Raw genomic sequence first — 57,671 nt, 5'->3', positions numbered from 1 at the left:
CACAAGATACAACATGGCCCAGGACACGGAGCCATCACTGTCCACAACTTGGCTCAAACGACGCCTGAGATTCAGATAAACGACCTTTCCGGCATCACTTGCGGTCCAGCCCAACCAGGAGACCATCTCGCGATCAAGGGCAGCGGAAACCATGCGGGAGTGCATCAGCAGGTCTCTGCGCTGAGCTTGATCCGCCTTCCGGCCTTCGGCCTCGGTCATGCCCCATCCAGCAAGGAGCAGCAACCCAAGCGCCACGGGTAGCCACAGAAGACCCAACAGGCCAGGCACAGAGAAATGGCCTTGCCTGGGGGTGCTCATCCTCCAGATACAGCCTGTCAGCGCCACCACCAGACAGGCTCGAACAATCAGCACGGCTCCCAGACTGGCAGCACCACCAAACAAGGCCAAGGCATCGATGGCAGCGCGCATGGTAAAGCCATAGGCCTCAATGGAGGCTAACCCTCCGGCACCCAGGCAGGCGACCGCTGCCCCCAACAACCAGTAGCGACTGTTTTCTGCTCGTAGGCCAGCATAAAGGAACGTCCATGCAGCAAGCATGGCGCTCAGGGCATTGAAGAAAACGCTGGTCCAACGGAAGGGATTGGAAGGATCAAGAGCCACGGCAAAACCATAGACTCCAAGCAAGGCAAAGTATCCCAGGGCGCCCCGACGGGGCTTGTGGTTCCGCTCGCGGTATCTGGCCCAGAACTCCACAAGACAGATGGCAGCACCCAGCACGACCAGCGTCCTGACGGTCATCAGAAAATCGCTTTCGGGAACGGCTACGCCCCAGAGCTCCAGACAACTGGCAATCCCGGAGAGCAATCCAAACCAGGCCAGCCATACCAAAGGAAACCTGCGACCCGTGGGACCGTCTGCAGTAAAGCATACCGTCGCCAGCCAGAAGAGTGACACGGCCGTCAAGAGCAATGCGTAGTCGATACAGCCTAAGGAACCATGCATCTCTCAAATCCGGTTTCGGCGTGGAATGACGCCCTCTCACCAGGATTCCCCCATACCCGGGTCATACTGGATTCGTGTAAAAAAGCAACTAGTTAGAAATCAATACTGCAATAGTAGGCAACACCTTGAAATCCAATGGGATAATCATTAATCACAAGCCTATTCACATCTGAAAAATCATTTTTTATCCTTCAATCCGAATACCTTACCACGCGAAAGAGCCTTTCCGCCGAATTTATCCCGAATGGCATCAATGGCACTATCCAACCGCCTCCGCTCCGGGTCATCGCCCGTGTCTCCACCAAGCAGGGACAACTGGCTTGCCACCTCACCAAAATTGGAAATGCCTACACCAATCAGCCGAACAGCACGCTCCAGACGCTCAGCAGCCAGTAGATCCATGCCCACCTCGTAGATGGTGTCCGTACTGTCGGTCGGAGTGGGCAGAGTCCGGCTTCGGGTGATCGACTTGAAGTCCGAGTACTTGAGCTTCAGAGTCACCGTTCGGCCACGCAGCCCATGACGGCGCAGGTCATGCCCCACTCGTTCGGCCTGCACCATCAACCAGCGAGACAGCTCCCGCTTGTCGGAGATATCATCACTCAGCGTGGTCTCCGCACTGGAACTCTTGGGGGCACCGTGGGCAACGATTCCGGAAGGGTCAATGCCTTGGGCTCGATCATAAAAGACCAATCCTCGTTCGCCCATACGCCGTTCCCAAAATGCCCGGGAACGCTTCAAGACATCCCCCACTGTGGTGACTCCCCACCGGGCAAGAGTGACTCTAGCCTTGGGGCCCACTCCGGGAATCCTGCCCACCGGCAGCGTTTCCAGAAACCCCTGAACCTCTTCCGGGCGAATAATGGTGATTCCATCGGGCTTATTCTGATCCGACGCGATCTTGGCTAAAAACTTTACAGGGGCAACACCCACCGAGCAGGTCAATCCAGTGGCCTCCTGAACCCCCGTCTTGAGTGCGCGAGCCACCTCCTCCACCGAACCATACAGGCGTTCCGTGCCGGAAACATCCACGTAGGCCTCATCCACCGAGGTCTGCTCCACAACCGGCGAAAAACCATGAATCACTTCCATGACCATGGAGGACAATTCCTTGTACCTGGCCATTCGTCCCCGCACCAGGACACCGTTCGGGCAAAGGCGTTTGGCCTGGGCCACTGGCATGGCCGAGTGCACTCCAAACTTACGGGCCTCATAGGATGCAGCGGAAACCACCCCCCTGTGTTCACCGCCAACCATAACCGGACGCCCTCTGAGTTCCGGGTTATCCAGCTGCTCAACGGACGCAAAGAAGGCGTCCATATCCACGTGCATGATCCATCGCTGTGCCATGGCCTCCAGATGACACCGATGAACCCCGTGGTCAACATCACTGGACAAGGCCATGAGACCCAAAAAAAGACCCGCATGGACAAGCCATGCGGGTCTAGATATTCATCGGAAAAAGTCAGCTATTCAGACTTCTTTTCCTCGGCAGCCGGGGCGGCCTCGGCCTTTTCAGGCAGAGCCAGATCAATATTGGCCCCGTTCATGGCGGCGATCATGGCCTCGGTGATGTCGTCAGCCTCATCAAAGGACAGAACATTTTCCTTGTTCATGATCACACCAACGTTATTCTTGGCGCGGTACTCATTCATGATCTTGACGAAAGTCTCGTTGAGCATACCCGCGATCCGATTCTGCTCTTCCTGCATCTCGGCCTGCAACGCAGCGTAGCGCTCCTGGAATTTCTTGGGGGCATCTTCGCTGGTATCAGTTTGCATGGAGGCCTGCATTTCGGTCAGCTCCACACGCATCTTGTCACTCAGACCACGAAGGTAATTGCCACCCTCAAGGCACACATCACAGGTCTGGAAGACCTGTCCCGGATCGAGCACGGCAACCTTGGCGGCTTCCTTCTGCTGGCAGGAGGCAAGCAGCAATACGGCCATAACGGCCACAAGCAGATTCTTCTTGAATGTCATGGGATATGCTCCAACATTGTTGAATGGTTGTCAGCTTTACTCAGCACCTGTCATGAGGGTGCATGAATACCTTTGGACTCGGCTCAAGGCAAGCCCCGATCCTTACCTGGCCCCATCACCCGAATCAGGCCGGATGGGCTTCCATCTTTTTCGCCGCAGCTCGCCCCACAACAGTGAAAGCCAACAGTAACACTACGCCCAAGCCATGGGTTGCCATTTCAGGCCACAACAGCAGCACGGCGCACCCGAAATAGGCCAACCTCCAGCCCCAGTTCAGGAGCCGATGGCAGAATCCCTCAAAAAAGACCGCAAAGCAGAACAATCCGGCCGTACCCGTCAGCGCAGCTTCGGCTACCTGCCACAAAGGCCCCTCGAACAAAATCGGGGTATAACAGAACAGGAGCGGAATCAGATACAGGCCCTTGGCCAACTTCCACGACTCAATCCCTGTCTCCAGCGGTCCCGACCCTGCGATACCTGCGGCGCTATACGCCGCCAGACACACCGGTGGGGTCACGTTGGCATCCTGCGAATACCAAAAGATCAACATATGAGCGGCCAGAAGGCTGACCCCGAGCATCTGCATGGCGGGCGCAGCAAGCACGGCCAGCACGATGTACGAAGCCGTCACCGGCAAGCCCATGCCCAGAATGAGCGAAGCCAGAGCCACCAGGACAATAGTCAGAATCAGGCTACCGCCGGAAATCTCGGTAATCAGCATGGAGAACTTGATACCCATGCCCACCATCAGCACCACCCCGATGACGATTCCCGAACACAGCAGAATCACACCCGTGGTCACCATATTCCGCCCACCGCTGGACAAGGCATCCAGAATATCTTTCCCCCCCATGCGGGTCCTGGGATTCAACCAGCTTGCGACGACAATAGCGGCAATCCCACCACAGGCTGCAAAAGTGGGGGTGAAGCCATACATCAGCAACCCGATGAGAGCGGCGATGGGGATGAAGAAATTCCAGCCTTCCTTGAGTACCTCCCTCAGGCGCGGGATATCAGCCTCGGCCATGGGCTTCAAGCCACGCTTGCGGGCGCGCAGGTGAATGAAAAATGCCACGGACAGAAAATACATCAGGGCAGGAATGAAGGCCACGCCCACGATCTTGAGATACGAAATCTGCGTCCACTGGCTCATGATGAACGCACCCGCGCCCATAATGGGCGGCATCAACTGCCCGCCAGTGGAGGCAGCGGCCTCGACCCCTCCCGCAAACCTGGGGGAAAATCCGATGCGCTTCATCATGGGGATGGTGATGGAACCTGTGCCCACGGTATTGGCGACAGCGCTGCCAGAAACAGAGCCCATAATACCGCTGGCGAACACGGCCATCTTGGCTGGCCCACCCACTGAATGCCCCATGAGCGAAAGGGCCAGACGAATGATGAACTCACCGGCCCCGGATTTGAGGAGAAACGCCGCAAAGAGCACGAAGAGAAAGACAAAGGTCGAGCTGATGGTGGCAATGGTGCCGAAGATGCCGTCAGGCGCAAAATACATGCGATACAGCATCCGTGGCACGGTCACACCCGGAAAATGCCAGAGCCCCTCGAGATACTGTCCCCCTCCAAGCCCGTAGCCCAGGAAAATCATGGCCAGCACGGGAATCAACAGGCCAGTGGTGCGACGGGTGATCTCCAGCATCAGCACGATGGCTACACCCGCAGCCACGAGGTCGATCAGCAAGGGGACCTCGTTGCGTGCATGCAGAGCGTCCTCGAACAGCACCAGATACAAGGCAACCCCGAAGGATAACAACCCCAGGGCCCAGTCCAGAGGCAATGTCGCCCGGGCATGCTTGCGCAGCATGGGGAACATGATGAACCCCATGAGCAGCACAAATCCATAATGCAGGGCATTGCGCTGGATTTCGGGCATCACACCCACGGTGTTCACCCAAATATGGAAAAGAGAGCAGATCACGCCGACCCAGTAGATGAACGACGAAGTGAAGCCCGACAATTCACGTTTCACGGCCAGGGTTTCACCACCCAGATCCTTCTTCACACCGTCAGCACGAATCTCAGTCGCCATGCAGTCTCCCTGTTTCCATGTCCAAAGCGCGGGCACTGTTCGGGGGATTAAAAGCGGCGGGAGTCATCCCCCGCCGCCGATGGTACCGATGGATCGCGGGCTCTACTTGATGGCGCCGACTTCGCGGTAATACTTCTCCGCGCCCGGATGCAACGGAGCAGGCAAACCGGTGGTCGCCCGATCAAGGCTCATGGCCTTGGTGGCTTTGTGAATGTTGTGCAGGAACGGCAGATTTTCATAGATGGTCTTGGTCAACTTGTAGACGACCTCGTCGGGCAGGTCAGCCCGGCAAGCCAGGAAGTTGGGCTGGGCAATCGTTCTGATATCTTTCTCCTGCCCAGGGTAGGTTCCAGCAGGAATGACCTTGCGGGTCCAGATCGGATAATTTTTTTCAATGGTGGACAACTGCTTGTCCGTGAAATCCAGCACTTTGACCTTATTGGCTCCCAACTGGGCATAGAGCATGGTGATGGCAGCAACAGGAGGACCGGCGGGGATGTTCGCGCCTACGATACGATTATCCATCATGGCCTGAGCCGACGGAGTGTAAGCTAGGTACTCCAGGTTGAGTTCCTTCTCGGGGTCCATGCCAAGGGCTGCAAACAATGTGCGCCCGGAGCCTTCGGTGCCGGAGCCGCGTTTGCCGATGGAAAACTTTTCATCAAGATTATGCAGATCAGAGACATCACCGGTTTTGACGTATTTGGAAAGCAACGCAAAATGCTCCACGTTCTCCCAAAGCATGGTCACGGCGCGGAAGTCCTTGTAGGCCTTGCCCTTGTATGGGCCAGCACCATTATAGGCGTTCAGGCCGAACAAGGCCTGCAGAATGGCGAGGTCGCATTCCTTGTTCTTGAGCATCTGCACATTTTCGCCGGAGCCAGCGGAATTAATGGCTGTGGCAGTAATCTTGTCCGATTTCGCCAGCTTGATGCTCGCCAGAGTGCCGATAGCAACGCCCACTGGGTAGTAGGTTCCACCCGTTGTGGCGGTGGCGATGATCAGATTCTTGTCACCAGCCTTGGCGTTCACAGTCCCGAACGTCACGCACAGTGTACATACCATCACCACAATTATCAGACGTTTGAGCATTGCCGCCTCCTGCTTGATATGAATGTCCAAAGAACAACCCGAGAAAGCTCTCGTTACAAACAAAAAAAGTGAAGAAATAAGCCCCGACTTTTGTAAAAAACACATCCCACTTCACCGGAGCCACGTCCTCATTCTTGTATGCGGCATAGCACGATCAGCAGTGAATCTCAAACAATCTTGGTAAATCAGAGGTACCCCAAGAATAAAGACAGACGACTCTCAGCACAGTCCGAACTCTCTATCCGATGCACGCATCAGCAACAGCCTAGAAGCCGAAGGCCAGCCCATCGCCACGGGCATCACTGCCTCCGCAGAGCCACCCCGTGGCAGGATCACGCAAGATCACCTGTCCCCGGCCGAACAGGGCACGATCCCAACCCCGCACATAAGCGGCCTTGTGCCCCATTGCCCGCAACTCCCCTCGCAGGGTCTCCGAAAGTCCCTCTTCCATTGCCACGGCGTCATATGGGCTACCTGCGGGCAGACAGAACCTCAACCGGTCCAGAGCCGCCTGCGGAGCCAGACCATCATCCAACAGGGCGCACAGAAGCTGGACGTGCCCCTGGGGTTGCATGAACCCACCCATCACCCCAAACGGCCCGTACAGGGAACCATCGGCCTCGCGCACGGCCAGGCCCGGAATAATCGTATGATAGGTGCGTTTGCCCGGTCCAAGGGCATTGGGATGATTCGGGTCCATGGAGAAATTATCTGCGCGGTTCTGCAAAGAGAACCCCAGCCCTTCAGGAGTGATGCCCGTACCAAAACTCCTGTAGACACTATTGACCATGGAAACGGCGTTGCCTTGGCTGTCCACCACGCAAAAATAGACCGTATCCGAGGAGGCCATGGGTACCCCGTGGGGAATATCAGTCATGGCCCGGTCAGGCCGCACAAGTCCGGCCCGCTGCGCTGCATAGGCAGGATCAAGCAAGGCCTCAATCCCGATATCCATGGTTTCCGAATCCGCAACAAACCGATGGGCATCGGCAAATGCCAGGCGAAGAGCCTCGATCTGCAGATGCAGGCGCTGGGCGGACATTGGCTCCGTTGTTGCCGAGGCATCCAGGGCGTCGAGAATATTCAAGGCCATGAGTGCGGTGACGCCTTGTCCGTTGGGGGCACACTCGAAAATGCGCATCCCGTTGTACACAGTACTCACCGGCTTCGGGAATACGGCCTCATGGGCATGCAAATCAGTCTCATCCAGCACGCCTCCTGCATCCTTCACTGTCTGAGCGAGCCGTGAAGCGATCTCCCCCCGGTAGAACAATTCAAAAGCATCGGCCGTGGTTCCTGCCTCCGCCAAAGTCGCCAGCAAACGCCCAAGGTCAGAATTGTTGACCAACTGACCAGCTCGGGGTGCCTTTCCACCGCGCAGCAAGGCCTGTCCACCGGGTGCTGAACCCAGTACTTCCTGTGCTCCGCTGGCCCATAAATCTGCCGACACAGGCCCGACAGGGAAACCGTCTGTGGCATGCCGAATGGCAGGCTCCAGCACGGCTCCCAACGGCAAGGTGCCGTGACGTTCAAGCAAGGAACACCAGGCGCTTATGGCTCCGGGTACGGTAACAGACAAAGCCGAGCGGGCAGGCAGTTCCTTGAGACCACGCTGCTTGAGCAGGTCGAACGTCAACCCTTGAGGAGACCGTCCCGAGCCGTTCAAACCATGCACTCTGCCCGTTTCGGCCTCAAAGAACAGGGCGAAGGCATCGCCCCCCGGCCCGGTACTGGCGGGCTCGGTCACGGCAAGAACAGCAGCCATAGCCACGGCTGCATCTGCGGCATTGCCGCCCCGGCGCAGCATAGACAAACCGGCCTCCACAGCCAGCGGCTGGCTCGCTGCTGCCATTCCACCCTTGGCATAGACCGGTGAACGCCTCGAATCGAATCTGAATTCCGGGGGGGCTGAGCAATGCGGTTCTGCGGGCATGGAACACTCCTTGATTATTAAGCTTGTTCATTCAGGTAGCCCAATGCGGGCAGCAATCGCAAGGGCTATCCCGTCCACGAATCAAGGTTTGCTCACTCAATCCGCCCACAACTTTTCCTTGCTTTACCCCTTCTCTTCAATAGAATGAGTAGGATGCGGAATGTATTATTTGCCCTGACCCTTTTTTTTGGTTTCATGTGCCCCATCACCCAGAGTCTCGCCGATGACGGGATGGACCAGATCACTCTGCAGCTCCAGTGGAAACATCAGTTTCAATTTGCCGGATATTATGCGGCAATGGAGCAGGGCTTCTATCGCCAAGCCGGACTGGAAGTCACTCTGCTCGAAGGGGGCCCGGGAACAGAAACCATCAACTCCATTATGGAAGGCTCGGCACAATACGCAGTCCATACCTCCGACGCCTTACGCCAATTTCTTGCGGGCGCGCCCATCGTGGCCCTTGCCGCCATCTACCAGCATTCGCCTTTCGCACTCATCGCCCGTGCGGATTCCGACATCATCACCTTGAGCGATCTCAAGGGAAGACGGCTCATGCTGGGGCCACCCTTGTCAGCAGACATCCTTTCCATGCTTCGTTCGGAAGGTTTGGACGACACCGACTACACAGTCGAAGTCCATAACTGGACAGCACGCAAACTGATCACGGGTGAGGTGGCAGCCATGGCAGCCTACCTCTCCAACGAACCTTTCATCCTCGGACACAAGGGCATCCCCACCGTAGCTTTCCGGCCTCTTACTTACGGGATTGATTTCTATGGAGACATCCTGATCACAACTCAGGAGGAATTCAAGAGCCACCCGGAACGGACAAAACGCTTTGTGGACGCCTCGCTCATGGGCTGGCGTTATGCCATGGATCACCCCGGCGAAATGGTCGACCTCATCATCAGCAAATACACTCCCGACAAAACCCGAGCCCAGCTATTCAATGAAGCCGAAGTGCTGCGTAGCCTGATTCAACCACGGCTCGTGGAATTGGGCACAATGAACGTGCAGCGCTGGAGAAACATCCTTGATACATATGTATCGCTGGATATGGCGCCCCCCGGGGCCCGCTTGGATGGGTTCCTGCCCCCTGAAAAGAAATACTCCTCCGAGGACCTCAAGAAAATAACCCTCTGGGGTACCATCGCTCTGGCAGTTCTGAGCCTAGGAGCCTTGGCACTGTTCTCCTTCAACAGCCAATTGCGGCGCAGGGCCAGTGAGCGCAAGCGCATCATGGACAGCATCCTTTCGGTCTCACCCTATGGATTGGCACTGTGCCGCCATCGGACATTCCTCTGGGTCAACGATGCCATGAGTCGCATGTTCGGCCGCCCGCATGACGATTTCCCGGATATGCCAACGAAAGAGCTCTACGACTCGGACGAAGACTACGCCCGGGTGGGACAGGCCGTGGACGAAGCCCGCGACAGTGGCAACGAAGTAGTCCTGGATGTCGACATGCGGCACAGCAATGGCAGCAAGGTTGTCGTCCAAATGTCCATCCGCTTCATTGACCCCGCCATTCCTGAAAAGGGCTACATCGTCTCTCTGGTGGATATTGCCGAGCGCAAACGCTCGGAAATCCATTTGCGCCAGGCAGCCAAGGTCTTTGAGCAAAGCCGCGAATCGGTCATCATTACCGATCCCAAGGGCATCATTCTGGACTGCAACCAGGCTTTCACAGACACCACAGGCTACACGCGGGAGGAAACGCTCGGGAACACTCCACGGGCCCTGAAAAGCGGTCGGCATGATTCAAAATTCTATGAGAGAATGTGGAAAAGTATTTCTTCAAACGGCGTTTGGAGCGGTGAGGTCTGGAACCGCAAAAAGGATGGCGAATTATTCCCTGCCTGGCTCCGCATCACTGCGGTCAAGGATGAGCATGGAGAAGTCATCAATTATGTGGGCACGATCTCCGATCTGACAGCGGAAAAACAGAGTGCGGAAAGCATCTACCGTCTAAATAACTACGATCTGCTCACCGGCTTGCCCAACCGCGCCCTGCTACTGAACCTGCTGAAGCAGGAACTCGGCCACGCCCGGCAAAGCAAATCAATTGTCGCCGTCCTTATCCTGGACCTGGATAATTTCAAAACGGTCAATGAATCCATGGGGATCACCAGTGGTGATGAACTGCTTCAGGAGGCCGCGCGCAGGCTCGGTGATTCAAAGAATGAAGCTTTCACCGCCGCCCGATTGGGGAGTGATGAATTTGCCCTGATTCTGACCGAAATCACAAGCACAGAGGACATCGCTCCGGTCATCCAGGCCACCCAGGAGATCCTCTCACGTCCCTTCGCACTAGCTGCAGGGGAGGCAGTACTGACCTGTTCCATAGGTGTCAGCGTCTACCCCGACGACGCGGAGAATAGCGAAGAACTCCTGAAGAATGCCGAAAACGCCCTGCACCACGCCACTCAACGAGGAACCGGCAGTTATGAGTTCTTTTCTTCAGACATGACGGAACGAGCTTCGGAACGAATGAAGGTGGGAACTGCGCTGCGACGCGCCGCGGCAGAGAACCAATTTGTGCTGTACTACCAGCCCAAAGTCGACCTCAAGACCCGCCGCACGGCCGGTGCCGAAGCCTTGATCCGCTGGAACCACCCCCAGTGGGGCCTTGTCGCACCGGGCCGATTCATCCCTCTGGTGGAAGAAACCGACCTCGTCCACACGGTGGGCGAGTGGGTCCTGCGCGAAGCCTGCCTCGCCACACGCAGAATACATGAAGCAGGGCATCCCGAACTGCGCATGGCCGTCAACGTCTCACCCAGGCAGTTTCTGGAAAAAGAGATGCCCGAGGTTGTGGCGGAAATACTGGAGCAAACCGGTCTGGCCCCTCAATTTCTGGAACTGGAAATCACGGAGGCCCTGCTGGTCAGCGATATGGACCGGGTCAGACAGTCATTCCTCAAGCTGAAGAAGCTGGGCGTGAGCCTGGCCATTGATGACTTCGGGACCGGCTACTCGTCGTTGTCCTACCTGACCAGCTTCCCGCTGGACACGCTGAAGATCGACCGGTCCTTCATCGCCACCATGGAGCATGACCCCGGGCACGCAGCCATTACCTCGACCATCATCGCCATGGCGGAATCTCTGCATTTGCATGTCGTTGCCGAAGGCGTGGAAACCCATGCCCACGAACAAATCCTTCAGAACCTGAACTGTGCTCTGGCGCAGGGGTTTCTCTATTCCCCAGCTCTGCCCGAAGACGAATTTCTGACACTGCTCAAGGCTCCCAAATGGCCCAGTGACACCTAGCCAGGAACTCACTTCGATCCCCCCTGCAACGCCACAAACCCACACCGGGAAACAACCCGCCTCAGATCACTGGCCTCATTCCATCCGCAACCAGACACCAGAGGCAGGAACGGACTCAACATCTGGTCACATCGAACAAATCCCCCCCACAAAAAAGCCGCGATTACGCGGCCTGTTCGGTCTGTTCCTGACAGATGATGCAAAAGAGCGCCTGGGGATTGGCCTTGAGGCGAGCCAAACCGATAGACTCCCCACACTCCTCGCAATACCCAAAATCGGGATCGCAGAGTCTGTCCAAGGCCTCACGAACTTCCACCAACTGGCGGCTCTCGCGTTCTCTCATCACGACATTGAAATGCATTTCGCTGACCAAAGAGGCGTATTCATTTTCGTCAGGGCAGTTTGAAGCATCAATGGACAGGTTTCTGGATTCAAGAAACCGAAGTCTTTCCCGCAGGGACTCACGTATTTCGAGTTTGTCATCCGCAGTCACAGCTGTCTCCTCCTGTAATGAGTTTGGGCTGTTCTACAGACGATTCATTACAGGAGTGTTATGATTATTCGACGGATGAAAGAAATCGACAGTCATGCCGCCCCGTTCATGAAAGCTGATCGGCAGCAACAAGCAAACGCCCCTTGGAATCCGACTCAATAGACGAACATCAAGGGGCGTTCACAGCACAATTTTTTGGACAGGAGGTTTTGCTCAAGAACGCTCCAGACAGGCCATCAACGAATGACGCACCTCCCGGATTCGCTCCGCATTGGAGACTTTCCCTCCCTCCTCGCGGACGTAGAACACGTCCGCAACCTGATCGCCGTAGGTCGCAATTTTCGCCAATTGAATCGACAACCCCAGATTCAGCATTGCCCGGGCCACATCATACAGCAGCCCCACCCGGTCAGGGGCGGCGATCTCAATAAGGGTGTAGAAGTCCGAGGCTTCATTATGCAAAACGATCTCAGGCTCGGCGCTGATTGGTTGACGGGCAAGAGGAGAACGACGCTTCTCCGTCAGCCGATAAGACAGCGACAATTGACCATTCATGGCATTGCGGACACTCGATGCCACACGGGATTCAAAGACCCCGCGCGGTAAATGTTCGGGTGGATCAGAGACCACGAACACATCAACCACGGTGTTATCCCGCCACAGGAAACACTCGGCGGACACAATATTGATGCCATGAAGGGCCAGCACTCCGGCAATGGTTGCGAAAAGACGTGGATCATCCTGCGCCGCCACGGCCACTTCCCAGGCGCCACTTTCAGGAATATCTCTGGTCTCGACCACGACAACGCCACTGCCACCTCTACCGCCCGGCCGGGTACGCTTGGCTTCTTCCACGGACTTCTTCAACCGGCGAACCATGTCCACGTGCCGCAGGATGTCCTCTGCCGGCATGGATAGTGTGTAGCGTGTAGGCAGCAGATCCAAAAATTTCTCGACGGCCTCTTCATTGACCGTGTCCACGGCAGCCTCACGCAAAGCCCCAAGAGTCCTTCGCGATTTACTCACAGCATCTGCCGTGGCGAGCCGTCCACGCCTCAGCATGCGCACGACCTTGCCGTGCAATTCCCAGAGCAGGCTTGCCGACCACTTAGTCCAGGCCCCGGGGCCGGTTCCACCGGCATCGGCCCAAGTCAACAGCATCAACATATTCAGATGACGTTCATCCCCGACTCGCCCGGCACACCCGGCAACCACGGACTCATCTCCCAGGTCACGTCGGGTAGCAGTTTCGAATGCCACAAGATGCTCTCGCACCAGGAATCCAATCTCCTGTGCAGCAGCCTCAGGCCAATCCCAGCGCTTCAGAACCGCTCGCGCGATGCCTTCACCCTTTTCCGAATGTCCACCACCCAGGCCTTTGCCCACGTCATGGAAAAACGCACCAAGCAGCAGCGTCGAAAGGTCGTCAAACGAATCACGCAGGTCCGCAAATTTTTTATCCGGTTGTCTGATGGGTCCTTCAAGGCGGCGCAGGGCTTCCACCGTATGCCAACCCACGGGATGAATATGGTAGGTATCGAACTGCACCACGTCCTGCACTCGACCAAACTCAGGGACAAATGCCCCCAGGAACCCGCTCTCCATCATCTGTTCCAACGTCTGAGCCGCCTTACCCGAAGTCAGGATGGACACGAAACGTCGGGCCGCTTCCGGAGAGCCTGAAAGGTGTTCACCCACAAGATGCAGGTGTCCCGTGACAAACCCCCGAGCTTCCAGTGACAAGGGCAGGCCCTCGCGAGCAGCGCAGACAAAGATCTCCATAAGAACCATGGGATCATCAGGATAGCCTCGAGGCAGTGCAAAAACCAATTTACCACCCACCGCCACAATACCAGGAGCCAGTTCCCTGGACTTGCCACTCCCTTTTGCTCCATGCGTAACCCTCGAAGTCATCGAGGAGTGCAAAACCTTGATCGCCGCCATCTCGCGATGCAGCCGTGCCATGAATCCCTCTACCGCGAGGGAACCATTTGCATCCTCAAAGCCCATCGCCTTGGCAATGGCTTCCTGATGAATCATATGCAGCCGATCATTTCGACGTCCCGACTCGGCATGCAACTGGTTCCGAACGGCAAGCAAAAACCGGGCATTATCTTCAAGCACATGGGCCTGGGCCTCGGTAAGCACCCCACACCGCAACAATTCCGGAATGCCCTTTGTGCCCGTGTCCATCTGCCCAAGCCAGAGAATCTGGTGATAATCCCTGAGTCCTCCGATGCCCCGCTTCAGATCAGGCTCCAACAGCGTACTGGCATCACCAAAACGGTTCAGACGCTCTTTATTCGCATCCACCAGCCACTTGCAGAAGGCCTTCTTTTTCTTTGCAGCCACCTTCTCGGTGAAAGCCTTTTGCAGGGCATCAAAGACCTCAGGGTTGCCATCCACAAACCTGGCATCAAGCAACGAGGCGAAGACCTGAAAATCCTTACGGGCCAGGGAGAGGTTCTCCTTGATGCTGCGAAACCCGTGCCCCAGATCACAGCCCATGTCCCACAACGGGAAAAACAATGACTGGGCAAGATCCAATGCCTGGGGAGGAATACGACGTTCGTAGACCAACAGAATGTCCACGTCCGAACGCAGGCAGAGCTCACGCCGCCCGTACCCACCGACGGCCACCACGGCAAAAGGACACTCTTCGGGAGGCGGGCCAATCTTGGGCCAGATTTCCCGAAGCCGGGACTGAAAATAAACATCCACCAGTGACGTCAATTCCGCACAGAAGATGTCGCCAGGCAACGTATCCGCTCTCGCGGCCAGTTCATCACGGCCTTTTGCCAGAACCTTTGCTGCCTTTGATGGCTTCCTCTCCATGACGCCTCCTCTTGCTGAATCATCGCATTGAACAAAACGGCCCCGCTCCTGCCAAAGTTGACGGGTGCGGGGCCGGTTGTAGCAATTTTGGGATATCAAGACCAGCAGCCAAAAGCCGTTCTTGTCCCCACAAGTTGCGAAAAAACAAAGGCAACCTGCTAAATGGCTTCATCCCCGGTTTCGCCGGTTCGGATTCGAACCACTTCATCCACGGGAGAGACGAAAATCTTGCCATCACCAATCTGGTTGGTGCGGGCCGCGTTGGTCACGGCCTCCACGATTTCGGCAACCATCTCGTCCGCAATCACGACCTCGATCTTTACCTTGGGCACGAAATCAACCTGGTATTCGGCACCTCGATAGACTTCCTTATGCCCACGCTGGCGGCCAAAACCGCGAACATCGGTCACAGTCATGCCCTGAATGCCCAGTTCCGTCAGTGCGGCCTTGACCTCGTCCAGCTTGAAAGGACGGGTAATGATTTCAACCTTTCTCATATCCTCAATCTCCTTGCTATTTATATGCGATAGCTCTGGTCAATGACAAGCCGCCACTTACAGCTGATAGCCTGTCTCACTGTGCTGGCTGACGTCCAAACCGCCAATTTCATCCTCAACACCAACACGCAGTCCCATCACGGCGTCAACGACCTTGAACAGGATATAAGACACCACAAAACAGTACCCCCAGGTACCTACGACAGACACGAACTGAATCCACAACTGTCCGGGGTTGCCGTACAGAAGGCCATTCACTCCGCCCACGGACTCCACCGCGAAGATGCCGGTAGCCAATGCGCCCCAGGTTCCACCCAGACCGTGAATACCTACCACGTCCAGCGCGTCGTCATACTTGAAGACCGACTTCAAAAATACGCCACCATAACAAATAACGCCGCCACCAAGACCAATAGCCAACGCACCCATAGGGGTAACGAATCCGGCGGCAGGGGTAATCGCCACAAGTCCAGCAACCGCGCCTGAGGCAGCGCCAAGGGTCGTTGCATTGCCATGGTGCCATTTTTCCACCAGCAGCCAGCTCACCACGGCTGCGGCAGCAGCGACATGAGTGGTCACAAAGGCGTTGGCAGCCGCACCATCGGCAGCCAAGGCGCTTCCGGCATTAAAGCCGAACCAGCCGAACCACAGGATACCTGCACCGGTCAGGGTCATGGGCAGGTTATGCGGAATGAACGGCTCGGTGCCGTACCCTTTACGCTTGCCAAGAACCAACACCGCTGCCAGGGCAGCTGCACCGGAACTCATGTGCACGACGGCACCACCCGCGAAATCAAGGGCACCCATTTCACCCATCCAGCCACCGCCCCAGACCCAATGACACATGGGGCTGTAGACAAAGATCAACCACAAAACAGAAAAGGCCACAAAGGGACCAAATTTGATTCGTTCGGCAAAGGCTCCGGTAATCAAGGCCGGGGTAATGACTGCGAACATACACTGAAAAATCATGAACAGCAGATGTGGCAGATTTTCGGTTGGACCGCCTGGCTCAGGGCCAACACCATTCAGGAACAGGTAGTCGAACCCGCCAATGAAACCACCGATATCAGTGCCAAATGACAATGAATATCCCACGAGGACCCAAACCAGAGAGGCGACCCCCAACAACACGAAGCTGTGCATCACGGTCCCCAAGACGTTCTTGGAACGGGCCATTCCAGCGTAGAACAAAGCCAGCCCGGGGGTCATGAACATGACCAGGGCGGCACAGATCAAAATAAATGCGGTATCGGCAGCATTCATGCGGCTCCTCCTGTCGCAGTCGCTAACAATTACAAATAAGTTAATTAGGCTGGGTGCTGTAGATACAAAATTGTAAACTTGTAAAAATACACTTTTCCAGCAAATGGAATCTAACCAACTGGCTTTGCTGATCAATCGAAAATCCCCACCGGATTTCGCCAATCAGATTGCACCATATAGAGCAAAACAAAGGCCAAACCCGACAATTTGACCTACATTTTTGTCCCACCTTCAATTTTGTCACCATAAGCCCACGTCCACCTTAGATTTTGCCACAGATGCTCACTCAAGCCTTCCCTTCCCGAGCAGAAGATGAAGCTTGCCTTGGCCGCGTTTTTTGTACAAAGTGCCCTTTTTCAAATACTGGGAGCTGATGCATGGGCACCAAATCCGAAAGATACGTAAAGACCTACCCCGTTTCCTGGGAACAACTGCACCGCGACTCCAAGGCTCTGGCCTGGAGACTGCTGGAACTGGGACCGTGGGAAGGCATTGTGGCTGTGACCAAGGGAGGACTTGTCCCTGCCTCGGTGGTGGCTCGCGAGTTGGACCTGCGCACCATCGACACGGCCTGCATCGCCAGCTACGATTGGAAGGATCAAGGCGAGGCCAGGATACTCAAGGAAGCCACCCTGGCCGGGGATGGCTCCGGCTGGCTGATCATCGACGATCTGGTGGACACCGGAGGCACAGCCAAGATCCTTCGGGCCATGTTGCCCAAGGCACACTTCGCCACGGTCTACGCCAAGCCCAAAGGCCGCCCGCTGGTGGACACGTTCATTACCGAAGTAAGCCAGGACACATGGATCCTGTTCCCTTGGGATGCTGAATCAAAGTTCGTAGCACCCATTGCCACCATGCGTGAAAACGGGGAAGCGTAAAACCCGTTTACCATAGCCTCACTGCCGGAGCTTTCCGACTTGCTCAATTCCTTATATATGGGATAACCCGGAGTGAAACATTTATGAACTCGGAGGATGACGATGCGTAAAACTTTGTTGCTGGCGATGATGATCGCGATCATGACCGTTCCCTTTCTGACCGGTTGCGGCAGCGAGGAAGAAAAACCCGCTCCCAAAGCAAAGCCTGCGGCTGAAGCACCAGCCGAGCAAGCCCCTGCTGTCCAGAAATCCGAGCCAGCCGGTGAAGGCGCTCAGATCGGTTTCATTTATGTGTCGCCCATCGGCGACGCTGGCTGGTCCTATGCCCATGACATGGGTCGCCAAACCGTGGAAGCAATGCCCGGAGTGACCACCTCTTTTGTCGAAGCTGTGCCTGAGGGTGCTGACGCAGAACGCGTCATCCTGAACATGGCCCGCAAAGGGTACACTGCCATTTTCGCCACCAGCTTCGGCTACATGGACCCCATGCTCAAAGTGGCCAAGCAGTTCCCCAACGTACAGTTCATGCACTGCTCCGGCTACAAGACAGCTCCCAACATGAGCGCCTACTTTGGCCGCATGTACGAAGCCCGCTATCTGGCTGGCATGGTCGCTGGTTCCATGTCCAAAACCGGCAAACTGGGTTACGCTGCGGCATTCCCGATCCCCGAAGTCATTCGCGGCATCAACGCTTACACCCTTGGCGCACAGGCCGTGAACCCCAAGGCCGAAGTCCGCGTTGTCTGGACCAAGACCTGGTATGACCCGGCCAAAGAGAAAGAAGCGGCCAAAAGCCTGCTTGATGTTGGCTGCGACGTAATCGCACAGCACCAGGATTCCCCCGGCCCTCAGGAAGCAGCCGAGGAGCGTGGTGTGTACTCCGTTGGTTACAACACCGACATGTCCAACTTCGCCCCCAAGGCCCACCTGACCGCCCCCATCTGGAACTGGTCTCCCTGGTATGCCAATGCCGTGACCAAGATGCTGGCTGGCGAATGGAAGCATGGCTCCTACTGGCCCGGCATGGCTGAAGGCATCGTGGACCTGTCCCCATTCGGCGCCATGGTGCCTCAGGATGTCCAGGACACGGTCAACGCCAAGAAGCAGGCCATCAAGGACGGCAAGTACAAGGTCTTCACTGGCCCTGTATTTGATCAGGCTGGCGCACCGAAGGTCGCTGCCGGCAAGGTCGCCGACGACGAGTCCCTGCTGGGCATGACCTGGTTCGTCCAGGGTGTCATCGGCACCACCGAATAACCGACGGAAACTCATGTTCGGTTTCATAGTCATCAAGAGGCAGGAGCCTCCCAAGTGGGGCTCCTTTCTCATTTTTCCGGCCGCATTGGCCTTGTCACTTGGAGCGAGCTGTTTATTGCTCGCTATCCAGGGCAAACCGGCGCTCGACGGCTTGACCATCCTCTATCAGGGGGCCTTTGGTGCGGGTTACGCAGTGGTGGACACCCTGCTCAAAACCGTACCCATCTTCCTCTGTTCCCTGGGTGTGGCCGTCGCCTTCCGCATGCAGGTCTGGAACATCGGGGCCGAAGGACAGTTTGCGCTCGGAGCCATTGGTGCAACCTGGGCCGCTCTGACCTTCCCCGCCCTCCCCGCCTGGCTTCTGCTACCGCTGATGTTTACATCCGCAGCCGTACTGGGCGGCATCTGGGCCATGATTCCGGCATGGCTCAAGCTCAAACTGTCCATCAACGAGATCATCACCACCCTGATGCTGAACTACATCGGCATCCTGATCCTCGACTATCTCGTCTACGGTCCATGGAAAGACCCGAGCAGCTTCGGCTTCCCCATGACCAAAGAATTTCCGGCTGCGGCCATTGTCCCCGCCTTTGAGGGCTCACGCCTGCACTGGGGCATGATTCTCTGTCTGGTCTGCGCACTGCTGTTGTGGGTCTTTTTGACCAAAACCCGCCTGGGCTACGAATTGAAAGCCAGCGGCGAAAGCCTGCGAGCCTCAAGGTACGCCCGCATGCCCTACGGCTTTCTGGTACTGCTCGTCATGGGCCTGTGCGGAGCGCTGGCAGGTTGGGCGGGACTGATGGAAACATCCGCAGTTGTGGGCCGCCTGCAGCCCAGCCTGATGGTGGGCTACGGCTACACGGCAATCGTAGTGGCCTGGTTGGCCCAGTTGAATCCCGGCAAAATCGCCCTGGCCTCGTTCTTCCTGGCCGCCCTGCGGGTGGGCGTGGAAAACCTGCAATTGGAACTTGGCGTGCCCGCTGCTTTTGGTGGTATTATCGAGGGCCTGATCCTGCTCTCCGTACTTGCCGGGCAATTCTTCAACTATTACCGCTTCAAGCGCCCGTCAGCGTAAGGAGAGAGGCATCATGACTGAAATGCTGATCCCCCTGCTGACCGCCGCGGTGCAGTCAGGCACTCCCATCCTCTTCGCGACTCTGGGCGAAATGTTCACCGAACGTGCAGGTATCCTGAACCTTGGTGTTGAAGGCATGATGATCGTCGGGGCCTTTGCCGGGTTCTTCGTCAGCCTGTCCACCGGCAATCCCTGGCTGGGCGTTCTGGCCGCAGGCATTGCCGCATCGGCATTCAGCGCCTTACACGGGTTGGTCTGCCTCAGTTTCCTGGGAAATCAGGTGGTCTCGGGCCTGGCCCTGACCATCCTTGGCGTGGGGCTTGCCGACTTTCTGGGCTCCCCATACATCGGCAAGCAGGCTCCCGGATTCTATGCTTTCGATCTGCCACTGCTTTCGTCCCTGCCCTTTGTAGGCGATATCTTTTTCAAGCATGACGCGCTGGTCTACCTCTCCTATGTCGCCCCTCTAGCCTTCTGGCTATTCTGGCATCGCACCCGAACCGGTCTGGCGCTTACGGCGGCAGGCGAATACCCCCCAGCGGCTTTGGCTGCCGGGTTGAATCCGGTTCGCCTGCGCTGGATCGGCATTATGGCTGGCGGTTTTCTGGTCGGCATCGGCGGAGCGTATCTTTCCCTGGCCTACACCCACCTCTGGACCAACGGCATGACGGCAGGCCGTGGCTGGATCGCCGTGGCATTGGTCATCTTTGCCTTCTGGCGCCCCGGGCGAGCAGTCTTCGGCGCCTACCTGTTCGGTGGAGTCATGGCCTTTCAGCTCCGCTTGCAGGCCTCCGGCACGCAGGTGCCGTCATCATTCCTGCTGATGCTGCCTTACGGACTGACCATCGCGGCACTGCTCTTCTCTGCCCTGCGCGGACGCGGTGGAAGCTCCAGTGCGGCTCCTGCGGCCCTTGGTGTGAATATCGAGCCGGAGCAATAGCCATGACCACATCCAATTCACAGACTCCTCCCGTGGTGCGGCTCCAGGACATTTCCAAATCCTTCGGCCCGGTCAAAGCCAACCAGAACATCTCCCTGGACATCAATGCTGGCAAAGTACTGGCCCTGCTGGGCGAGAACGGAGCGGGGAAGTCCACACTCATGAATATGCTTTCGGGGGTCTTCCCTCCCGATTCCGGCCACATCCTGCTGGACGGGCAGGAGCATCATTTCGAATCACCCAAGGATGCCATCCAGGCAGGCATCGGCATGGTCTACCAGCACTTCAAGCTCGTGAACTCCATGACCGTTGCCCAAAATGTCCTCTTGGGCCAGGAAGGCTCATTCATCATCCGCCCCCGCGAAATGGAAGCACGGGTAGACAAGCTGGCCAAGCGTTACGGATTGGACATCGATCCCGCCGCCATCGTCAACACCCTATCCATGGGCGAACGCCAACGCGTCGAAATCCTGAAGCTCCTCTATCGCGACAGCCGAGTACTCATCTTTGATGAACCCACAGCAGTCCTGACTCCCGGTGAGACCGACCAATTGTTCCAGGCTCTCAAGCAGATGACCAGCCGCGGAAAAGCCATCGTCTTCATCAGCCACAAGCTCAAGGAAGTCCTTCAGGTATCGGATGCGATAGCCATCCTGCGCCGTGGCGAAATTGTGGACAACTCCCCACGGTCACAGATCACCTCCAAGGCCGAATTGGCCAGCCGCATGGTGGGCCGTGAGGTCGTGCAGGAAGTCGATCGCGGTGAAGTGGTCAAAAAAGAACCCGTGCTGGAGATAGAAAACCTGGGCGGAAAGGGCTTGGACAACTTGAGCCTGACCCTGCGCAAGGGAGAGATTATTGCCATCGTTGGCGTAGGCGGCAACGGCCAGAATGAGCTGGTCGACGTTGTTACTGGCGCCATGGCGCCCGAAAAGGGCACCGTGCGCCTGCTGGATCAGGAATGGAAACAGTTTTTCAAACATCCTTCATGGCGCGGAACTGTCGCCCACATTCCCGAGGATCGATTGGGGATGGCAACCTGCCCCGATCTGGACCTGACGGACAACGTCCTACTCACCACCCGGCGCGGCTTCGCCCCCAAGGTTTTTCTGAACCGCACCCTCGCCCTGGATGTGACCAAGACCATCATCCGCCGCTTCCATGTGGCCTGCCCCGGCCCACAAGCCCATGCGCGACAACTGTCGGGAGGCAATCTGCAAAAACTGGTGTTGGGGCGGGAGTTCTTCCGCCGCCCACAGATCATAGTAGCCGAGCAGCCCAGCCAGGGCCTGGACATCTCCGCCACCGAAGAAGTCTGGCATCGATTGCTCAACGCCCGCACCACGGCAGGTGTGCTGCTGGTCACTGGCGATCTGAACGAGGCCTTGCAATTGGCCGATCGCGTGGCGGTCATGTTCAAAGGCCGTTTTATGGACGTTTTTGACGCATCGGATGAAAAAAAAGTTGATTCCATCGGACTCTTGATGGCGGGAATCAGCCAATAATCCAAACGGTTTTCGTATTGAACGCCCCGGAATCAATAGACTATCGATCACTCTACCCTTCATCCCTGCTGCACCCCGCCCCGCTAGGGGGGACTTGTCATCCCTGCCCATATTGGAGTAGTTGATTTAATTCGGGTTTCAAGCAGTCTTGCCGGTAGGCGCCTCGTCCCGGTCGGGCAGCTCCCATTTCTTTGAACGGATTGCGGCAAAGCACCGCACCCTTGAACACATGGAGGAGACGAGCATGTTCAAGAAACTTATGTTGGCCCTTGTAGCTGTAGCCTTCCTGGCTGGTATCGCTCAGGCGAAAACCATCACCTTTGCAGCCGATGCCACCTGGCCGCCCATGGAAATGGTCGATGCCAACAAGGACATCGTCGGCTTCTGCCCTGAACTGGTCAGAGCCATGGCCAAAGCAGGCGGCTTTACCGCTGACATCAAAAACACCGCATGGGATGGCATCTTCGCTGGTCTTGCTTCCGGCAAGTACGACGTCATCGCCTCCTCCGTTTCCATCACCGACGAGCGCAAGCGTGCCATGGACTTCTCCGACCCCTACTTCGAAGTGAAGCAGGGCGTTGTTGTGCGCGAAGGCAGTGGCATCACCGGCCCCGAAGCCCTGAAGGGCAAGACCATTGGTGCCCAGATCGGCACCACCGGTTACTTCGCTGCCAAGAAGATCGCTGGCGCGACCCCCAAGTCCTATGACGAAGTGGGCCTGGCCATCACCGACCTGAACAATGGCCGTCTCGACGCCGTTATCTGTGACGACGCTGTCGCCGCCGACTACGCGCTGACCAACCCTAACTACGCCAAGACTCTGACCCTGGGTTACCTGATTACCCCCGACTCTCCCGAGTACCTCGGCTTTGCCGTGCAGAAGGGCGACAAGGAAGTTCTGGATGCACTGAACAAGGCTCTGGCCAAAGTCAAAGCCTCCGGCGAATACGACAAGATTTTCGCCAAGTGGTTCGGCAACTAAGCCGACAATCCATCGATCCATTCCCGGGGCCGTGCGAATTCGTACGGCCTCGGACATTTCAATAACCTGACAGGGTTTTCATTATGAGCACCAAGAATAAAGTCACCATCGAGGTTGGTGACGGCGCTGCTATCCCCAGAAAAAAGGATCGCGGCATTGTGGACGCATGGTGGCTGTCCTTTATCGGGGCCATCGCCGTCATTTCCTACCTCTGCCTTGCCAAGCCCGAGCCATATCTTCGCATCCTCAAGTTCGTGCCCGATGGGGTCCTGGTCACTTTCCAGGTGACGATCCTGTCCATCATGGTCTCCCTGGTGCTGGGTCTGATCACCGGACTTGGACGACTGTCCCGCAACAGACTGATCAACCTGATCGCCTCAACCTATGTCGAGGTGGTCCGGGGAATTCCGCTCTTGGTGCAGTTGTTCTATCTCTACTTCGCGCTGGGACACGTCTTCCGCAACCTGCCTGAGACCAACGCCTTGTTCCTTTTCCTGAAGAACATGCCGCCGCTGGTGGCCGCGGTTTCCGCAATGGGCATCTGCTACGGCGCGTACATGGGAGAGGTCTTTCGCGCCGGTATCGAGTCCATCGACAAAGGCCAGACCGAAGCCGCCCGTTCGCTCGGCTTCAACCGCGCCCAGACCATGTTCATGGTCATCCTGCCCCAGGCTTGGCGGACCATCCTGCCCCCCGTTGGCAACGAGTTCATTGCCCTGCTGAAGGACTCGTCCCTGGTCTCCATCCTTGCGGTGGCTGACCTGCTCAGGCGTGGACGCGAATTTGCCAGCGAATCATTTTACTATTTCGAAGCGTACACAATGGTTGCCCTGGTGTATTTGGTCATCACTCTTGTGTTGTCCAAAGCCGTCAGCAACATGGAACAGAGGTTGAATTTCTATGACCACGACTAATCCCATCATCCAGATCAAGAACGTCTACAAGCACTACGGGGACCTGACCGCCCTCAACGACGTTAGCCTGGACATTGAGAAAGGCGAAAAGGTGGTCATTCTGGGACCCAGCGGATCGGGTAAATCGACCTTGCTGCGTTCCATCAATCGCCTGGAACAGATTGACCGGGGCCAGATCATCGTGGACGGGGAGAATATCGTCGACCCCGCCAATGACATCAATAAGATCCGTCAGGAACTGGGAATGGTCTTCCAGAGTTTCAACCTCTTCCCGCATAAGACCGTTTTGCAGAACCTGACCATGGCCCCCATGAAGCTCAAGGGCGTGCCCAAGGATGAAGCCCGCGAGACTGCCATGCGCCTGCTGACCAGAGTCGGCATCCCGGACAAGGCTGGGGTTTTTCCCTCCAAACTCTCTGGCGGCCAGCAGCAGCGTGTCGCCATTGCCCGTGCCTTGGCCATGAACCCCAAGATCATGCTTTTTGACGAACCCACATCCGCTCTGGACCCGGAGATGATCGGTGAGGTGCTGGACGTCATGGTCAAGCTGGCCAAGGACGGCATGACCATGGTGGTGGTCACCCACGAAATGGGCTTTGCCCGTGAAGTGGCCGACCGAGTTGTATTCATGGACTACGGTCAGGTTGTGGAAGTCGGCCCTCCGACCCATTTCTTTGAGAATCCGCAGCACGAACGCACCAAGCTGTTCATGAAGCAGATCCTGTAGCCACCGGGTGCATCAAAACAATTACGAAGGGCGTCCCCAAAGGACGCCCTTTTTTATTTCTCATGGCGCAGCATCTCGGCTCCGCCCATCCAGGGTAATCGCCCTGACAGGCTACTCGCCACGATGCTCCGCTCCCAGCCCCGAGAACAGCCAGTCCATGGACCAGCCCGTGTCCCGTCCCACGGCCAATAGCCAATCAGCGGGAATGCGTTGCGCACGCTTGGCGTTGGAAATCGATGCAGGGGAAACATTGAGAAATTCGGCTAACTCCCGGTTCGAGACGGCGCCTGTTGCCTTCTTGAGACGCTCAAGCACCAACTCGGCTCGCCTGAGCTGCATGGCCCGCCCGATATCACGTGCGACAACGTACATTCGGGGTTCATTGAAGAATTCATCATTGAAATAGGATTTTACGGCTACGCGCATATATCTTCCTTTGGCGTTCTTGACGCGACATTCCATGCTGTCCGGCCCTTTTCCTGCCAGAACACGGCGCATACTGCGCTGGGCTCTGGGCAAATCCTCAGGATGAAGGATGTCCAGAATCCCCGTCAATTCAGGGGGTGTCTCGGATTCGCCTTCGCCAGCACCAAGCACTGTGGGCGAAAAGAGTGTTGAGCTGCGCCGAATAAGCCGCCCCTGAGAATCAATCACCAGAACCGCGTCGCCCTCTTCCTCCACTATAGATTCCATGAAAGCGGTCTCTCGTCCGGCTTGGCGCGTAATGTCAGTGCAAATCCCCAGAAGCCCCACAACATCACGGCCCGTTTGATCAAAGATGGGGCGACGGACAACGCGATACCAAAGTGCCCCCCCTGCAAAATGCGGCATCATGGACGTCACGATTTCACGACGTTCCTCAAACACCCGAATTGCCGCCTGGATCAAGCCTTGAGCAATGGATTCCTGAAACAATTTATTCTCGCGCCCACCCACGGCGTCCTCACGCCGAAGCCGAAAAGCCCGCAGGTAACTGGCGTTGACCGCTGCGAGGGTGTGATCCCTGCCAGCGACCCAGGCAATATCCGGCAGGGCTTCAACAATTGCGCCAAAGGTCTTCAGCATTTCCGATGCGTCCGGTGTCTTTGGGGAACGAAAGTATCCCGAATAAGCCCAAACGCTGCCATCGCGTTGACGCAATGCATGAGCCGTAAACAGGAAGGCCCGAGGCTCACCGTCCTTGCAACGCAAGGTCACTTCACCCCGCTTGATGAATCCATATTCGAACAACCCACGAAGGATACGCCGATGTTCCCCATCATCAAAATAGAGCTGCCCTGTATTCATGGCCAGAACCTCTGCCCGGCCATATCCGCACAAACGACAGATTTCCGCGCTGACATCCAACACAGTGCCGTCCGGCCGGATGGTGAAGCCCATACCCTCGCCATCGCCTCCCACAGGGTCCAGAGGCCGTCCCAGGGCCATTATAATAACACCTCCACGCTCAGGCAGGTGCAATTCCACGCCTCGCCAGAGCATCTGCCGCATCCCTCGCCCATCGGCGGTGCTGACAGTGACAACAAGGTCACTCATGGGCGGTCCGCCTCGAGCTTCGGCAATGGAGCGGCGCAGCACTCGAGCTTCGCTTTCCTGCAAACCATCATACACACTGCCGAGATCCCGGCCGCGATGGACGCCCCGGCGCCGACGCCAGACCCTGTTGGCATACAAGATTCTACCCGACGGTTCAAAGAGCAGCCCGTATTCTCCTGTTCGTTCCAGGCGATCAGCGTAAAGGTCAAACATGTCCATTAAGCAGCCTCCATTCATCTAGAATGTCATACAACTGCCTTAAGATTCATTAAAAGTGAATAAGAACCTTTAGCTGTAAACAAATCATTAATGAAAAACAGGCTGTTGCGACTTGATCAATTCTTTCTGCGGATTATAGTGCTTGCGCCTTTCCCATTAAACACTTCAACTGGAGACGCACCTATGCCCCGCGCGGCCCTACCCATCCTGACGCTGCTGTTGTTCCTGACCACCGCCACCTCCGGCCACTGCGCCGGCTATGCCCTGTATGAATGGAGCGCGCGCGGCAATGCCCTGGGCGGCGCCTTTGCTGCCAAGGCCGATGATCCTTCAGCCATTGCCTTCAACCCCGCAGGGATCACACAGCTTGAAGGCAGTCATTTTCAGGCTGGTGCCGCGTTCATTGCCCCCAATACCAACGTCACAGCCGAAACGGCTGCCGGAACCAAGGGCGAGGGCGAAGGCGATATCTGGACCATTCCCAGTGCCTATTACACGAACCAGTTGAACGACAACGTCTGGATCGGCTTGGGCATGTACTCAAGAGTCGGTCTAGGATCCGATTACAGCGACCAGGAGACATGGTTCGGACGCTACAACTGTGCCTCAGCCAGCATCAAGGCCACCTCTCTGGTCACCGCCTTTGCCTGGAAAGTCACCGATGAGCTGTCTCTGGCCTTTGCTCCGGAAATCATCGTCATGGACTTCGGCTATTCCAAATATACCGACGTCACCATGGCCAACAACCCGGCAACAACGGCCAACGATGTTCGCCAGGAAATTTCCTGCCAGGGCTGGACCCCCGGCTACACCTTCGGCCTACATTGGAAACCCGAGGATTGGTTCTCGGCAGGGCTCGTCTATCGCGGGAAATCCGAGCTGACCGTTCGCGGCGATGCGGATTTCGATCGCGGCCCCAACGTCAACGCAACACTCGCCGCCATGATCGGTAGCGGCGTCCCTGCCCAGGTGGCTGCGGGTACCTTTTTCGATGCCGGACTGCGAGACACCGATGTCCAGGGCACCGAGCCCATCCCCGGTTCCGCGACCATGGGCCTCATGTTCAGACCCATGGATGACCTGACAGTGGAACTGGACGTGACCAGGACCTTCTGGAGCGCCTACAAGAAACTGGTTTTCAATTATGACAACGTGCTGAACAGTCAGGGCTTCGACAAGAACTGGGTGGACACCTGGCGCTGGCAGTTGGGCGTTGAATACAGCGCTACGGACTGGCTGGATCTTCGGGCCGGTTATGTTTACGACCAGTCCCCGATCCCCGATGATTACGTCGACTATGCCGTTCCCGGCAATGACCGTCAGATTGTCAGCCTGGGCGCCGGCCTTGTCTTCGACGACCTGACGGTAGACCTGTCCTACGGTTACCTCTGGGTCATGGACCGCGATGTGGAAGCAAGACCCACTGAAGGCGTGTTTGACTCGTCCTTCACGGGTGGAAAAACCCATATCGTCGGGTTGTCCATCAATTACAAATTCTAGAACTGTACCCCCCGGCATCGAACGACTCCGAAACAAAAAGGCCCGGAGCATCAACTCATGATGCTCCGGGCCTTATCTTTTGCCATTTTCGCTAAAAAAACAGGAATACCCTATTTGCTCTGCGCGCGGGCCTTCAGGCCCTTGATGGCCGTCTGTTCCAACAGCTTGAGATGCTTGGGCAGAAGCTTCTTCAAATCATAACGGGTCAAGGCGGTCTGGCGGGCGTTCTCCCCCAAGCGCCGGGCCAGGGAACGATCATCCAGAATCTCTTCCACCCGATCAGCAAGTTCCAAAGGCTTGAAGAAATCGAAGAGCAAGGCATTGTTCCCATGAGACACCGCCTCACGCACTGGTTCGGTATCCGAGGCCGCCAAAGGGCAACCACAGGCCATGGCCTCGACAAAAGACCAGGAAAGCACGAAGGGCCGCGACAGATAGATGTGACACCGGCTGGCCTGCAACAATTTCCGGTACTCGCCGTAAGGCAGCGAGCCCACGAAATGCAATCGCGACTCATCCACGTCCAGGGTTTCGAGCAGGTGCTGCTTCCAGCTCTTGCCATCGGCGCGCGGCGAGCCATAGCATACCCGTTCGGTCCCTGCGACAACCACATGCAACTTTTCCCGCCGCTTCTGAAGAATCTCCACCCCCTTCATGAACTGCGGAAAACCGCGATATGGCTCCATGCCTCGCCCGGCGAAGGTCACTACTTCATCCTCGGCGGACAGGTCCAGATCACCCAGAATCATAGGCTGCTCCGGGTTCGGACTAAAAAAATCAGTATCCACGCCATCATGCAGGACTTCAATCTTGGGCTGGAATTCCTGTGGGAACTGGCTACGCTGCCAATGGGTGGGGGAAAGCCCTTGGGTACAAGCCCAAAGATCATTAAAGATTGATGAATTCCGGGTACGCATCAACATGGGAGCCCGGTATTCACCAGCCGCCGGCGCAGGAGTATCAAACAGGGCATCGGCCCCGGCAGGATCATAGAACCATTCAAAATAGCACAGCAGAGGAACATCGGGCCAGATATCCTTGAGGTACAAGGTGCTGCCCCAGCCCGAATTGGCATAGATCACGTCGGGCCTGAAGCCCTGACGGTTCAGTTCATGAGCTGTCCTGTGCATGGCCTCACCAAGGAGCACGGCATCCTGAACAGGATTTGCCAACCGGTGGGCTTTCAGTCCCTCGCCCTGGACAGGCGTGAACAGCACCTTGCTCACTCCGGGGATGGACCACTCATGACGGGGATTTTTGGTGGCAAAAACAACCACATTTCCGGTGGCCTGCCCCAGACTCATCGCCACATGCCTGAGCTGTGCCGGAAAATTGGGGTGAATGAGCAAAACCTTCATGACCGTCCCCTTAGCGCTCGTGCAGAGCCTCATCCACTGACCCGATAAAGGGATCAAGCAGATATTCCAGCACAGTCCGGTTGCCGGTATGAATATAGACCATGACAAGCATGCCCGGAATCAGATTGTATTCGAAATCTCCATGTGCAAAGGAATCCCCTTTGGTCTCGATACGAACCGAATAGTAGGTCGCTCCCTCGGGGGTCGTGAACGTATCCGGGCTGACCTGGACCACGGTTCCTTCCAGTTTCCCGAAGCGTGCTGCATCACTGGATGCCAGCTTGACCACAGCTCGCTGCCCTGACTGAACGTAACCGATATCACCAATGGGCAGATGCGCCTCCACCACCAATCTGTCGGACGACGGGACAATGTCTACAATGGTCTCACCGGCCTGCACCACTCCACCGATGGTCACGTAGTGCAACTTCTTGATCACGCCTTCCACGGGGGACCGAATGATGGTCCGTTGCAGACTGTCGGCAAATTTACGCATGCGCTGGGTGAATTCCTCAAACTCACGCCTGGCCTTGCGCAGATCCTGCTTGGCATTTTCACGAAATTCCGTTTCGGAGCTATCCAGATTTTGACGCGCTTCGGCCAGAGAAGATTTCGCCCGGGGCAGTGCGGCCTTGTCCTGCTCAATCTTGTTCAGATAACTCGACTGCTCGCGCAGATATCCCAGATGCTGGAATTCGGTAGTGAGATTGTCCTTGAGCAACTCGGCAGACAGGCTCACCTGTTCCCGAATGATTTTCAGACTGTTCCGATTGTTGCGCAGTCTGGCCTCAATCTCATTAATATCTTCCTGGCGTTGGATCACGTTTTCCTTCAAGGCTGCAATCTCGCCCCGAATGCGCCGCAGCTTTGTCTTGAATAAATCCATGGTCTGAGCCGTCAGGTCAGGATGCTGCTTCTGGAACCCCTCGGGAAAAACCAACTTGTCCTTGCCTTCCGCCAGCGCAATGTGCATGGCGACCTCTGCGGTCAGCGAAACAATTCGCACTTCGAGTTCCTCAACACTGGCTCCCTGAAAAGTCTCCTCCAGAATCATCAGTGGCTGACCAGCATTGACCACATCCCCTTCACGAACCTTGATTTCGCGGATGATTCCACCCTCCAGATGCTGAACACTCTTGACCTTTGTACTGGGGATGACTTCACCCGAGGCCGTGCTGACCACGTCAAGCTGCCCCACGGCAGCCCACACCAGGAACAGAAACATCAACGCCGCAGTCAGCCACAGGAACAATCGTGCAGTCCGCGTGGCGCCTCTTTCTCCAGAGCCGGACACGAGTCCCACGATTGCCTGCTCAAATCTGCCCAGAAGATCCTGGACAGGCTTGTTGCCGGTATGCTTGGTATCGGCCTTGTCATCAGGCATGGTTTTTCTCCATTGCGGCAGTCCCGGGAAGCGGCGCAAGCCTCATGATGGTCGGAACCGGTTTAACATTCAAATCTACAGCGAAATGAGGAGAGTCGACTACGGCCAGATCGTGAGACAAGACAATGACGGTACAGCCCTGCTCCGCGAGGCTCCGTATCAATTCATGGGCCGCCTTGGCACCTTCGGAGTCCAGGCCCTCCAAAGGCTCATCAAAAATCGCCAACTGCCCATCGGTAATCAGGGCTCGGGCCATGGCAATCCGCCTACGCACGCCAAGGGGAAGATTGCGGCCAAGTTCGGTCATCGATGTCTCCAATCCCAGAGCGGAAGCCCCCAGCCAGCGAGCCAAGCCGGCCCTTGAAACAGCCCTGTCCACACTGTCTTCGGTCGCCTCCGGGTTCGCCATCAGGATATTCTCCCGAATCGTCCCTGCAAGAAACTCTGGCTCCTGAGGCACATACACAAGTTGCTTGCGCCACCAGGCCGGAGCCAACTGACGAATGGTGATCCCATCGGCCAAAACCTCGCCACGCATCGGGTCCAGCAGCCCGGTCAACAGCCGGGCCATCGTCGTCTTGCCCGTTCCATTGGCCCCGTGGATAACCGTCACGCTGCCCGGCACAAGAGACAGGGACAGGGATTCAAAGAGAGGTCCTGTCCCGCCGGGATAGGCGAAGGCCATGTCCTTGAGCTCCAGCCGGCCACTGTAACTGCGCAGGGCCGTTCCATTCTGGAGTTCCAAGGGGAGTTTGAAAAATTCGCGCAAAAAGCCAAGGGCCTGTTCTGCACGTGATAACTGAGACACGGCACCTACCAGTAGAGATGCCTGTCTGATGCCACGCGAGACAAGGATATTGGCTGCAATCAAAGCCGCAAAGGACAACTCACCCAACACGCATTGCTTGGCACCCCAGGCATAGATGCAGACCCGCACCAGAACAGCAAGGGTCTGATTGGCACCGATGCTACGCCCCTTCAGGCCCGCCAGACGTTCCCGCACATCCAGGAGCGCGCCCATGTACCCGCGCCAGACCTTGCGCAGATAATCCCCCGCACCATAGGCGCGGACGGTATCCGCTCCGGCCAGGGCCATTGAGGAAACACCACGAACAGCCACAGAGGCCCGCTGCATCTCAAGAACACTCTTACGATTGGCAGACATCGACGTCAGGCCCAGAATCACCGTCACCACCATCCCGACCAATCCGATCCAGGCCAGCGCAGGGCTCAAAAAGAACGTCGCCACGATGAACAACAGGGAAAAAGGTGCATCCAGCATCGCACAAACCGTACCCGGCGCAAAAGCCGTTTGAACAGTCTGCAAGTGGCCTGTCATCTCCTGCTTTGCTCCTTCCGGCACCCGGAGCAAAGCCATGGTTCGGGCCCGCGTCAGTACCTCGAACAGGGCGTGGGCGATCTCCCGATCCCGCTCGATGGACAACAACCCCGCCATCAGCGTCCTGGCCTGACGGAACCCGATCTGCATCAGCAGGGCCACCAGCATCCCCACGGACAGGGTAATCAAAGTTCCGTCAAATCCGGAATCCACATACTGCCCGAGAATGAGCATCACGAATAATGGCGATGCAAAAGACAACAGATTGACGAAAAACGAAGCGCCCAGCAGTTGGGCCATGATGAGTGGTTTGGCGCGCAGTCTCTGCAGAAATTCCTTCATCGTGCCACCTGCTCCTGGCTGATGGCGCGCCCGCCGGGACGCAGGACATGCCCCTCACCAACTCCGAGGTCCAGAATCTGATGAGCTCCCTTGACGATGGCCGGATCATGGCTGATGACAATAATGGTTGCCCCGCCCTGAGCCAGATCGTTCATGGCCTTATAGACCATGGCCGTGCCTTCCGCATCCAATCCCTCTGTGGGTTCATCCAAAAGCAACAGCCGCCCGCCCCCGCACAGGGCCCGGGCCAGGGCCATGCGCTTGCGGATGCCCACAGGCAAGGTGCGTCCGGCATCAATCATCGGGCTTTCCAAGCCCTTGTCTGAGAGATCAATGAATCGGACGAGCCCCGAAGCATTGATAATCCGCCGCAGTTCCCGCTCTTCGATTTCCGGATTGCCCACAGTCAGATTTTCACGAAAACTGCCTGCCAGGAAGAACGGCTCCTGGGGAACATATGCCAGCTGCTTTCGCCACCACTTGGGATTCAGCTCGCGCAGATCCCTGCCATCGGCCAACACACGACCAGCCTGGGGTGCAGCCAATCCGGCCACCAGCCGCATCAGCGTCGACTTGCCGGAGCCGTTAGCCCCCTGCACAGCGAGCACCTCTCCCGGAGCCAGCGCCAGATCAAGGCCCTGAAACAGAGGACTGCCATTGGGAAAGGCGTAGGACATCCCTGCGAGTTCAAGGGCCCCCTCATAGGTTTCAGGGATCGCTCCTGCGTGACGTTCACCAGGCAATCCCGTGAGTTCACCAATGCGCCGCATGGCTTCCCGCGCCTGCTCAAGCAGAGAATAGGCATTGGCACAGGCTGTCGCCTTCTGAATGGCATAGGACCCCAGAATGCTCGCGCCGATGAGTGCCGCGACGCTCAATTCTCCCTCCACAGCCAGTTTGGCTCCCACCGAATAAATGGCAACGCGCACAAAGACACCGGCACCGAGGGTCACACTCTGGGACAAGCCTCGCGTGTCCTCCAACACATTGCGCAAGACGCCAATGCGCCCTACCTGTGCCGTCCATTGCTTGTGGCAATACTCAGCACCACCAAAAACGCGTACGGTGTCGGCTGCTCGGGTGGCGGTTCCCACCATGGCATGATGGCGCCCGGACTCGTCGGCCAAGTCAGCACCACCACGGCGCGCCAAATGCACGGATGCCAAACCGGCACCCAGTGAAATAGCCACACCAATCAGCACTATCAGTGAGAGCAAAGGACTCAGGAAAAAGACTGAAGCGGTAAACATCAAGGCAAATGGAGCGTCCAGCAAGGCTCCAATATTGAGGGCATCGTAAGCAGATTGAGTGGTCTGAAAATCAACAACGGCGCCCCGGACTCTTTCAGGAGGCAACTCCTGCAAAGCCATGGCATCGGAATCCACCAGAGCGGTGGCCATGTCCTCGCTCAGCGTCTTGTCAAAATCGCGACTAACGTCCGCAGCCAGAATATCCCGTGAACGCCGTACTCCCCACTGCAAGCCCAATGCAACGAGGGTTCCTGCCGTAAGGATGATCAGGGTGCCATCGAACCCATAGGCGATGTAGCGCCTGAGCACGATCATCACGAAAATCGTATCAGCCAAAGCCAACACGTTCGTACAGACCGAAGCCAGAACAAGCTCAGCGCTCAATGCAGGATTCCGCTTCAGGCGGACAATCAGTTCATCCATGACCATGGGTACGCAGACAATCCTTTTCAACCAAGTACAAGTACCGAAAAAAAACCGGCAGGCCCGCCGCACGCGGACCCGCCGGGGGTAATCACTGATTCACTGAAGCTTGAGACCTGTGTTCTACTGAGCCGGGAACAAGTCGAGTTCGAGCTGCCCCATGGCGTGCATCAGCGTGTACGCCTGGATCATCTGATCCACTTCGGCAGTAATGGCACCACTGCGGGCAGAATTCAGATTCACTTCCGCAGAAAGAACATCCAGCAGAGAGCGATTGCCAAGCTTGCGCTCCTTGCGTGCCAACTCCAGGAATTCCTCGGAGATCACGGCCTGGTTTCTGAACCATTCAGCCTTGGAGCGGGCAGTGATTAGATTCTGCCAGGCAACGCGCACCTGCTCTTCGATGGTCCGCTCAACATCCAGTACGGTGTTCACCGCAGCAGAACGGTCCTTGCGCGAAGCCGCCAAGGTGGCCGTGTCGCCGCCGCCATTATAGAAATTGTAATTAAACTCGACACCCAAACGCTGCTCCCACTTGACGGTGTCCTTCTGCCCACCATCGTTCTCCTTGCGCCAGTATTCGGCGAAGGCATTGAAGTGCGGGTAGAAGCTCGCCAATGCGGTCTCGACGGAACCATCGGCGGTTTCGACCATGCTCTGGGAAATGAGGATGCTCGGATTCTTCTGGAAGGAGACATTGATCGCCTCGTCCACGGTTCCGGGAACCTGAGCATAAGGAGCGTTGGGATAGCTAAACGAAGTGATCAGGGCATCGTCCGGGCTGAAACCAAACACGGCCTTGAATCGGCTGCGGGCATTTTCCAGTTGCCCCTCGTTGACAACACGCAACGCTGCGACCTCGGCCAGCTGGGCCTTGGCCTGAAGGACATCGGAAGACAGGCCGGCGCCCTTCTCCACGAGGGATTCCTCGATACCTGTCTGGCGCATGATATTTTCTTCGGACTGAAGGGCGTATTCAAGGGTACGCACAGCCTTCATCAGCTGTAGATAAGCGTTGGCTCCCTCAAGAAGCAGTCCCTGGCGGGTAAAGGTCTTAGTCTGTTCGGCCTGCTTGTACATACCTTCGTTGCCTTTGATCCCACCATCGACCAAGCCCGCGTCCCAGATGTTCTGGGTACCACGGAACTTCACGATATTGCGGGTCAGGGAAACGGAGGCGGCGTTATTGTAGTCCGTCACTTCACGGGCTACGTCACCACTGAAATTGAGTTTGGGATACCAAGCCGTTTTCGAGGCCTTGTAGCGCTCCAGACCGGCTTCCTCAGTGTCCTGCGCCGCTTTGAGGCGCTCATGCTGAGTCAGCATTTCCGGCAGCAATTCGCCTAGGGTCTTGGCCTGAACCGTCCCTACGGTAGCCACGGACATTGCAACGCAGATTGCTATGGCAAAACAAATTTTCTTCAAAACACTCCCCCCCTGTATCGATAAAATGACTAAAATACATGCACAATGAGGCATTATATATAAGATACAGGCAAGAAGAAAGTCAACAGATCAAGAATTGTAATCGTTCAGCAACTCAGCCCTGGTAAGGCTCTGCGCAATTCGCAGATCAACGACATTGCCTTTAAGCAACGCATTGCTGCCAAGCCGAAAAAGCCGCCCCCCACAGACCGGAATCCTCGCACCTGTTCAGACGCACCGGAATCCCGGCCAACAAATCCCGATGGGTTTCCGAATTTCTGAATTCGGCCCCAAAGGAATCATGTTCAACTAGCTCCGTGGCCTTGGCGGCAACTCCTCCGCTGACGACAATCCCGCCCGTGGCCATCAAATCAAGGGCCAGATGGCGGCAGGCCCTGCCATAGAACCGGGCCGCCCACTCCAGAACTTCGGGATGACGATCAAATGCAGCCACAACCTCAGCGGGGGCAAGCTCATCACCAGTATGGAAGGCATGAATCGAGGACAAGCCGCCCCCGGACAGGACCAAATCCCCAATAATCTGCTGGCGGTCACAACGTTCCATCATGAAACGCTGAAAATCGAACTCCCTACGACCAGAGAAAGGGAACAAGCTATGACCGCCTTCGGTGGACAGAGCCAGCCAGCGGCCCCGTCCATCCGGTACAAGGGCTGCTTTGCCAAGTCCCGTGCCAGCACCGATCACTCCCACAACGCTCTGTTCGTCAGGTTGTCCTGGCAGAATATCCAGAGCCTTGCCCATCACCGCTGTGCGCACGGCAAAGGCCTGGGCCGCAAAATCATTGATCAGAATGTAACGCGAAAAGCCGTACTTCTCCCGAGCTTCCGAGAGGTCCACTTCCCACGCGATATTGGGAGGATTGCAAGAGTTGCCCCCGAGCACCGGGCCAGCCACTGCCAGGGCCACATAATCGGCATCGCAGGGCCGCAAGGGAAAATCACTGTCTTCCAGAAGAATCAACAGGTGCCCGAAGTCGGCAGCATCGGTGGTGGAAAACCAGACCGAGGTTTCCATTTCGAGAGATCCTTCCCGCCCCTCAAACACGGCAAAACGACTATTGGTGCCACCAATATCAGCAGCAAGAATCTTCGTCATGGGTTCTCCCCTCCTTGGTGCGCAAGCGCCCCTGCCCTGACAATGATGGCTGGCGTATCGGTCAGGACCCAGGCATTCCGGGCATTCTGTCCGGGAACGGCAGCAGTTTGGGCAGTGACCAGGCCTCGTATTCACCACGGTTGGGTTCCAGCAGAACAAGCACGCTCCGACCGTACTCCCACAGGAGCTGGCGTTCAGCGGCCGAAGGCGGCAGGACCAACCCGGTCCGCGAAATCTTCACGGCCGCATAGATCTGGAGCTGTCCGGCGGAAACAGCCTTGGTCAAAGCCACTTCCAGAGCCCCTATTCCTGCACCGGGGGCTGCATTCTCGATATTGGCTCCAACGAAAACAGCTCCCGAACGTGTGAGTACGGCAGCGGCCTCGGGCTTCCCGCTGTGCGGCGCATAAGCCATGGGCAGGACCTTCTTGGCCTCGGCCACCAGGCGGCCCATGTCCGAGGTGGTCATCTCGGGCACAAACCACTTGCGGTAAATGCGGTCATATTCACCGTTGACCATCAGTCGCTTGAGCCCCCTGTCCATGAGATCGCGCAGCCCGGTCTCCCCCTTGTAGAGGGCATAGTAGACTGGCACGGAACGAACCGTGGAGCCGATAACCACCAGATTTTTCATGTTCTTGCGAGCAATGATGTCGCGGGCGATCTTGTCGGTACCGAAATATGCAGCGGCATCGCCCGACAGCACCGCTTTCAGGGCTTGCTCGCCGTCCTCATAGAGTTTGATCTTCACGCCACCAAATTCCTGAAGCAGGCGCTGATAGAGTGAATCACGAATGGCGGCGATGGTCTGGCCCCTGAGTTGGCCCACGTGGGTATAATTGGAGGTCTGATTGGCAAAGAACTTGAGATCCAGAGTCATGGTGGGGGTCTCGGGGAAGATGAACACCTTCTCCCGAAGCGGAGTCTTGGTCATGCCCGCCGCGACCTGAATCAACCCTCCGGACAATTCCGCCTGAGCCCGTTCCCAATCACGCATAGGCTTGTATTCGATGCCCAGGCCAGAGCCTTCGAGTACAGCCGTAAATAGTTCCACCTCAAACCCGGTGGGGACCTGATTCCGAACATAGGAAAACGGCATGAACTTACGATCAAAGGCAAAGACAACCTTGCGATCGTTGGCGGCCCAGGCCGCTGCGGGGGCAAGTACGGCAGCGGCTACGACAAAGGCAGCAACGGCGGCACAAATCAAACGTTTCATCGTCGATCTCCGTGAGGCAGGGTTGGCGTCTGGTCAATGAATCTCTTTATCCTTTCGGCCAACTCACCGTATATCTTTACAATAGCAAGTCTGCTGGGCTGCGCCCACAGGCAGCAAGACCAACTGAATTCTAACAGGCATCGGCAACCGCGTGAAGCCCAACACAAAAGGCTGGCCTGCTCTATCATTGCAGCCAAAGACAATGGCAGGTACTCTGAGTTTCATAACTCGCCATCCCCTTGCGCTATCATCATTCACCACCAGCCCGGGGCCACGCCCTATTCTCTTGCTGGGCAGCGAGAGCGGTGAGTTGAACGCAAGACTCAATGCACAAGCCTGCAAGGTATTTTCGTGAATATCGACAACAGCCTCACCTCCTGCGCCATCCCCGAATGCATCCGCAAAATCGCTATACCCGCCAGCGTCGGTTTTTTCTTTCACACAATGTTCAACGTGGTGGACACCTATTACGCGGGGCTCATCGGAACAACGGCACAGGCAGCCCTATCGCTGGCCTTCCCGGTCTTCTTCGTGGTTATCTCCGTGGGCAGCGGGCTGCAGGTGGGCAGCACAGCCCTGATCGGAGCGGCTCTGGGCTCAGGGGATAGGCAACAGGCCGGTGAATACGCTCGGCAGGGATTGATCTTCGGCCTGCTGACCACCATCCTACTGACATTGATCGGCCTGTTCGGTGCGCGACCGCTGTTCGGTCTTCTCGGGGCACAAGATGAGTATCTGGAAGCCTGCCTGCAATACATGCTGCCCATCTTCGGGCTGAGTATTTTCCCCATACTGATCTATGTTTTCAACGCCGTACTCCAGGCTCAGGGTGACACCAAAAGCTTTCGCAACATGCTCATGGCCTCATCCGCCGCCAACATCGGGCTCGATCCGTGGTTCATCTATGGCGGTTTTGGACTTCCCGCCATGGGAATCACGGGCATTGCCGCAGCAACCATCCTCTGCCAAGCCGTAGGCGCGCTCTATCTTGGAACCAAAGCTTACCGCACCGGGGTTTACTCGGTGCCGGATTCCGGCGGCTGGTTCCCCAAAGCCAGACCATTCGCCGACATCGCCCGCCAGAGCCTGCCCGCCGGATTCAACTATGTCACCATCGGCCTGGGCATTTTCATCATCACCTATTTCGTATCCCGGTTCGGGCAGACGACGGTAGCGGCCTATGGTGTCGCCACCCGAGTGGAACAGATCGTCCTGATGCCCACCATCGGGCTGAACATCGCCACCCTAACCCTGACGGCTCAGAACCTTGGCGCAAACAAACTGGAACGGGTGCATGAAATCCTGCGAAAAGCTCTGATTTACGGCGCATGGATGATGCTGCCCGGCGGAATTATCGTCTTCCTTACCGCAGCGCCGCTGATGCAGGCTTTCACTGCCGACCCGCAGGTTCAGGCCGAAGGCATCCATTTCCTGCGCATCATGGCATTTCTACTCTACGCCTATGTGGTGCTCTTCGTCAGCGTGGCCATGCTTCAGGGACTCAAGCGTCCCATGTTCGCCCTGTGGATGGGACTCTGGCGCCAGCTCATTGCCCCAGTCACGCTCTTCTGGATGCTGACAGGAGTCATGGACTTCGGTGTGGCTGCCATCTGGTGGAGCATTGTGGCCATCAACTCTACCGCCGCTGTCTATTCATGGGCCTACGCCCGCAGGGTGCTTACGCGCCTGGAAACCAGTGCCTAGCGAATCCAGCTTGACACAAGACCCGCCACGCATAGAATCCCCCTCCGGAGATAATCATGAGCGATGAATTCAACAATCCATTCCAAAAATTGAAAAAGGCCAAGCTGGACCTTCCCGATTCCGACACCGGAAAAGGGACAAAATCCAGCAGGCGCAAGGCCAACCTCACACCGCCGCCGGAACCGGCCCAGACCCCCTATGAAAATGAGGACGAATTGTTCCGACGGGCCATGAGCGGAGCCAAAACCATCCAACGCAAGAATCGTGCAGCCCTGCGCGAGGCCGATGGAGACGTGACCTTTGGGGCACTGCTCAAGCAGGACGAGGAACGTCGCAAGAACAAAGGGGACTCATCGAAGACCTCTCCCCCGGCTTCCAAGCCTGTGGATATTGCCCCCCAGGCACCTTCCCACGAGCCTGTCGTCAATGAAGAGGACGACAGCATGTTCATGCAGGCCATGGGCGATGTGGCTCCCATGGATGGCAAAGGCCGTGATCTGCCCAAGGAAGCCGTGCCGCCCGAGCCCAAGAAGGCCAAAAGCTCCGATGCGCTGGCCCGTGAACACCTGCGCGATCTCGTACGCGGCAAGATCGACTTCCAGTTGGAGTTTACCTCCGAGTACCAGCACGGACACGTGGAGGGCCTGGACCCCAAGATCTTCAACAAGCTGCGAGCCGGTGCCTACGCCACAGAGGCACATCTGGATCTGCACGGAATGAACGTGGATCAGGCGCTTCTTGCCACCGTGGAGTTCATCCGCAAAAGTTACACCATGGGCAAACGGCATTTGATCATCGTGACCGGGCGAGGCAAGAACTCCCCGGAGGGACGAGGCATCCTGCGCGACGAGGTCCAGACCTGGCTGACCCACGAACCCCTCCGGCGCGTTGTGCTGGCCTTTGTCACCGCCCAACCCCGCGACGGTGGTGCAGGTGCGTTATACGTCCTGCTGCGCAAATTCAAAAAGTCCCTGGGCAAAGTCCACTGGGACCGCATCCCCAAGGACTGGTCTCTCTATGAATAAAGGTTTGCTGGGGTTCACGGTTCGATCATGTTGACCACTTCCATCGTCGCAACCGTAGTGCTCGTAGCCGCCTTCATTCAGGGCACAGCGGGCTTTGGCTTCGCCTTTTTTTCTCTGCCCCTGCTGGCCTTGCTGCTGGATTTCCGAGTAGCTGTCCCCACACTCGTGCTGCTGGCTCAGGCCCTGAACCTGATCATTCTTTCGCAGCATCGATTCAAGGCGGATTGGAAGAAGAGTGTTTTGCCCCTGACCCTGTTTTCCCTACCGGGAATTCCAGTAGGCGTCTGGCTGTTGACGTGGCTGGACGTACGCCTGCTCCAGGGGAGTCTGGGTGTGATCCTGGTTGGCTACGCGCTGTACCAATGGCTGGCCAAACCTGCGCCACGAGTCCTCAGCCGCGCCTGGATGGTCTGCGCCGGATTCGTTGCTGGCTGCCTGGGAGGCGCGCTGAATTCCCAGGGACCGCCGATTCTGGTCTACACCTCACTCCAGCCCTGGAACAAGGACATGGTCAAAGGCACACTTATCGCCTTCTTTTTCACGACAGGATTGGCCGTGGTCGCCACACAGGCCTATCAGGGGTTGATTACCCCAGAGGTCACCCATCTGGCCGCAGTATGCCTGCCATTTCTGCTCGTCGGCGTCATGGCCGGCCGCGCGCTGTATAAGCGCCTGGGTGAAGGTGGCTACCGCCAGTTGTACATGGCAATGATCCTTGTCCTGGGCGTGATGATGGTCATCAAGAGCGCAGTGGAAGCCTAACTCCGTCGAATCGCTCCCCCACACCATCCAAAAACGACTTACCGTTTCCATCCCCAGCCTGCAAAGCGAGAGAACCACTTGAGCCAACCAACCACGATGCCATCTACGCCCGGAGCCATGAACCCACTGATACTGGGAATCTGCCTGGCCTTGGTCTCGACCGTTATCTGGTCCGGCAATTTCATTGTCTCACGAGGGATGGGCCAACTGGTTCACCCCGCCACATTGGCGTTCATGCGCTGGGTCACTGCACTGGTCATTCTGCTGCCCTTTGCGGCGAGGGCCCTTTGGCGGGAGCGCCAAATCATCAGGAAACATTTCAAATATCTGATGGCAACGTCGTTGATCGGAATCACCGTCTTCAACACCGTCATCTACATGGCCGGACGAACGACTGAAGCCCTGAATATGGCGCTCATTTCCACGTCCTCCCCCGTTTTCATCATCCTCTTCGCACGCATGTTCCTGGGCGACCCCATCACGCGCAATAAATTATGGGGAGTTGTGGCGGCCATTGGAGGCGTCGTGCTCATCATCACCCGTGGCAACCTGAGCCTGTTGTTTGAGATGAACTATGCCGAAGGTGATCTGTGGATGCTGCTGGCAGCCGCATTATTTGCGGCTTATTCCATCATGGTGCGCATCAAACCGAAAGACATTGGGGCAACGGCGTTCCTGGCCGCCAGTTTCGGCATGGGCCTGGTCATGCTGACCCCGTGGGCAGCATGGGAAATATTGCGCTACGGCCTGCCGGAACTCACCTCCCCCATCATGGGATCAGTCCTCTACATCGGGCTTGGAGCCTCGCTTGTGGCCTATATGTGCTGGAATGGCGCGGTCAGCCGCATCGGCCCTGCGCAGGCGGGAATGGTCTACTACAGTCTGCCGCTGTTCAGCGGCCTCGAAGCGTGGTTGCTGCTGGGCGAGCCCGTGGGCTGGTTCCACTTCGTGGGTGGTGCTAGCATCATCGGCGGCATCTTCCTGGCGTCACGCATGCCCCAGTTCCAACCGAAGAAATAGATTTCCTCCTTCCCCCAGAGGCAAGAAAATCCCTTAAAAGCACAAGATACCCCTTCTCCGCAGGATTATAATCAACAACGCATCGCGAGGGAGGCTGGCCGTCGCACCGAGGTTCTTTTGAATGAGGAGAAGACGAGGAAGCCGAAGCAGGCATGGCGGCGCCATGTCGATGGAGGCTAACGCTGTATTCAGCCGTTCAAAAGCACCGAATGCAGGTCAGTTCGACCGAACGATGCGCCCCTAAAGCATGTTGACGGGGTCAAGGTCGAGAGAAACGCGAATCTTCGAATGCGGTGACAAGCGCTTGCGCACCTCAGCATAAAGACCCCGAATGGCAGCCCAGTCACCGCCCTTGATCAGGCACTGGTAGCGTTTGCGGCCTCTGAGGAGTCCTATGGGGGATGGGGCCGGACCCAGGACACGGATCCCCAGTTCCTTGCCCAGACTGCCCAGAATCTTGACCAGATCCATAATGGCCTGATGCCCGCCTGCAAAATCCCCGGGGTAATTCATGCGCAACAGCGCCAGATGCGTAAACGGTGGATAGGAATACTTCTTGCGCAGCGCCACTTCCTTTTCGAAGAACCCCTCGTAGTCAACCCGCTTCACATACTGCCAGCAGTAATGCTCGGGGTTGCGCGTCTGGATGAGTACTCGGCCCGGTTTGTCTCCTCGTCCGGCACGACCGGAGACCTGCACCATGAGCTGGAACATACGTTCGGCAGCCCGATAATCCGGCACATTCAGCCCAAGATCACCGTCCACCACGATGACCAGGGTCACGTCCGGAAAGTGATGGCCCTTGGAAAGCATCTGGGTGCCGACCAAGACCTTGGCCTTGCCCGCTGCAAAGTCAGCCAGAATCGCCTCCATACGTCCGGGACGGCGGGTGGAATCCCTATCCAAGCGCAGCACCCCTGCGTCAGGCGGCAGCAGGTGTGCCAGGGCTTCCTCGACATTCTCGGTGCCCTCGCCCATGGGCAGATAGCTGGCGCCACCGCACTCGCAAAGGCGCGGGAAGGGTTCAGCCGCACCGCAGTAGTGGCAGACCAACCGCTCGCGGGACTTGTGGTAGGTCAAACCCACGTCGCAGTTGGAACACCGCGCAACCTTGCCGCAATCCAGACAATACATGACAGGAGCATAGCCCCGGCGATTGAGCATGATCACAGCCTGCTCGCCCCGGGCAACGGTGGACTTGAGCAACTCGGCGGAAATGGGCGCAAACGGGCCCTCGTCAGGGGGGCTCTCGCGCAGATCAACAAACTCCACAGGTGGCAGCTCATTGCCACCCACACGGGTCGACATGCAGACCTTGGAGATCGCGCCCTGCTCTACGGCCTGATAGGTCTTCACATCCGGAGTGGCGGAACCGAGCACCAACAGCCCACCCGAACGACTCACCAGGAAATGCGCCACTTCCTTGGCCTGATAGGCAAGGCGCTCCTCCTGCTTGAAAGAACCATCGTGTTCCTCGTCCAGAACGATGAACGCAGGATCAGCTACGGGCAGAAAAAGCGCAGAGCGCGTGCCCACAATAATCTCTGGCCCGGTGGACGCTGCGACCTCCATAAAGGCCTGTTCGCGGCGGCTTGGCTGTTGATAGCCATGATACAGACGCACCGAACGGCCTGGGAAATGCTGTGTTGCGGCACGATACAGGGAACAGGCCAGAGCCACTTCCGGGGCCAGCAGCAACACCGATCGCCCCCCAGCCACAGCCTGTTCGGCAAGGCGCAGGTAGACCAGAGTCTTGCCACTGCCCGTGACTCCATGGACCAGACGAACCTGCGGAGTGTCATCAGAGAGGGCGGCGGCTAGATCATCCAGAGCCAGGGCCTGTTCATCGGTGGCTTCCGGAGCGCCATCGCCGTCTACTAAATGGTCTTCGGGTTCTAGCACACAAACTTCGGGCTCATGGAACTCAGGCGGAGGACCAACGGTCACCAGGCCGTTGGAAATCAGGGTATTCAGCGGTTGCGTGGCTCCTGCTCCCAGCTCCCTGGACAGCATCGGCCGCGCAGTGGGGCCATTGTCCCAAAGATACTCGCAGATTTCCATCTGCCGCTTGGCCGTAGGACGTATGGGCCATGGCGGATCCTGGGCCAGTGAGCAGAATTCCTGCTGCTTTTCGTGGCGCTTGGTGGCGGCCACGGTCATTCGGCCATCGGCCCATAATGCTGCCAGAATCCGCAAGTCATCGGGCGACAATCCGCGCAAAGCCTTGGGTGTCAACCGTGCCGGAAAACGCTTGTCATAAAGACGAAAGCTAAACGTCACGGCGCGCACACCCGAGGGCAACAGAATTTCCAACACACGCCCGGTATGCTCCATCTGTCGCGCGGCAAGATTCTCGGCCAGGGCCATGTAATCGGCACTGAGCAGAGCCTCGCGCTCCACGGGCCAAAGCAGCGTCTTCAAGGCCACGGACTCTGGCAGATCCGCTGGACGTTCCGTGAACCTCTTGACCAAAATCCCCATGCGCGTGGAACCGCCCACAGGGACCACAACCCGCATCCCCGCTCCCCAGACCGACGTGGGCAGATACTCCGGTTCGGTATAGGTCAGCGTGGTGAATGGGGCGCTGGGCAGCGCAACGTGCCAGTAAGCGGGATTCATGGGCATGGCTTCCAGAGTCAGAGGAATAAAAAACCCGCCGGAGGACAGTTCACTCCGGCGGGGATAGAATGCGGCGTTATGCTGCTATTTGCAAGACAGCAAATCCTGAAGATTCTTGACCAGATCGTCCCGCAATTCTTCGTCCTGCAGAGCAAAATAGATATTGGCCGTCAGGAACTCGGTCCAGTCCCCAGCGTCAAAGCGTCGGCCATGCATCTTCACGGCAAGCAAGCGGTTTTCCTTGGCCATGCGTTCCAGCGCATCGGTCAGCTGAATTTCGCCGCCCACACCAGGGCCAATGGCGTCCAGATGATCAAACACCTCGGGCAACAGCACGTAACGTCCCACCACTGCCATCTGCGACGGAGCATCTTCAATGGCAGGTTTCTCCACCACCTGACGCACCCGGAATACGCCAGAGCCGATCTCTTCGCCCTGCATGATGCCGTAGCGATCCACCTTGTTGCGCGGGACCTCCACAACACCGATGACCGAAAGTTTCTCGGCCTTGGCAACGTCCACCAACTGCTTGATGCCCGGCTCGATGCCAAACATCATGTCGTCGCCCACCATCACGCCAAAGGGCTCATCCTTAATGACTTCACGGGCGCAGAGCACGGCGTGCCCCAGCCCTAATTGGACCTTCTGGCGCACGGAGATGATGTTGGCCATTTCGGCCACTTCGCGAATCTCCTTGAGCAGCTCGGTCTTCCCTTTGCGCTCCAGCATCTGCTCAAGCACCAAGTTATAATCAAAGTGATCCTCAATGATCATCTTATTCTGGTTATTGACGAAGATAACATCGGTCAGTCCCGTTTGAATGGCCTCTTCGACCACATACTGAATGACCGGTTTCTTATAGATGGGGAGCATTTCCTTGGGCACATTCTTGGTCGCGGGGAGCGAACGCGTTCCCCAGCCAGCCACCGGAATGACAACTTTGCTAATGTCCATCAATCCCATCTCCTTCGTGAATAGTATCAACTACAGTCAGAATACCTTAATCAATCATCAGCGCAAGGCTTCTCGCACGACCTCGGCAAGCTCCTCGGCAATGCGGCGGACCAAGGCTTCATCCTGACCTTCGACCATAACCCGGGCCTTGGCCTCCGTACCCGAGTAACGCAACAGCACACGCCCCGTATCTCCCAATTCGGCTTCGGCATCAGCGACGGCGCTCATGACCTTGGGCTCATTCTCGAAGGGAGGCTTGCGCTCCACGGCAACATTGATCAGCAACTGCGGATATGGTTCGATCAAATGAGCCAGATCTGACAAAGGTTTATCCTGCTCCACCATGACCCGCATCAACTGCAATGCAGCCAGAATGCCGTCTCCTGTGGTGGAATGATTCATGAAAATCAGGTGCCCGGACTGCTCGCCACCCAGCACGGCTCCCTCACGGCGCATGGCCTCCACCACATAGCGGTCACCCACTGCGGTTCGCATCAGTGTCCCGCCACGCTCGCGCATGAAGACCTCAAGGGCCATATTACTCATGACGGTTGCCACCAACAGATTGTTGGTCAGCACGCCACGCTCGATCTTATCCAAGGCACATAGGGCCATGATCTGGTCACCGTCTAAAATATGCCCCTTCTCGTCCACCACGATCAAACGATCGCCGTCTCCATCCAGAGCCAATCCCAGATCAGCTTTTTCGGCCAGAACCCGTTCGGCCAATCCCTCGGGATGCAGGGAGCCACATCCGTCGTTGATGTTCAAGCCATTGGGCTCTGCGCCCACCAGGACCACCTCGGCACCCAGTTCACAAAAGACCATGGGGGCAACCTTGTAGGTGGCACCATTGGCGCAGTCCAACACGATCTTCATCCCATCCAGAGTCCGGTCATGAGGGAAGGTGTGCTTCAGAGCCACGACGTAGCGCCCCATGCTGTCCAACATGCGCCGGGCCTTGCCCACCGCATCGTGCGCCGGGTAGTCCCACTGGGTTGTCTCGTCCATAATCAGGGCGGAGATATCATCCTCGACCTGATCGGGCAGCTTGAAGCCTTCGTGATCGAAGAATTTGATACCGTTATCCATATACGGATTATGCGACGCGGAGATGACAACACCCAAGTCGCAACGCATGCTGCGAGTCAAAAAGGAAATGGCAGGAGTAGGCATGGGACCGACAAGATAAACGTCCATTCCGGCGGCGCAGAAGCCACTGGTCAGCGCACTCTCAAAGACATACCCGGAGATACGGGTGTCCTTGCCAATGAGCACTTTGTGACGTTTCTTGCCGTTGCGAAAATATTGACCTGCCGCCAGCCCCAATCTGAGGGCCGTTTCCGGCAGCATCGGGAAGGTGCCGACCTGGCCGCGCAGGCCGTCGGTACCAAAAATACGTTTATTCATGGTTCCTCTCTTCTATGGAATCGTCGCCTTGATCAGCGCAGGCGGCAGACTATCCTTTTTTGATACGGACTTCCACTTTTTCGGGGACAGTCTTGAGCAGTGTACACCCGTCGGGGGCCTTGATGGTCACAGGGAGCACATGCTTTCCTGATTTCAAGGAGCCCGGAGCCACGACAGAAACCGAAAAAAGAGACTTGAACTCCTTTTCCCGTAGCAGAGGCAATGGCACCACTGCTTGAATCTGAATCGTCCGGGGCACAAGGGTCACCTTGCGACCATTGACGCTTTCCGGGAGCACACGGACCGGCAATCTGATCCAGACCGATTTCGTTTTTAATGCGTATTCCAGCCGAACACCCACCTTGGCGGTTTCGGACGACACGCCTTTGGGTAATGCCAGGCCAGTCTCGAAAACATGTTCGCCAGCACCGGAACCCGGCACTTCGCGCTCCAGCGTGGGGATATCCTTCAGCGTGAGCACCAACGGCTCTGGCCCACGCACCACGACTTCTGCGGGTGCGGCCTCGGCCAGGGTCAAGTCGAAGTCTTCGCCAGGTCCACCACGCCAAACAGGGCGCACTGGCAGCGTTGCGGAAATCAACGTATCCGCCGTAAGCACCAATCGTGAAGGATCAATTTCCATAACTTCTAAAGCCATGGAGACGGGAATATCTTCCTTTTCAAGGGCAATACCGTTCTCGCCTGGAGTCAACATGGACAGGTCCAGAGTGTAGACCGGAGGCTGCTCATTCAGTCTGCGAATAAGCGCCCGAGAGCCTCGGATGCGAGCCCTGACGCGTGTCGGCACATCCCCACGCACGGCTAGATCCTCCGGGGCACCCACGATTTCCACAGGCATCTCAGCCCAGGTCTCGACCTTTTCCCGACCAGTCACAATGTACCAGCAGGACAAGGCCAGAACCAATGCCAGGAGTCTGTATTGCCAGTTGGAGAACATACGTTACTTCTCCCAGGCGCGCCGCAGCACACGTTTCAGACGGACTTCATCCAGAGCAGCGGTCAGTCTACCGCCGATGGCCACGGAGATTTCCCCCCGTTCCTCGGAGACCACCACCGCGATGGCATCGGTCTCCTGAGTCACTCCAATGGCGGCTCTATGCCGCGTACCGAAACTGGCCTTGCGCCGGATGCCCACTGCCAGGGGCAAAATGCAACCCGCAGCGGCAAGACGACCGGCTCGAATAACTGCCGCTCCGTCATGCAGAGGAGTGGCGGTATCAAAAATCGTTCGCAACAGATCGGTCGATATCTTGGCGTCCAGCTCAACTCCTCGCTCCATGATGTCACCCAGCGGAACGTTCTTTTCGATGACCACCAGCGCTCCGACCCGCTTGGAGGCCATGGACAATACCGCAGCCACCACCTGGGTGAAGATATCGTCCTGCAGTGGAGGCCGCCGCCAGAACCTGCCCGCGCCAACCTGTGACAGGGCATTGCGAATATCGCGCTGGAAGAGAATGATCACCACTAGAAAGATGGACCCCAGGAAATTTGCAAGCAACCAGTTGAGGGTCAACAGGCCGAACTGTCCCGAGAGATAATAGACCACAACAACGAGGACCAGACCCCAGAACACACTCACGGCACGGGTGCCACGGATTAGCAGGATCAGGCGATAGAAGATGAACGCCACCAGGGCGATATCCACAACTTCCCGCCAGGATATCTGAAACCAGCCAAAGTCGATCATCGCCTAGAGCGCTCCCTTGGTTTCCAAAACGCGACGCCCCGGGCGCATAGCCTCGGCCACAGTCAGAGTCTGCATGGTCAGGGCCACTTCATGCACTCGGTGCACCCGCACCCCTCGTGAAGCCAGCACGGCTATCGCCGCCTGAGTGGCGTTCTTGCGGTCGCCAACTTCCAGCCCCAGCAGTTTCCCGAACATGGATTTGTTGGACAGCCCCACAAACAGCGGCAACCCCAACACACCAAAGGCTTCTATACTGGCCAGTATCTGCAGGTTATGCTCAAGGGTCTTGCCAAAGCCGATGCCCGGATCAATGACAATATTATCCTCGGGCAGACCGGCAGCGGTCAGGATGCGGATATGTTTCTCGAAAAAGGCGATAATCTCGTCGACCACACTATCGTAGCGGGGGGAGTCCTGCATCTGTCCGGGGCGCCCCGGAGAATGCATCAACACATAGCCGGGTTTATACTGGGCCAGCACATCAATCATGCCCGGATCAAACTGGCAGGAGGAAATGTCGTTGACAATACAGGCTCCGGCCTCCAGCGCCTTGGCAGCAACCTCGGCTTTATACGTATCCACGGACACGGCGGCTTCTTCGCCCTCGGCCCGAATATGGGCCGAGAGCCCCTGAATAACCGGAATCACCCGTGCGAGTTCATCCTCAGCACTGACTTCCTCGGCATAGGGACGGGTCGACTCACCTCCCACATCCAGGACCATTGCCCCTTCCTGAAGAAGACGAATGCCGTGGCTCACGGCGTCTGTTGTCTGGTCGTGCCTGCCTCCGTCATAAAAGGAGTCCGGCGTGGCATTGACGATGCCGACAACAAAAAAGGGGGCAGGGCCAAGGACCCTTCCCCCAGTTACATTCCAAAGAACGCGATCTTGCATAATTCGATCCCGGTCCTAGTCGTTCTTCTTCTCGGCCTCATCATCTTCGGGCTCCAGCTTGAAGTCCAAGTCGTCAGACTTGGTCTCCTCGCTATCCTGAGCCTTGGAGACGTCCAGATCACCGTCCATCACCTTCTTGAACAGGCTCTTGTCCTGCGGTGCGCCTTCTGCGACGGCGTCTTCGGTCGCATCTGCCTCCGGTGCTGCGGAAACCGCAGTCGAAGACTTGCCCGGAGCACCGCCACTCGTGCCATTGGCCGGCGGCAGAGTCTTGCCTTCCATGAGCAGATCAAGCTCAGCACCCGTGATGGTTTCGCGTTCCAGCAATGCATCGGCCACACGCTCCAGCATCGCCTTGTTCTCATCCAGAATCTGGGTGGCACGATCTTCACCGGCAATCACAAAACGGCGGACTTCGGTGTCGACCATCTGAGCTGTTTCTTCGCTATGCACCTTTGCTCGGCCCATCTCGCGGCCCAGGAAGACATTATCGTCCTTCTCGGCCATGGACAGCGGTCCCAGCTCCTCGCTCATGCCCCATTGGGTGACCATGGCGCGGGCCAGCTCTGTGGCCTTTTCGATATCGTTGGAAGCTCCGTTGGTGCGCTGGTTGAAAATAAGTTTCTCGGCAACGCGGCCTGCCAGGGCCACGGCAATGCGGGCCTCGCAGTATTCACGGGTGTAGTTGAAACGATCATCCTCGGGCAGCTGCATCATCAGGCCAAGCGCCCTGCCACGGGGAATAATGGTCACCTTATGCACGGGATCCGTACCGGGGATCATCCTGGCAACCAGTGCATGACCGGCCTCATGATAGGCCGTGGTCCGTTTCTGATCGTCACTCATGATCAGGCTGCGGCGCTCCTTGCCCATCAGGACCTTATCCTTGGCGGTCTCAAAGTCTTCCATCTCCACAAAATCCTGGCCCAGCTTGGCTGCTTGAAGAGCGGCCTCGTTGACGAGGTTCTCCAGATCGGCGCCGGAGAACCCGGGGGTTCCGCGAGCAATGATTTGGGTATCCACGTTGGGGCTGAGCGGAGTACGGCGGGTATGCACGTCCAGGATGTGCTTGCGACCACGAAGATCCGGGGTAGGCACAACAACCTGACGATCGAAACGGCCTGGGCGCAGCAATGCGGGATCCAGCACGTCCGGACGGTTGGTGGCCGCAATGAGGATGACACCCTCGTTGGACTCGAACCCGTCCATTTCCACCAATAACTGGTTCAGGGTCTGCTCGCGTTCATCATGACCGCCACCCAGGCCAGCACCACGCTGACGGCCCACGGCGTCGATCTCATCAATGAAAATCAGACACGGAGCATTCTTCTTACCCTGAATGAACAAGTCACGCACTCGGGAAGCACCGACACCGACGAACATCTCCACGAAATCGGAACCCGAAATGGAGAAGAACGGAACGCCAGCCTCACCGGCAACAGCACGCGCCAGCAGGGTCTTACCCGTTCCGGGAGGGCCCACGAGCAACACCCCCTTGGGGATGCGACCACCCAAGCGGGTGAACTTGCGCGGGTCAGACAGGAAATCGACGATCTCGGAGAGCTCTTCCTTGGCTTCGTCCACTCCGGCCACGTCCTCGAACGTGATCTTGCTCTGGTCCTGCGTGATCATCTTGGCTCGTGAACGGCCAAAGCTCATGGCCTTTCCCCCGCCGGACTGCATCTGACGCATGAAGAAAATCCAGACGCCGATAAGCAGCAGCATGGGGAACCAGGAAAGGAGCAAGGTCATGTACCAGGGGGAGTCCTCGTTGGGTTCGGCGGTGACCTGCACGCCGCGATCCACCAGTGTTTTCACCAGATTCGGATCATCAGGTGCATAGCTGGAGAAGCGCTGACCATCGCGGGTCTGACCAAAGATATTCTGACCCTGAATGGTTACTTCGTCCACCCCTCCTTTTTCCACGCTCTGCAGGAACTCGGTGTAGCTCATGCGCAGCTGAGGCTGAGGGGGCTGATTGAACAGGTTGAACAGGACAACCATGACGAGTGAAATGGCAGCCCAAAGGAAAAGATTCCTTGCAAAATTATTCAAGGTGAGACTCCTCGATAAGGTCCGTAATGACGGAGGTTTTTCGTAACATTTGGCAAGTATAAGGTCCGGTTGACCCACAGGCAATGGCGTAGGCCGTGATTTTTACAACTTTTCACACCGGGTTTTAGTATCTTTACAAAATACCACAGCCCCCGCAGCCTGTCTACGAATGGGACGCTTGTGGTGCCGATTCGTGAGCAGGGTTGTAGCGGTTGCAGTCAGGTGGTATTGTTGATACTTCCCAACTCTCGAATAAGGGAAGCGTTTCGTCACCGGTGTGGCGCCTGGTCTTCAAAACCAGTGTGTGGGCTAATCCTCACAGGTAGGTTCGACTCCTATACGCTTCCGCCACTCGACCATGACCAAGGCCGACCCCAAAAGGGATCGGCCTTATTTGCTGTAATCGTTCAGCAGAGACTGTTTTTGTCAGAACAGACCGATCAGCCGTCAACAACCCCTTCCGCATGCCCCCGCGCCAACAAAGCCGCACGATACACTGACACAACACTCTCGGGCTGCTTGGAAAGATATTTGTTGATCTCGCGGAACCTTCTGGCTCTGGAATCCGGGTCAGTCATGAGATTTTGGTATTGTTGCAGATACTCGAAACACTGAGTCGCAACCTGCGGCCGTCCTGCTTTGCTCGCACACTTGCCCAAAGCGCGAAGCGCTTCCATTGAGGGACACAACTGCTGCTGCAACAATCGAATCTCAACAGCTTCGCTCCACCTTGCAATGGCCTCAAGCGACCGAGCCAAGAGATCATACCCTTGATTCCACAACGGCTCCGCCTGCAGCATCTCCCAGACCTCCTGAAGGGTAAACCCTGCAAGATCTGTCGCTGCAAGCTCCTGAACGCGGGCTTCCGTCAATACCGCATACGCATCAAACCAGGGCGTCACATCAAGCCTGTAGCCCGCGCTTTCCAACAAATCGTTCATATCAGAAATAATCTCGCCACCACAACGCTCTGCGAAGCGCTCACTATTCTCGTCGTCGGCGTCAAACCGTCCTCCCGACTGAGATTCATAATGCAGCATCCGCGAACCGGGAACGCACACCAACCCTTTTCCTCTTCGTCGGATCTCCATGGACAGTTCAAGGTCCTCAAATCCGTTTACATACCCAGGCTCGAACCCTCCAATATCCACAAACAGCGCTCGAGGCATCATCAAGGCCGCGGCATTGATAGCTTGAAGAGAGCGCGGCTGCGAGACAACCGGATGATCCTCGGGGAAATATTGAAACAGGTGCTCCACCTGTTGAATTGGGCTGAAGGCCACTCCCAGATGCTGCACCCGCCTCGTCTCCGGATACAACAACAGGGGACAGACCGCGCCAATGGCGCACTGCCGATCAAAAGCATCGAGCAGAGGTTCAAGCCAATTGAATTCAACCGTTATGTCATTATTGAGAAAAAAAACATATTCGGCCGAAATCAGCTTTGCACCGGCATTACACGCAGGTCCGAAATTCAAATTAGTTTCAAAGCGCTCATAATGGAACCTGTCTCCAAACAACCTCCCCCCGAGAACAGGACAAGCAGAAGGCGTCTCGTCGATGGAGCCATTATCAACTACGACAATTTCCAATTCGACACCGGCACAAGCTCCGGCAATAGACTCAAGACATTTTTCCGTAAAACTCCAAGCATTATAGACAGGAACAACGATTCCTACGCACGCACTAGACACGATACCCCCACCTACCGGCATCCAACAGGAGACTGGTCACACCCAAAAACCTGACTAAAAAATTACAACACATTACAATCAAGAGCCAAAACAACTGAATCAACTTCCATTGCATTACATTGACTGCAAATATTACCTCACAAAATACACACCATCGCCCGGTGCAAAGACTGAACCACACTCTCCTTCACCTTTAGACACAAGCCCTAGCCCAACCGGGCAGCGACAAGATTAATTCTTTTAATTTAACAAATTTGTTTTAATTACAGACACTTAAAGTTACATTTTTGTAAAATTAAAAATTTATTTTGATCTTTCTCTTTGCTATTCCACTCATTATTTTAATCGATATATCAGCTAAGCACTTCTAACCAATTGATTTTCTTATTTGTTCACAATTCAAAGAACACATAGGAACGCTTATTGCTCTACTCCTGCAAACAAATAGCGGCACCTCCCAGCCTCTGGACGTAGAACTCAACAACCCCACAGGAGAAGACGGATGAAAAGAAGAGAATTCCTTAAAAAGGCCGGAGTCGGTGCCACGGCGGCCGTAGCAGCCACAGCAGGCACCGTCGTCAATGCCCCCTTCGTACATGCCTCGCAGAAGTCCACCATTCGTTGGCGACTGCAGACCTACGCAGGCCCTGCCCTGGCGGAGCACGTCATCAAGCCCCAGATCGAAGCCTTCAACAAGGCTGCCAATAATGAAATGGTCATCGAACTGTACAATGCCGACCAGCTGATCCCCACCGGCGAGCTGTTCCGGGCTATGCAGCGCGGCACCATCGATGCGGTCCAGAGCGACGACGATTCCATCGCTGCACCCGTTGATGTCTCCATTTTCGCCGCCTACTTCCCCTTTGCCTCCCGTTATTCGCTGGATGTGCCCACCCTGTTCAACCACTACGGGCTCAAGGAAATTTGGGAAGAAGCCTACAGTGAAGTCGATGGCGTCAAGTGGCTTTCCGCTGGCTCCTGGGACCCCTGCAACTTTGCCACGCGCGAACCCATCCGTAGCGTCAAGGACTTGAAAGGCAAGCGAGTCTTCACCTTCCCCACCGGCGGACGCTTCCTGAAGCGTTTCGGCGTTGTCCCCGTCACCCTGCCTTGGGAAGATGTTGAAGTCGCACTGCAAACCGGCGAACTCGATGGCATTGCCTGGTCCGGCATCACCGAAGACTACACAGTGGGCTGGGCCGATGTGACCAAGTACTACCTGACCAATAACATCTCCGGCGCTTGGGCTGGCTCCTATTTTGCCAACTCCGACAAATGGGAGGCCCTGCCTGAGCATCTGAAAACCCTATTCAAGCTTTCCATGGACAGCTCTCACTACTACCGCTTGCACTGGTACTGGTGGGGAGAGGCTTACTACCGCACTCACGGCGGCAAGCTGGAACTGACCACCATCCCCGAAGAAGAATGGTCCATCGTCGAAAACGAGGCCATGAAATACTGGGACGAATTGGCTGCCAAGAGTCCCAGAAGCGCAAAGATCGTCAAGATACTCAAGGAATACACAGAAACCATGAAGAAGGCTGGCAAGCCTTACCGCTACTAGCCCACTGATATCGGGTGGCAAAAACGCGCGCCCATTGACCTGAACGCATGGCCTCTCCCGGGCCGGATCGCCGACCGGGAGAGGCCTTTTCTGTTCAGAAGCCGGGCGCGACGGCACGGCTGAAACCCACAGCGTCAACCGTAACCCAACCCCAGTGCCGCCCTCGGTGGCGCTGCCTCCCAAGCCACACAAGGAAGAGAAAAGCCTTGCCAAATGCAATCAAAACCTACGTGCGATACGTCGACAAGATTAATCTCTATGTCGGCACAGCCACGATGTACCTCGTATTCGTGATGATGGGGATTCTGCTGTTCTCATCCATATCAAGAACCGTCTTTGACACCCCGCACATCTGGGCTGTGGAACTGTCCCAATTCACCATGGCTGCCTATTACCTTCTGGGAGGTGGGTTCTCCATGATTCTGCGGGCGCACGTACGCATGGACGTGCTCTACAGCACATGGAAGCCCAAAACTCAGGCAACCATGGATGCCATCACCTCGTTTTTCCTGCTCTTCTACCTTGGCACGCTGCTCTACGGCGGCATTTCAAGCACGGCCTATTCCCTGGAATACGGCCAGCGTAACTACTCCGCCTGGAACCCACCCATGTCGCCCATCAAGATTATCATGTGCATCGGCATCCTGCTGATGCTGCTGCAGTCCCTCTCCAACTTCTTCAAGGATCTGGCCAAGGCCAAAGGAGAGGAACTGTAATGAGCTATGAAATGATCGGTCTTTTGATGTTCACCTCGCTGATGATCATGCTTCTTACAGGCCAGCGCGTCTTCGGAGCCGTCGGTTTCGTGGCCGCAGCGGCCTCCCTGGCCCTGTGGGGCAACGGCGGCGCTGAGATGCCGTTCAATGCCAGCATCGTCCTGCTCAACTGGTACCCGATGCTGACCCTGCCCCTGTTCATCTTCATGGGCTATATGCTCTCGGAATCCGGCATTGCCAACGACCTGTACAAGATGTTCCACGTCTTCATGGGACCGCTCCATGGTGGGCTGGCCATCGGCACCATTGTCCTGATGGTCGCCATCTCGGCCATGAACGGACTGTCCGTGGCAGGCATGGCCATCGGCAGCAGCATCGCTCTGCCGGAGATGCTCAAACGTGGATACGACAAGCGCATGGTCACAGGCGTTATTCAGGCGGGTAGCTCGCTGGGTATCATGGTTCCGCCCAGCATCGTGTTGGTGCTCTACGGCATGATCGCACGCCAGCCCGTGAGCCAGCTGTGGCTGGCCGGAGTCTTCCCGGGCCTGCTTCTGGCTGTCCTTTTCATTGGCTACATCGTGATCCGCTGCAAGCTGAACCCCGAGATGGGCCCCGTACTCCCCAAGGAAGAACGAGACATCCCCTCCTGGGAGAAGTTCAAGCTGCTCGGCGCCGGTGTTCTGCCTCTGGCCATTGTCTTCTCGGTGACCGGACTATTCATGATGGGTGTCACCAGCTTGGTGGAGAGCTCTGCTGTTGGCGCAGCCGCCGCCCTGCTTGCCGCAATTGTCAAAAAACGCCTTTCACGTGAGGTCATGGACAACACACTGCAGCAGACACTGGGCGTGAGCTGCATGTTCATGTGGATCATCCTGGCGGCCCTGGCCTACGGCGCGGTCTTCGATGGCCTGGGCGCGGTGCACGCCATCGAGAAGCTGTTCATCGAGGATTGGGGTCTGTCCCCCTGGGGTGTCTTGATCATGATGCAGGTCTCCTACATCGTGATGGGTATGTTCCTGGACGACACGGCCATGCTGGTCATCGTCGCCCCCCTGTACATTCCGCTGATCATCCACCTGGGCTTCAACCCCATCTGGTACGGCGTGCTGTATACCGTCACCTGCCAGATCGCGTACATGACGCCACCGTTTGGCTACAACCTGTTCCTGATGAAAGCCATGGCACCCAAGGAAATCACACTGGTGGACATCTACAGTTCCATCGTGCCATTTGTTATCCTAATGGTTATAGGTCTTGGCCTGATCATGGCCTTCCCGGAGATCGCCTTGTATCTGCCCAAGCTCTACTTCGGTAAATAGCAACCGGCACACAGGCATCACCGCGCTGAAAGCGCACTGGCAACAGGAATATCATCAACTATCCCGGGGGCGATGACTCGCCCCCGGATTCAACAAAAGAAATCCATCCATGAGCACTGCCCTGACAACGCCAAAGAAAAAAGCAAGGCCCCTCAAGGAACTCCTGGCCAAGGCCACGCCACTGCGCTCCGGCGATGTGCTGGCCGGAGTTGCGGCACAAACAGAGGAAGAGAGGGTCCGGGCACAGATCGAGCTAGCAGACGTCCCACTCACCAGATTTCTTGACGAATGCATCATCCCCTACGAGGGCGACGAGGTGACACGACTAATCATCGACGGTCACGACAAGGGCGCCTTTGCCCCCATAAGCGGCTTCACAGTGGGTGAACTGCGCGACTGGCTGCTGACCGACGCTGCAACACCCCAGGCCCTGACCGCCTTGGCTCC

At 56.9% G+C, this 57,671-nt stretch carries 44 protein-coding genes and 1 tRNA gene (2 of these 45 only partly in view); 19 read left to right on the top strand and 26 right to left on the bottom strand.

The features are described 5' to 3' along the window. From EL361_RS01555 to EL361_RS01530, 6 genes are all read right to left on the bottom strand, one after another. Positions 1 to 963 carry the 5' end (the start) of a sensor domain-containing diguanylate cyclase gene (locus tag EL361_RS01555; protein ID WP_126375895.1) on the bottom strand. Its footprint begins 1,260 nt before the window's first position, so only the first 963 of its 2,223 coding nucleotides appear in the window; its start codon is at positions 961 to 963; its stop codon lies off the left edge, out of view. A gap of 177 nt (positions 964 to 1,140) precedes the next feature. Further along, positions 1,141 to 2,313 (bottom strand): DNA polymerase IV, encoded by a 1,173-nt coding sequence (locus tag EL361_RS01550; RefSeq protein ID WP_126375893.1) that lies wholly within the window; start codon positions 2,311 to 2,313, stop codon positions 1,141 to 1,143. Between the two features lie 119 nt (positions 2,314 to 2,432). Next, on the bottom strand, positions 2,433 to 2,945 hold the full coding sequence (locus EL361_RS01545; protein WP_126375891.1) for an OmpH/Skp family outer membrane protein: 513 nt from the start codon (positions 2,943 to 2,945) through the stop codon (positions 2,433 to 2,435). Between the two features lie 124 nt (positions 2,946 to 3,069). Then, positions 3,070 to 4,995 carry a TRAP transporter permease gene (locus EL361_RS01540; RefSeq protein ID WP_126375889.1) on the bottom strand — a complete coding sequence of 642 codons (1,926 nt, stop codon included), beginning with the start codon at positions 4,993 to 4,995 and terminating at the stop codon, positions 3,070 to 3,072. A gap of 102 nt (positions 4,996 to 5,097) precedes the next feature. Further along, positions 5,098 to 6,087 (bottom strand): TAXI family TRAP transporter solute-binding subunit, encoded by a 990-nt coding sequence (locus EL361_RS01535; RefSeq protein ID WP_126375886.1) that lies wholly within the window; start codon positions 6,085 to 6,087, stop codon positions 5,098 to 5,100. A 265-nt stretch (positions 6,088 to 6,352) separates the two neighbouring features. Next, a complete protein-coding gene (locus tag EL361_RS01530; protein ID WP_126375884.1) occupies positions 6,353 to 8,020 on the bottom strand; it encodes a gamma-glutamyltransferase family protein in 1,668 nt (555 codons plus the stop codon). Positions 8,021 to 8,173: 153 nt separating this feature from the next. Between EL361_RS01530 and EL361_RS01525 the strand changes: the two genes are divergently transcribed. Further along, complete coding sequence (locus EL361_RS01525; protein WP_172961584.1) at positions 8,174 to 11,290, top strand: EAL domain-containing protein; 3,117 nt, start codon at positions 8,174 to 8,176, stop codon at positions 11,288 to 11,290. A 163-nt stretch (positions 11,291 to 11,453) separates the two neighbouring features. Here EL361_RS01525 and EL361_RS01520 read toward each other — a convergent pair whose 3' ends face one another. From EL361_RS01520 to EL361_RS01505, 4 genes are all read right to left on the bottom strand, one after another. Beyond that, positions 11,454 to 11,783: a TraR/DksA family transcriptional regulator gene (locus tag EL361_RS01520; protein ID WP_126375880.1), complete on the bottom strand. Its 330-nt coding sequence runs from the start codon at positions 11,781 to 11,783 to the stop codon at positions 11,454 to 11,456. A gap of 213 nt (positions 11,784 to 11,996) precedes the next feature. Beyond that, complete coding sequence (gene glnD / locus EL361_RS01515; protein ID WP_126375878.1) at positions 11,997 to 14,618, bottom strand: [protein-PII] uridylyltransferase; 2,622 nt, start codon at positions 14,616 to 14,618, stop codon at positions 11,997 to 11,999. Positions 14,619 to 14,776: 158 nt separating this feature from the next. Then, the gene (locus tag EL361_RS01510) at positions 14,777 to 15,115 is read right to left on the bottom strand and encodes a P-II family nitrogen regulator (RefSeq protein ID WP_126375876.1); all 339 of its coding nucleotides are present in this window, start codon (positions 15,113 to 15,115) and stop codon (positions 14,777 to 14,779) included. A 57-nt stretch (positions 15,116 to 15,172) separates the two neighbouring features. Beyond that, a complete protein-coding gene (locus EL361_RS01505) occupies positions 15,173 to 16,381 on the bottom strand; it encodes an ammonium transporter (RefSeq protein ID WP_126375875.1) in 1,209 nt (402 codons plus the stop codon). 377 nt (positions 16,382 to 16,758) lie between these two features. Here EL361_RS01505 and gpt point away from each other — a divergent pair, with 377 nt between their 5' ends. From gpt to EL361_RS01465, 8 genes are all read left to right on the top strand, one after another. Continuing rightward, positions 16,759 to 17,262 (top strand): xanthine phosphoribosyltransferase, encoded by a 504-nt coding sequence (gpt, locus tag EL361_RS01500; protein WP_126375873.1) that lies wholly within the window; start codon positions 16,759 to 16,761, stop codon positions 17,260 to 17,262. A gap of 102 nt (positions 17,263 to 17,364) precedes the next feature. Then, positions 17,365 to 18,519: a BMP family ABC transporter substrate-binding protein gene (locus EL361_RS01495; protein WP_126375871.1), complete on the top strand. Its 1,155-nt coding sequence runs from the start codon at positions 17,365 to 17,367 to the stop codon at positions 18,517 to 18,519. A gap of 13 nt (positions 18,520 to 18,532) precedes the next feature. Further along, positions 18,533 to 19,594 carry an ABC transporter permease gene (locus EL361_RS01490; RefSeq protein WP_126375869.1) on the top strand — a complete coding sequence of 354 codons (1,062 nt, stop codon included), beginning with the start codon at positions 18,533 to 18,535 and terminating at the stop codon, positions 19,592 to 19,594. 13 nt (positions 19,595 to 19,607) lie between these two features. Further along, a complete protein-coding gene (locus tag EL361_RS01485; protein WP_420810690.1) occupies positions 19,608 to 20,534 on the top strand; it encodes an ABC transporter permease in 927 nt (308 codons plus the stop codon). Between the two features lie 2 nt (positions 20,535 to 20,536). Continuing rightward, positions 20,537 to 22,039 carry an ABC transporter ATP-binding protein gene (locus EL361_RS01480; protein WP_126375867.1) on the top strand — a complete coding sequence of 501 codons (1,503 nt, stop codon included), beginning with the start codon at positions 20,537 to 20,539 and terminating at the stop codon, positions 22,037 to 22,039. A 244-nt stretch (positions 22,040 to 22,283) separates the two neighbouring features. After that, positions 22,284 to 23,021 carry a basic amino acid ABC transporter substrate-binding protein gene (locus EL361_RS01475; RefSeq protein WP_126375865.1) on the top strand — a complete coding sequence of 246 codons (738 nt, stop codon included), beginning with the start codon at positions 22,284 to 22,286 and terminating at the stop codon, positions 23,019 to 23,021. Between the two features lie 83 nt (positions 23,022 to 23,104). Beyond that, positions 23,105 to 23,935, top strand: a complete 831-nt coding sequence (locus EL361_RS01470; RefSeq protein ID WP_126375863.1) for an amino acid ABC transporter permease — start codon at positions 23,105 to 23,107, stop codon at positions 23,933 to 23,935. Continuing rightward, positions 23,922 to 24,662 (top strand): amino acid ABC transporter ATP-binding protein, encoded by a 741-nt coding sequence (locus EL361_RS01465; protein WP_126375861.1) that lies wholly within the window; start codon positions 23,922 to 23,924, stop codon positions 24,660 to 24,662. Before EL361_RS01470 ends, EL361_RS01465 begins: the two co-directional genes overlap by 14 nt. Before the next feature lie 111 nt (positions 24,663 to 24,773). Here the strand turns inward: EL361_RS01465 and EL361_RS01460 are convergent, their stop codons facing one another. Further along, positions 24,774 to 26,417, bottom strand: coding sequence for a PAS domain-containing protein (locus tag EL361_RS01460; RefSeq protein ID WP_172961583.1), 1,644 nt, complete (start codon positions 26,415 to 26,417; stop codon positions 24,774 to 24,776). 183 nt (positions 26,418 to 26,600) lie between these two features. Between EL361_RS01460 and EL361_RS01455 the strand changes: the two genes are divergently transcribed. Then, positions 26,601 to 27,917, top strand: a complete 1,317-nt coding sequence (locus tag EL361_RS01455; protein WP_126375857.1) for an OmpP1/FadL family transporter — start codon at positions 26,601 to 26,603, stop codon at positions 27,915 to 27,917. Between the two features lie 110 nt (positions 27,918 to 28,027). On the opposite strand, the gene EL361_RS01450 is transcribed toward EL361_RS01455, so the two are convergent. From EL361_RS01450 to EL361_RS01420, 7 genes are all read right to left on the bottom strand, one after another. After that, on the bottom strand, positions 28,028 to 29,275 hold the full coding sequence (locus tag EL361_RS01450) for a glycosyltransferase (protein WP_126375855.1): 1,248 nt from the start codon (positions 29,273 to 29,275) through the stop codon (positions 28,028 to 28,030). A 10-nt stretch (positions 29,276 to 29,285) separates the two neighbouring features. Further along, complete coding sequence (locus tag EL361_RS01445; protein ID WP_126375853.1) at positions 29,286 to 30,659, bottom strand: HlyD family type I secretion periplasmic adaptor subunit; 1,374 nt, start codon at positions 30,657 to 30,659, stop codon at positions 29,286 to 29,288. After that, on the bottom strand, positions 30,652 to 32,340 hold the full coding sequence (locus tag EL361_RS01440) for an ATP-binding cassette domain-containing protein (protein ID WP_126375851.1): 1,689 nt from the start codon (positions 32,338 to 32,340) through the stop codon (positions 30,652 to 30,654). The genes EL361_RS01445 and EL361_RS01440 overlap by 8 nt, the downstream gene beginning before the upstream one ends. Next, positions 32,337 to 34,019, bottom strand: a complete 1,683-nt coding sequence (locus EL361_RS01435) for an ATP-binding cassette domain-containing protein (RefSeq protein ID WP_126375849.1) — start codon at positions 34,017 to 34,019, stop codon at positions 32,337 to 32,339. The genes EL361_RS01440 and EL361_RS01435 overlap by 4 nt, the downstream gene beginning before the upstream one ends. A gap of 117 nt (positions 34,020 to 34,136) precedes the next feature. After that, entirely contained in the window at positions 34,137 to 35,438 is a 1,302-nt protein-coding gene (locus EL361_RS01430) for a TolC family protein (protein ID WP_172961582.1), read from the bottom strand. A gap of 163 nt (positions 35,439 to 35,601) precedes the next feature. Further along, entirely contained in the window at positions 35,602 to 36,555 is a 954-nt protein-coding gene (locus tag EL361_RS01425; RefSeq protein ID WP_126375845.1) for a glucokinase, read from the bottom strand. A gap of 61 nt (positions 36,556 to 36,616) precedes the next feature. Next, on the bottom strand, positions 36,617 to 37,774 hold the full coding sequence (locus EL361_RS01420; RefSeq protein WP_126375842.1) for a transporter substrate-binding domain-containing protein: 1,158 nt from the start codon (positions 37,772 to 37,774) through the stop codon (positions 36,617 to 36,619). Between the two features lie 351 nt (positions 37,775 to 38,125). Between EL361_RS01420 and EL361_RS01415 the strand changes: the two genes are divergently transcribed. The 4 genes from EL361_RS01415 (at position 38,126) to EL361_RS01400 (ending at position 42,285) form a co-directional block, all read left to right on the top strand. Continuing rightward, positions 38,126 to 39,478: an MATE family efflux transporter gene (locus tag EL361_RS01415; protein ID WP_126375840.1), complete on the top strand. Its 1,353-nt coding sequence runs from the start codon at positions 38,126 to 38,128 to the stop codon at positions 39,476 to 39,478. 56 nt (positions 39,479 to 39,534) lie between these two features. After that, positions 39,535 to 40,503 (top strand): Smr/MutS family protein, encoded by a 969-nt coding sequence (locus EL361_RS01410; RefSeq protein ID WP_126375838.1) that lies wholly within the window; start codon positions 39,535 to 39,537, stop codon positions 40,501 to 40,503. A gap of 27 nt (positions 40,504 to 40,530) precedes the next feature. Further along, positions 40,531 to 41,265 carry a sulfite exporter TauE/SafE family protein gene (locus EL361_RS01405; protein ID WP_126375836.1) on the top strand — a complete coding sequence of 245 codons (735 nt, stop codon included), beginning with the start codon at positions 40,531 to 40,533 and terminating at the stop codon, positions 41,263 to 41,265. Positions 41,266 to 41,382: 117 nt separating this feature from the next. Next, positions 41,383 to 42,285 (top strand): DMT family transporter, encoded by a 903-nt coding sequence (locus tag EL361_RS01400; protein WP_126375833.1) that lies wholly within the window; start codon positions 41,383 to 41,385, stop codon positions 42,283 to 42,285. Between the two features lie 240 nt (positions 42,286 to 42,525). On the opposite strand, the gene priA is transcribed toward EL361_RS01400, so the two are convergent. The 7 genes from priA to ftsH form a co-directional block, all read right to left on the bottom strand. Then, positions 42,526 to 44,904 (bottom strand): replication restart helicase PriA, encoded by a 2,379-nt coding sequence (gene priA, locus EL361_RS01395; protein WP_126375831.1) that lies wholly within the window; start codon positions 44,902 to 44,904, stop codon positions 42,526 to 42,528. Positions 44,905 to 44,988: 84 nt separating this feature from the next. After that, positions 44,989 to 45,858 carry a UTP--glucose-1-phosphate uridylyltransferase GalU gene (gene galU, locus EL361_RS01390; RefSeq protein WP_126375829.1) on the bottom strand — a complete coding sequence of 290 codons (870 nt, stop codon included), beginning with the start codon at positions 45,856 to 45,858 and terminating at the stop codon, positions 44,989 to 44,991. 57 nt (positions 45,859 to 45,915) lie between these two features. Continuing rightward, positions 45,916 to 47,268, bottom strand: a complete 1,353-nt coding sequence (gene glmM, locus EL361_RS01385; RefSeq protein ID WP_126375827.1) for a phosphoglucosamine mutase — start codon at positions 47,266 to 47,268, stop codon at positions 45,916 to 45,918. Between the two features lie 49 nt (positions 47,269 to 47,317). Next, positions 47,318 to 48,226, bottom strand: a complete 909-nt coding sequence (locus tag EL361_RS01380) for a CdaR family protein (protein ID WP_126375825.1) — start codon at positions 48,224 to 48,226, stop codon at positions 47,318 to 47,320. Between the two features lie 3 nt (positions 48,227 to 48,229). Further along, positions 48,230 to 48,979 carry a diadenylate cyclase CdaA gene (gene cdaA / locus EL361_RS01375; protein ID WP_126375823.1) on the bottom strand — a complete coding sequence of 250 codons (750 nt, stop codon included), beginning with the start codon at positions 48,977 to 48,979 and terminating at the stop codon, positions 48,230 to 48,232. Positions 48,980 to 48,982: 3 nt separating this feature from the next. After that, positions 48,983 to 49,873, bottom strand: coding sequence for a dihydropteroate synthase (folP, locus tag EL361_RS01370; RefSeq protein WP_126375821.1), 891 nt, complete (start codon positions 49,871 to 49,873; stop codon positions 48,983 to 48,985). A 15-nt stretch (positions 49,874 to 49,888) separates the two neighbouring features. Then, positions 49,889 to 51,928 (bottom strand): ATP-dependent zinc metalloprotease FtsH, encoded by a 2,040-nt coding sequence (gene ftsH, locus EL361_RS01365; RefSeq protein WP_126375819.1) that lies wholly within the window; start codon positions 51,926 to 51,928, stop codon positions 49,889 to 49,891. A 257-nt stretch (positions 51,929 to 52,185) separates the two neighbouring features. Between ftsH and EL361_RS01360 the strand changes: the two genes are divergently transcribed. Next, positions 52,186 to 52,279: transfer RNA gene (locus tag EL361_RS01360), tRNA-Sec, on the top strand. Between the two features lie 89 nt (positions 52,280 to 52,368). Here EL361_RS01360 and EL361_RS01355 read toward each other — a convergent pair. After that, positions 52,369 to 53,643, bottom strand: coding sequence for a glycosyltransferase family 2 protein (locus tag EL361_RS01355; protein ID WP_126375817.1), 1,275 nt, complete (start codon positions 53,641 to 53,643; stop codon positions 52,369 to 52,371). A 481-nt stretch (positions 53,644 to 54,124) separates the two neighbouring features. On the opposite strand from EL361_RS01355, the gene EL361_RS01350 reads away from it, so the two are divergent. The 4 genes from EL361_RS01350 to EL361_RS01335 all read left to right on the top strand — a co-directional run. Next, positions 54,125 to 55,186 carry a TRAP transporter substrate-binding protein gene (locus EL361_RS01350; RefSeq protein WP_126375815.1) on the top strand — a complete coding sequence of 354 codons (1,062 nt, stop codon included), beginning with the start codon at positions 54,125 to 54,127 and terminating at the stop codon, positions 55,184 to 55,186. Positions 55,187 to 55,392: 206 nt separating this feature from the next. After that, a complete protein-coding gene (locus EL361_RS01345; RefSeq protein WP_232034847.1) occupies positions 55,393 to 55,902 on the top strand; it encodes a TRAP transporter small permease subunit in 510 nt (169 codons plus the stop codon). Continuing rightward, positions 55,902 to 57,224 (top strand): TRAP transporter large permease, encoded by a 1,323-nt coding sequence (locus EL361_RS01340; protein WP_126375813.1) that lies wholly within the window; start codon positions 55,902 to 55,904, stop codon positions 57,222 to 57,224. Before EL361_RS01345 ends, EL361_RS01340 begins: the two co-directional genes overlap by 1 nt. 109 nt (positions 57,225 to 57,333) lie before the next feature. Continuing rightward, positions 57,334 to 57,671, top strand: partial view of an ethanolamine ammonia-lyase subunit EutB gene (locus EL361_RS01335; protein ID WP_126375811.1) — the start only. It continues 1,042 nt past the right edge of the window; 338 of the gene's 1,380 nt are visible here — the first part of the coding sequence; the start codon lies at positions 57,334 to 57,336; its stop codon lies beyond the right edge, outside the window.

The organism is Desulfovibrio ferrophilus (assembly GCF_003966735.1).
In the GTDB taxonomy this organism is placed as follows: Bacteria; Desulfobacterota; Desulfovibrionia; order Desulfovibrionales; family Desulfovibrionaceae; genus Desulfovibrio_Q; species Desulfovibrio_Q ferrophilus.
This window is presented reverse-complemented; position numbering and strand designations above follow the sequence as displayed.

Bases quoted from the DNA above. Each gene is read 5' to 3' on its own strand.
- EL361_RS01420 (WP_126375842.1), bottom strand. From the start codon at position 37,774: ATGAAACGTTTGATTTGTGCCGCCGTTGCTGCCTTTGTCGTAGCCGCT.
- EL361_RS01530 (WP_126375884.1), bottom strand. From the start codon at position 8,020: ATGCCCGCAGAACCGCATTGCTCAGCCCCCCCGGAATTCAGATTCGAT.
- EL361_RS01380 (WP_126375825.1), bottom strand. From the start codon at position 48,226: ATGTTCTCCAACTGGCAATACAGACTCCTGGCATTGGTTCTGGCCTTG.
- galU (WP_126375829.1), bottom strand. From the start codon at position 45,858: ATGGACATTAGCAAAGTTGTCATTCCGGTGGCTGGCTGGGGAACGCGT.
- EL361_RS01455 (WP_126375857.1), top strand. From the start codon at position 26,601: ATGCCCCGCGCGGCCCTACCCATCCTGACGCTGCTGTTGTTCCTGACC.
- EL361_RS01410 (WP_126375838.1), top strand. From the start codon at position 39,535: ATGAGCGATGAATTCAACAATCCATTCCAAAAATTGAAAAAGGCCAAG.
- EL361_RS01485 (WP_420810690.1), top strand. From the start codon at position 19,608: ATGACTGAAATGCTGATCCCCCTGCTGACCGCCGCGGTGCAGTCAGGC.
- EL361_RS01355 (WP_126375817.1), bottom strand. From the start codon at position 53,643: ATGCCGGTAGGTGGGGGTATCGTGTCTAGTGCGTGCGTAGGAATCGTT.
- EL361_RS01450 (WP_126375855.1), bottom strand. From the start codon at position 29,275: ATGAAGGTTTTGCTCATTCACCCCAATTTTCCGGCACAGCTCAGGCAT.
- glmM (WP_126375827.1), bottom strand. From the start codon at position 47,268: ATGAATAAACGTATTTTTGGTACCGACGGCCTGCGCGGCCAGGTCGGC.
- EL361_RS01460 (WP_172961583.1), bottom strand. From the start codon at position 26,417: ATGGACATGTTTGACCTTTACGCTGATCGCCTGGAACGAACAGGAGAA.
- EL361_RS01495 (WP_126375871.1), top strand. From the start codon at position 17,365: ATGCGTAAAACTTTGTTGCTGGCGATGATGATCGCGATCATGACCGTT.
- EL361_RS01470 (WP_126375863.1), top strand. From the start codon at position 23,105: ATGAGCACCAAGAATAAAGTCACCATCGAGGTTGGTGACGGCGCTGCT.
- EL361_RS01400 (WP_126375833.1), top strand. From the start codon at position 41,383: ATGAACCCACTGATACTGGGAATCTGCCTGGCCTTGGTCTCGACCGTT.
- EL361_RS01405 (WP_126375836.1), top strand. From the start codon at position 40,531: ATGTTGACCACTTCCATCGTCGCAACCGTAGTGCTCGTAGCCGCCTTC.
- EL361_RS01545 (WP_126375891.1), bottom strand. From the start codon at position 2,945: ATGACATTCAAGAAGAATCTGCTTGTGGCCGTTATGGCCGTATTGCTG.
- cdaA (WP_126375823.1), bottom strand. From the start codon at position 48,979: ATGATCGACTTTGGCTGGTTTCAGATATCCTGGCGGGAAGTTGTGGAT.
- priA (WP_126375831.1), bottom strand. From the start codon at position 44,904: ATGAATCCCGCTTACTGGCACGTTGCGCTGCCCAGCGCCCCATTCACC.
- EL361_RS01435 (WP_126375849.1), bottom strand. From the start codon at position 34,019: ATGGTCATGGATGAACTGATTGTCCGCCTGAAGCGGAATCCTGCATTG.
- EL361_RS01540 (WP_126375889.1), bottom strand. From the start codon at position 4,995: ATGGCGACTGAGATTCGTGCTGACGGTGTGAAGAAGGATCTGGGTGGT.
- EL361_RS01510 (WP_126375876.1), bottom strand. From the start codon at position 15,115: ATGAGAAAGGTTGAAATCATTACCCGTCCTTTCAAGCTGGACGAGGTC.
- folP (WP_126375821.1), bottom strand. From the start codon at position 49,873: ATGCAAGATCGCGTTCTTTGGAATGTAACTGGGGGAAGGGTCCTTGGC.
- EL361_RS01475 (WP_126375865.1), top strand. From the start codon at position 22,284: ATGTTCAAGAAACTTATGTTGGCCCTTGTAGCTGTAGCCTTCCTGGCT.
- EL361_RS01425 (WP_126375845.1), bottom strand. From the start codon at position 36,555: ATGACGAAGATTCTTGCTGCTGATATTGGTGGCACCAATAGTCGTTTT.
- EL361_RS01440 (WP_126375851.1), bottom strand. From the start codon at position 32,340: ATGAAGGAATTTCTGCAGAGACTGCGCGCCAAACCACTCATCATGGCC.
- EL361_RS01445 (WP_126375853.1), bottom strand. From the start codon at position 30,659: ATGCCTGATGACAAGGCCGATACCAAGCATACCGGCAACAAGCCTGTC.
- EL361_RS01535 (WP_126375886.1), bottom strand. From the start codon at position 6,087: ATGCTCAAACGTCTGATAATTGTGGTGATGGTATGTACACTGTGCGTG.
- EL361_RS01505 (WP_126375875.1), bottom strand. From the start codon at position 16,381: ATGAATGCTGCCGATACCGCATTTATTTTGATCTGTGCCGCCCTGGTC.
- EL361_RS01550 (WP_126375893.1), bottom strand. From the start codon at position 2,313: ATGGCACAGCGATGGATCATGCACGTGGATATGGACGCCTTCTTTGCG.
- EL361_RS01465 (WP_126375861.1), top strand. From the start codon at position 23,922: ATGACCACGACTAATCCCATCATCCAGATCAAGAACGTCTACAAGCAC.
- EL361_RS01480 (WP_126375867.1), top strand. From the start codon at position 20,537: ATGACCACATCCAATTCACAGACTCCTCCCGTGGTGCGGCTCCAGGAC.
- gpt (WP_126375873.1), top strand. From the start codon at position 16,759: ATGGGCACCAAATCCGAAAGATACGTAAAGACCTACCCCGTTTCCTGG.
- EL361_RS01350 (WP_126375815.1), top strand. From the start codon at position 54,125: ATGAAAAGAAGAGAATTCCTTAAAAAGGCCGGAGTCGGTGCCACGGCG.
- EL361_RS01525 (WP_172961584.1), top strand. From the start codon at position 8,174: ATGCGGAATGTATTATTTGCCCTGACCCTTTTTTTTGGTTTCATGTGC.
- glnD (WP_126375878.1), bottom strand. From the start codon at position 14,618: ATGGAGAGGAAGCCATCAAAGGCAGCAAAGGTTCTGGCAAAAGGCCGT.
- EL361_RS01340 (WP_126375813.1), top strand. From the start codon at position 55,902: ATGAGCTATGAAATGATCGGTCTTTTGATGTTCACCTCGCTGATGATC.
- EL361_RS01490 (WP_126375869.1), top strand. From the start codon at position 18,533: ATGTTCGGTTTCATAGTCATCAAGAGGCAGGAGCCTCCCAAGTGGGGC.